This window comes from Hamadaea sp. NPDC050747 (genome assembly GCF_040654195.1).
Taxonomy (GTDB): domain Bacteria; phylum Actinomycetota; class Actinomycetes; order Mycobacteriales; family Micromonosporaceae; genus Hamadaea.
In genome coordinates this window covers 373,485-428,849 of record NZ_JBFAHM010000006.1, presented here as the reverse complement: position 1 = coordinate 428,849, position 55,365 = coordinate 373,485, and the positions used below count along the sequence as shown (strand labels likewise).

56 protein-coding genes (1 of these 56 cut by a window edge) are annotated in these 55,365 nt (G+C 70.0%); 28 read left to right on the top strand and 28 right to left on the bottom strand.

Annotated elements, in window-relative coordinates:
- The 4 genes from AB0H43_RS16965 to AB0H43_RS16950 form a co-directional block, all read left to right on the top strand.
- On the top strand, window positions 1-1,209 hold the 3' portion of the coding sequence (locus tag AB0H43_RS16965) for a vWA domain-containing protein (protein WP_360000277.1). 429 nt of this gene lie to the left of the window's left edge; the window shows 1,209 of its 1,638 coding nt (coding positions 430-1,638); its start codon lies off the left edge, out of view; the stop codon is at window positions 1,207-1,209.
- Window positions 1,206-1,799 (top strand): 5-bromo-4-chloroindolyl phosphate hydrolysis family protein, encoded by a 594-nt coding sequence (locus AB0H43_RS16960; RefSeq protein ID WP_360000276.1) that lies wholly within the window; start codon window positions 1,206-1,208, stop codon window positions 1,797-1,799. Before AB0H43_RS16965 ends, AB0H43_RS16960 begins: the two co-directional genes overlap by 4 nt.
- A gap of 70 nt (window positions 1,800-1,869) precedes the next feature.
- A complete protein-coding gene (locus tag AB0H43_RS16955; RefSeq protein WP_360000275.1) occupies window positions 1,870-3,021 on the top strand; it encodes a hypothetical protein in 1,152 nt (383 codons plus the stop codon).
- Entirely contained in the window at window positions 3,021-4,325 is a 1,305-nt protein-coding gene (locus AB0H43_RS16950) for a toxic anion resistance protein (RefSeq protein WP_360000274.1), read from the top strand. The genes AB0H43_RS16955 and AB0H43_RS16950 overlap by 1 nt, the downstream gene beginning before the upstream one ends.
- A 61-nt stretch (window positions 4,326-4,386) precedes the next feature.
- Here AB0H43_RS16950 and AB0H43_RS16945 read toward each other — a convergent pair whose 3' ends face one another.
- The gene (locus AB0H43_RS16945; protein ID WP_360000273.1) at window positions 4,387-5,229 is read right to left on the bottom strand and encodes an LPXTG cell wall anchor domain-containing protein; all 843 of its coding nucleotides are present in this window, start codon (window positions 5,227-5,229) and stop codon (window positions 4,387-4,389) included.
- A gap of 95 nt (window positions 5,230-5,324) precedes the next feature.
- Window positions 5,325-6,956 carry a carbohydrate binding domain-containing protein gene (locus tag AB0H43_RS16940; RefSeq protein WP_360000272.1) on the bottom strand — a complete coding sequence of 544 codons (1,632 nt, stop codon included), beginning with the start codon at window positions 6,954-6,956 and terminating at the stop codon, window positions 5,325-5,327.
- A gap of 110 nt (window positions 6,957-7,066) precedes the next feature.
- On the opposite strand from AB0H43_RS16940, the gene AB0H43_RS16935 reads away from it, so the two are divergent.
- Entirely contained in the window at window positions 7,067-8,134 is a 1,068-nt protein-coding gene (locus tag AB0H43_RS16935; protein WP_360000271.1) for an NAD(+)/NADH kinase, read from the top strand.
- Here the strand turns inward: AB0H43_RS16935 and AB0H43_RS16930 are convergent.
- From AB0H43_RS16930 to AB0H43_RS16920, 3 genes are read right to left on the bottom strand one after another with little or no spacing between them, the layout of a single operon-like run.
- Window positions 8,131-8,349, bottom strand: coding sequence for a hypothetical protein (locus tag AB0H43_RS16930; RefSeq protein ID WP_360000270.1), 219 nt, complete (start codon window positions 8,347-8,349; stop codon window positions 8,131-8,133). The two genes, AB0H43_RS16935 and AB0H43_RS16930, sit on opposite strands and share 4 nt — an antisense overlap.
- A gap of 1 nt (window position 8,350) precedes the next feature.
- A complete protein-coding gene (locus AB0H43_RS16925) occupies window positions 8,351-9,028 on the bottom strand; it encodes a response regulator transcription factor (RefSeq protein ID WP_360000269.1) in 678 nt (225 codons plus the stop codon).
- Window positions 9,025-10,332, bottom strand: a complete 1,308-nt coding sequence (locus AB0H43_RS16920) for a histidine kinase (RefSeq protein ID WP_360000268.1) — start codon at window positions 10,330-10,332, stop codon at window positions 9,025-9,027. Before AB0H43_RS16920 ends, AB0H43_RS16925 begins: the two co-directional genes overlap by 4 nt.
- A gap of 168 nt (window positions 10,333-10,500) precedes the next feature.
- Here AB0H43_RS16920 and AB0H43_RS16915 point away from each other — a divergent pair, with 168 nt between their 5' ends.
- Together AB0H43_RS16915 and AB0H43_RS16910 are read left to right on the top strand one after the other, a co-directional pair.
- Window positions 10,501-11,232 carry an ABC transporter ATP-binding protein gene (locus AB0H43_RS16915; RefSeq protein ID WP_360000267.1) on the top strand — a complete coding sequence of 244 codons (732 nt, stop codon included), beginning with the start codon at window positions 10,501-10,503 and terminating at the stop codon, window positions 11,230-11,232.
- Window positions 11,229-13,625: an FtsX-like permease family protein gene (locus tag AB0H43_RS16910; RefSeq protein WP_360000266.1), complete on the top strand. Its 2,397-nt coding sequence runs from the start codon at window positions 11,229-11,231 to the stop codon at window positions 13,623-13,625. The genes AB0H43_RS16915 and AB0H43_RS16910 overlap by 4 nt, the downstream gene beginning before the upstream one ends.
- Before the next feature lie 82 nt (window positions 13,626-13,707).
- Here AB0H43_RS16910 and lexA read toward each other — a convergent pair whose 3' ends face one another.
- The 4 genes from lexA to AB0H43_RS16890 form a co-directional block, all read right to left on the bottom strand.
- Window positions 13,708-14,355, bottom strand: a complete 648-nt coding sequence (lexA, locus tag AB0H43_RS16905) for a transcriptional repressor LexA (protein WP_360000265.1) — start codon at window positions 14,353-14,355, stop codon at window positions 13,708-13,710.
- 62 nt (window positions 14,356-14,417) lie between these two features.
- Window positions 14,418-15,356 (bottom strand): 5,10-methylenetetrahydrofolate reductase, encoded by a 939-nt coding sequence (locus tag AB0H43_RS16900; protein WP_360000264.1) that lies wholly within the window; start codon window positions 15,354-15,356, stop codon window positions 14,418-14,420.
- Between the two features lie 130 nt (window positions 15,357-15,486).
- Window positions 15,487-16,203 carry a Clp protease N-terminal domain-containing protein gene (locus tag AB0H43_RS16895; protein WP_360000366.1) on the bottom strand — a complete coding sequence of 239 codons (717 nt, stop codon included), beginning with the start codon at window positions 16,201-16,203 and terminating at the stop codon, window positions 15,487-15,489.
- A gap of 64 nt (window positions 16,204-16,267) precedes the next feature.
- The gene (locus AB0H43_RS16890) at window positions 16,268-16,987 is read right to left on the bottom strand and encodes a TetR/AcrR family transcriptional regulator C-terminal domain-containing protein (RefSeq protein ID WP_360000263.1); all 720 of its coding nucleotides are present in this window, start codon (window positions 16,985-16,987) and stop codon (window positions 16,268-16,270) included.
- A gap of 54 nt (window positions 16,988-17,041) precedes the next feature.
- Between AB0H43_RS16890 and AB0H43_RS16885 the strand changes: the two genes are divergently transcribed.
- A complete protein-coding gene (locus AB0H43_RS16885) occupies window positions 17,042-18,574 on the top strand; it encodes an MFS transporter (protein ID WP_360000262.1) in 1,533 nt (510 codons plus the stop codon).
- A gap of 128 nt (window positions 18,575-18,702) precedes the next feature.
- Here AB0H43_RS16885 and AB0H43_RS16880 read toward each other — a convergent pair whose 3' ends face one another.
- Window positions 18,703-19,236: a DUF308 domain-containing protein gene (locus AB0H43_RS16880; protein WP_360000261.1), complete on the bottom strand. Its 534-nt coding sequence runs from the start codon at window positions 19,234-19,236 to the stop codon at window positions 18,703-18,705.
- Window positions 19,237-19,327: 91 nt separating this feature from the next.
- Between AB0H43_RS16880 and AB0H43_RS16875 the strand changes: the two genes are divergently transcribed.
- Genes AB0H43_RS16875 through AB0H43_RS16865 form a run of 3 tightly spaced genes read left to right on the top strand, consistent with a single transcriptional unit; the run spans window position 19,328 to window position 21,329 of the window.
- Complete coding sequence (locus AB0H43_RS16875; protein WP_360000260.1) at window positions 19,328-19,942, top strand: dihydrofolate reductase family protein; 615 nt, start codon at window positions 19,328-19,330, stop codon at window positions 19,940-19,942.
- Between the two features lie 8 nt (window positions 19,943-19,950).
- A complete protein-coding gene (locus tag AB0H43_RS16870; protein WP_360000259.1) occupies window positions 19,951-20,400 on the top strand; it encodes an oxidoreductase in 450 nt (149 codons plus the stop codon).
- Complete coding sequence (locus tag AB0H43_RS16865) at window positions 20,397-21,329, top strand: hypothetical protein (protein WP_360000258.1); 933 nt, start codon at window positions 20,397-20,399, stop codon at window positions 21,327-21,329. Before AB0H43_RS16870 ends, AB0H43_RS16865 begins: the two co-directional genes overlap by 4 nt.
- Here AB0H43_RS16865 and AB0H43_RS16860 read toward each other — a convergent pair.
- Window positions 21,304-22,446 carry a hypothetical protein gene (locus AB0H43_RS16860; protein ID WP_360000257.1) on the bottom strand — a complete coding sequence of 381 codons (1,143 nt, stop codon included), beginning with the start codon at window positions 22,444-22,446 and terminating at the stop codon, window positions 21,304-21,306. The genes AB0H43_RS16865 and AB0H43_RS16860 overlap by 26 nt on opposite strands.
- A 218-nt stretch (window positions 22,447-22,664) precedes the next feature.
- On the opposite strand from AB0H43_RS16860, the gene AB0H43_RS16855 reads away from it, so the two are divergent.
- Window positions 22,665-24,293: a DivIVA domain-containing protein gene (locus tag AB0H43_RS16855; protein ID WP_360000256.1), complete on the top strand. Its 1,629-nt coding sequence runs from the start codon at window positions 22,665-22,667 to the stop codon at window positions 24,291-24,293.
- 175 nt (window positions 24,294-24,468) lie between these two features.
- Window positions 24,469-25,848: a glycosyl hydrolase family 18 protein gene (locus AB0H43_RS16850; protein ID WP_360000255.1), complete on the top strand. Its 1,380-nt coding sequence runs from the start codon at window positions 24,469-24,471 to the stop codon at window positions 25,846-25,848.
- A gap of 63 nt (window positions 25,849-25,911) precedes the next feature.
- On the opposite strand, the gene AB0H43_RS16845 is transcribed toward AB0H43_RS16850, so the two are convergent.
- Together AB0H43_RS16845 and AB0H43_RS16840 are read right to left on the bottom strand one after the other, a co-directional pair.
- Window positions 25,912-27,156, bottom strand: coding sequence for an MFS transporter (locus AB0H43_RS16845; protein WP_360000254.1), 1,245 nt, complete (start codon window positions 27,154-27,156; stop codon window positions 25,912-25,914).
- A gap of 43 nt (window positions 27,157-27,199) precedes the next feature.
- Window positions 27,200-27,763 (bottom strand): hypothetical protein, encoded by a 564-nt coding sequence (locus tag AB0H43_RS16840; RefSeq protein ID WP_360000253.1) that lies wholly within the window; start codon window positions 27,761-27,763, stop codon window positions 27,200-27,202.
- A gap of 76 nt (window positions 27,764-27,839) precedes the next feature.
- On the opposite strand from AB0H43_RS16840, the gene AB0H43_RS16835 reads away from it, so the two are divergent.
- A complete protein-coding gene (locus tag AB0H43_RS16835; protein WP_360000252.1) occupies window positions 27,840-28,571 on the top strand; it encodes an SAM-dependent methyltransferase in 732 nt (243 codons plus the stop codon).
- 108 nt (window positions 28,572-28,679) lie between these two features.
- Here the strand turns inward: AB0H43_RS16835 and AB0H43_RS16830 are convergent, their stop codons facing one another.
- The gene (locus AB0H43_RS16830) at window positions 28,680-29,195 is read right to left on the bottom strand and encodes a hypothetical protein (RefSeq protein ID WP_360000251.1); all 516 of its coding nucleotides are present in this window, start codon (window positions 29,193-29,195) and stop codon (window positions 28,680-28,682) included.
- 83 nt (window positions 29,196-29,278) lie between these two features.
- Here AB0H43_RS16830 and AB0H43_RS16825 point away from each other — a divergent pair, with 83 nt between their 5' ends.
- Window positions 29,279-30,346 (top strand): oxidoreductase, encoded by a 1,068-nt coding sequence (locus tag AB0H43_RS16825; protein ID WP_360000250.1) that lies wholly within the window; start codon window positions 29,279-29,281, stop codon window positions 30,344-30,346.
- A gap of 97 nt (window positions 30,347-30,443) precedes the next feature.
- Here the strand turns inward: AB0H43_RS16825 and AB0H43_RS16820 are convergent, their stop codons facing one another.
- Genes AB0H43_RS16820 through AB0H43_RS16805 form a run of 4 tightly spaced genes read right to left on the bottom strand, consistent with a single transcriptional unit; the run spans window position 30,444 to window position 34,528 of the window.
- On the bottom strand, window positions 30,444-30,695 hold the full coding sequence (locus AB0H43_RS16820) for a hypothetical protein (RefSeq protein ID WP_360000249.1): 252 nt from the start codon (window positions 30,693-30,695) through the stop codon (window positions 30,444-30,446).
- A 56-nt stretch (window positions 30,696-30,751) separates the two neighbouring features.
- On the bottom strand, window positions 30,752-31,537 hold the full coding sequence (locus AB0H43_RS16815) for a hypothetical protein (RefSeq protein WP_360000248.1): 786 nt from the start codon (window positions 31,535-31,537) through the stop codon (window positions 30,752-30,754).
- Window positions 31,534-33,741 carry a hypothetical protein gene (locus AB0H43_RS16810; protein ID WP_360000247.1) on the bottom strand — a complete coding sequence of 736 codons (2,208 nt, stop codon included), beginning with the start codon at window positions 33,739-33,741 and terminating at the stop codon, window positions 31,534-31,536. The genes AB0H43_RS16815 and AB0H43_RS16810 overlap by 4 nt, the downstream gene beginning before the upstream one ends.
- Window positions 33,734-34,528 (bottom strand): hypothetical protein, encoded by a 795-nt coding sequence (locus AB0H43_RS16805; RefSeq protein WP_360000246.1) that lies wholly within the window; start codon window positions 34,526-34,528, stop codon window positions 33,734-33,736. The genes AB0H43_RS16810 and AB0H43_RS16805 overlap by 8 nt, the downstream gene beginning before the upstream one ends.
- Before the next feature lie 151 nt (window positions 34,529-34,679).
- Here AB0H43_RS16805 and AB0H43_RS16800 point away from each other — a divergent pair, with 151 nt between their 5' ends.
- Window positions 34,680-35,366 carry a Crp/Fnr family transcriptional regulator gene (locus AB0H43_RS16800; protein WP_360000245.1) on the top strand — a complete coding sequence of 229 codons (687 nt, stop codon included), beginning with the start codon at window positions 34,680-34,682 and terminating at the stop codon, window positions 35,364-35,366.
- A gap of 35 nt (window positions 35,367-35,401) precedes the next feature.
- On the opposite strand, the gene AB0H43_RS16795 is transcribed toward AB0H43_RS16800, so the two are convergent.
- Window positions 35,402-37,012 (bottom strand): cellulase family glycosylhydrolase, encoded by a 1,611-nt coding sequence (locus AB0H43_RS16795; RefSeq protein ID WP_360000244.1) that lies wholly within the window; start codon window positions 37,010-37,012, stop codon window positions 35,402-35,404.
- A 249-nt stretch (window positions 37,013-37,261) separates the two neighbouring features.
- The gene (locus AB0H43_RS16790; protein ID WP_360000243.1) at window positions 37,262-37,834 is read right to left on the bottom strand and encodes a TetR/AcrR family transcriptional regulator; all 573 of its coding nucleotides are present in this window, start codon (window positions 37,832-37,834) and stop codon (window positions 37,262-37,264) included.
- A 46-nt stretch (window positions 37,835-37,880) separates the two neighbouring features.
- On the opposite strand from AB0H43_RS16790, the gene AB0H43_RS16785 reads away from it, so the two are divergent.
- Window positions 37,881-38,357 (top strand): GNAT family N-acetyltransferase, encoded by a 477-nt coding sequence (locus AB0H43_RS16785; RefSeq protein WP_360000242.1) that lies wholly within the window; start codon window positions 37,881-37,883, stop codon window positions 38,355-38,357.
- Between the two features lie 43 nt (window positions 38,358-38,400).
- Here the strand turns inward: AB0H43_RS16785 and AB0H43_RS16780 are convergent, their stop codons facing one another.
- The 4 genes from AB0H43_RS16780 to AB0H43_RS16765 form a co-directional block, all read right to left on the bottom strand.
- Window positions 38,401-39,993: an MDR family MFS transporter gene (locus AB0H43_RS16780; protein WP_360000241.1), complete on the bottom strand. Its 1,593-nt coding sequence runs from the start codon at window positions 39,991-39,993 to the stop codon at window positions 38,401-38,403.
- Window positions 39,990-40,622 (bottom strand): TetR family transcriptional regulator, encoded by a 633-nt coding sequence (locus AB0H43_RS16775; protein ID WP_360000240.1) that lies wholly within the window; start codon window positions 40,620-40,622, stop codon window positions 39,990-39,992. The genes AB0H43_RS16780 and AB0H43_RS16775 overlap by 4 nt, the downstream gene beginning before the upstream one ends.
- A gap of 71 nt (window positions 40,623-40,693) precedes the next feature.
- Entirely contained in the window at window positions 40,694-41,161 is a 468-nt protein-coding gene (locus AB0H43_RS16770) for an SRPBCC family protein (RefSeq protein WP_360000239.1), read from the bottom strand.
- A 1-nt stretch (window position 41,162) separates the two neighbouring features.
- Entirely contained in the window at window positions 41,163-41,510 is a 348-nt protein-coding gene (locus AB0H43_RS16765) for a metalloregulator ArsR/SmtB family transcription factor (protein ID WP_360000238.1), read from the bottom strand.
- A 130-nt stretch (window positions 41,511-41,640) separates the two neighbouring features.
- Between AB0H43_RS16765 and AB0H43_RS16760 the strand changes: the two genes are divergently transcribed.
- The 3 genes from AB0H43_RS16760 to AB0H43_RS16750 all read left to right on the top strand — a co-directional run bounded on the left by AB0H43_RS16760 (window position 41,641) and on the right by AB0H43_RS16750 (window position 44,022).
- Window positions 41,641-41,802 (top strand): hypothetical protein, encoded by a 162-nt coding sequence (locus tag AB0H43_RS16760; RefSeq protein WP_360000237.1) that lies wholly within the window; start codon window positions 41,641-41,643, stop codon window positions 41,800-41,802.
- 70 nt (window positions 41,803-41,872) lie between these two features.
- Window positions 41,873-42,760 (top strand): sigma-70 family RNA polymerase sigma factor, encoded by an 888-nt coding sequence (locus AB0H43_RS16755; RefSeq protein WP_360000236.1) that lies wholly within the window; start codon window positions 41,873-41,875, stop codon window positions 42,758-42,760.
- A 98-nt stretch (window positions 42,761-42,858) separates the two neighbouring features.
- Window positions 42,859-44,022, top strand: coding sequence for a serine hydrolase domain-containing protein (locus AB0H43_RS16750; protein ID WP_360000235.1), 1,164 nt, complete (start codon window positions 42,859-42,861; stop codon window positions 44,020-44,022).
- A gap of 142 nt (window positions 44,023-44,164) precedes the next feature.
- Here the strand turns inward: AB0H43_RS16750 and AB0H43_RS16745 are convergent, their stop codons facing one another.
- Together AB0H43_RS16745 and AB0H43_RS16740 are read right to left on the bottom strand one after the other, a co-directional pair.
- Entirely contained in the window at window positions 44,165-44,845 is a 681-nt protein-coding gene (locus tag AB0H43_RS16745) for a hypothetical protein (RefSeq protein ID WP_360000234.1), read from the bottom strand.
- A complete protein-coding gene (locus AB0H43_RS16740) occupies window positions 44,842-45,438 on the bottom strand; it encodes an RNA polymerase sigma factor (protein ID WP_360000233.1) in 597 nt (198 codons plus the stop codon). Before AB0H43_RS16740 ends, AB0H43_RS16745 begins: the two co-directional genes overlap by 4 nt.
- A gap of 171 nt (window positions 45,439-45,609) precedes the next feature.
- Between AB0H43_RS16740 and AB0H43_RS16735 the strand changes: the two genes are divergently transcribed.
- From AB0H43_RS16735 to AB0H43_RS16715, 5 genes are read left to right on the top strand one after another with little or no spacing between them, the layout of a single operon-like run.
- Window positions 45,610-45,954, top strand: a complete 345-nt coding sequence (locus tag AB0H43_RS16735; RefSeq protein WP_360000232.1) for a YciI family protein — start codon at window positions 45,610-45,612, stop codon at window positions 45,952-45,954.
- A complete protein-coding gene (locus AB0H43_RS16730; RefSeq protein WP_360000231.1) occupies window positions 45,954-47,162 on the top strand; it encodes a sigma-70 family RNA polymerase sigma factor in 1,209 nt (402 codons plus the stop codon). Before AB0H43_RS16735 ends, AB0H43_RS16730 begins: the two co-directional genes overlap by 1 nt.
- Window positions 47,163-47,192: 30 nt before the next feature.
- A complete protein-coding gene (locus AB0H43_RS16725; protein WP_360000230.1) occupies window positions 47,193-48,179 on the top strand; it encodes a hypothetical protein in 987 nt (328 codons plus the stop codon).
- Window positions 48,176-49,459, top strand: a complete 1,284-nt coding sequence (locus AB0H43_RS16720; protein ID WP_360000229.1) for an MFS transporter — start codon at window positions 48,176-48,178, stop codon at window positions 49,457-49,459. The genes AB0H43_RS16725 and AB0H43_RS16720 overlap by 4 nt, the downstream gene beginning before the upstream one ends.
- Window positions 49,456-50,298 carry an SDR family NAD(P)-dependent oxidoreductase gene (locus AB0H43_RS16715; RefSeq protein ID WP_360000228.1) on the top strand — a complete coding sequence of 281 codons (843 nt, stop codon included), beginning with the start codon at window positions 49,456-49,458 and terminating at the stop codon, window positions 50,296-50,298. Before AB0H43_RS16720 ends, AB0H43_RS16715 begins: the two co-directional genes overlap by 4 nt.
- A gap of 97 nt (window positions 50,299-50,395) precedes the next feature.
- Here AB0H43_RS16715 and AB0H43_RS16710 read toward each other — a convergent pair whose 3' ends face one another.
- The gene (locus AB0H43_RS16710) at window positions 50,396-51,721 is read right to left on the bottom strand and encodes an amino acid permease (protein WP_360000227.1); all 1,326 of its coding nucleotides are present in this window, start codon (window positions 51,719-51,721) and stop codon (window positions 50,396-50,398) included.
- 70 nt (window positions 51,722-51,791) lie between these two features.
- Here AB0H43_RS16710 and AB0H43_RS16705 point away from each other — a divergent pair, with 70 nt between their 5' ends.
- Complete coding sequence (locus tag AB0H43_RS16705) at window positions 51,792-52,757, top strand: helix-turn-helix domain-containing protein (RefSeq protein ID WP_360000226.1); 966 nt, start codon at window positions 51,792-51,794, stop codon at window positions 52,755-52,757.
- 13 nt (window positions 52,758-52,770) lie between these two features.
- On the opposite strand, the gene AB0H43_RS16700 is transcribed toward AB0H43_RS16705, so the two are convergent.
- Window positions 52,771-53,751, bottom strand: a complete 981-nt coding sequence (locus AB0H43_RS16700) for a nitroreductase (RefSeq protein WP_360000225.1) — start codon at window positions 53,749-53,751, stop codon at window positions 52,771-52,773.
- 441 nt (window positions 53,752-54,192) lie between these two features.
- On the opposite strand from AB0H43_RS16700, the gene AB0H43_RS16695 reads away from it, so the two are divergent.
- Both AB0H43_RS16695 and AB0H43_RS16690 read left to right on the top strand, forming a co-directional pair.
- Window positions 54,193-54,612 carry an acyl-CoA thioesterase gene (locus tag AB0H43_RS16695; protein ID WP_360000224.1) on the top strand — a complete coding sequence of 140 codons (420 nt, stop codon included), beginning with the start codon at window positions 54,193-54,195 and terminating at the stop codon, window positions 54,610-54,612.
- 245 nt (window positions 54,613-54,857) lie between these two features.
- Window positions 54,858-55,166 carry a hypothetical protein gene (locus tag AB0H43_RS16690; protein ID WP_360000223.1) on the top strand — a complete coding sequence of 103 codons (309 nt, stop codon included), beginning with the start codon at window positions 54,858-54,860 and terminating at the stop codon, window positions 55,164-55,166.
- Window positions 55,167-55,365 lie beyond the last annotated feature (199 nt).

The window sequence follows — 55,365 nt, the reverse complement described above, 5'->3', positions numbered from 1 at the left end:
CTTGGCGCGGTCGAGTCCGGACAGACGAAGGTGTGGGCGACCAACCCGACGCAGTCCAACTCGGGCGCGACCGCGTTGTTCGCCTTCATGAACCACTTCGCCGGCAACGGCACCGGTCAGGCGCTCACACAGGCACAGCTCGACTCGCCGGCGGTCGAGCAGGGCATCACGCGGTTCATCCGAGCCATGGACGCCACGCCCCCGTCGACCGGCACGATGATGAACGAGTGCCTCGCGCACCCGGACGCCTGCCGGACCCTGTTCACCTACGAGGACCTGGTCATCGAGAAGAACCAGGAACTGGTGAAGGCCAACAAGGAACCCCTGTACGCGGTCTACCCCCGAGGCGCGCTGGCGATCAGCGACGCGCCGCTCGGCTTCCTGCCGCACGGCACTGACGCGGACTCGGGCAAGCGGCGGATCCTGACCGAGCTGCAGGCGTACCTCCTGTCCGACGAGCAGGCTAAGAAGCAGCTGCTCCAGCTCGGCCGACGTCCGTCGAGCAGCATCGGGCTGACCTTGGACAACCCCGACGTGACGGTGTTCAACCCGGACTGGGGCATCCAGGCGAACCTGAAGGAACAGGGCATCCAGTACCCGTCGGCAGCGGTCATCGTGGCGGCGCTCGAGCGGTATCAGACGCACTACCGCAAGCCGGTGGACGCGTACTACTGCCTCGATGGCAGTGGGTCGATGGAGGACAACAACGGCTGGACGGGCGTCGAGGACGCCGCGCACCAAGTGTTCGACGCCGACCAGGCCGCGCTGAACTTCCTGCAGACCGGGCCGCTCGACCGCACCACCGTCGCGATCTTCAACAGCAAGGTCACCGAGGGTCCGTGGAGTGTGGACGGCAACGACGCGGCCAAGCTGCACGAACTGACCACGCACATCACCGACTACTCGCCCGGCGGCGGCACCAACATGTACGCCTGCCTGCGCCGGGCCGCCGAGGAACTGGGAAAGGTCACCGACACGGGCCGCAAACGCCTGATCATCGTGATGTCCGACGGGAAGTCCGACACCGGTGGCGACCGGCGACCCGCGTTGGACGCGATCAAGGCGCTGGGCGTACCCGTGATCTCCATCGCGTTCGGCAGTGACGCGGACCCGGACCAGCTGACGGAGGTCGCCGCCGCGACCGGCGGGACGTTCGTCCAGCAGAACGACCTGGTGGCCGCGCTGCGGCAGGCGGCTGGCTACAAGTGAGGGGCAAGCTGGCGGCCGGGGCCGCGCTCGTCGCCGCGGTCGGGATCTTCGTCGGAATGTTCGTCGCGACGCGGAGTCTGCTCTGGTCGCCGCTGTTGGCGGCGGCCGGGGCGGTCGGCCTCTACCTGATGATCGACTCGCGGCGGCCCAGCGAGGTCTCCGACGACGAGTACGCCGCCGACGCCGAGAAGAAGATGGAAGAGGCGCTGCGGACGATCCGGGAGATCCGGCGGGGTCTGAAGGACGTGGCCTCCCCGACGGCGAAGCACCTGCTGCAGCAGGCCTGTGACCAGGCGCCCGAGCTGTTGTCGCGAGTGAAGGCGCGGTCGCCGAACAGCCTCTACTCCAGCGCCAGCCAACTGGGCGCCCACCTGACCAGCCTGTCGGGCGTGCTCACCCAGTACCTCGACATCCAGCGGAACCCGTCGTTCTACACCGATCCGGCGGCGCTGATGTCCGGGGGCGAGGCGGCGTTCGACCGGTTCGCTCAGTTCACTCTGGACAGTCTGCGCCTGGTCAACTCCGGTGACATCGCCCAGTACCAGGCGAACCTGGAGACCGTGGCCCCGCCGAAGCTGCCCACCCTCTAGCCGGAGCCCCCGCAGCCGGCCCGCCAGCCGGGGCTGAGCTGCCCACCCTTTAGCGAAGGAGCGCTCGAAAGTGAGAATGCCGAGTCCCCGCTTCCTGATCGGGCTCGTGCTCGTCCTGGTCGTCTGCGTCGCGGCCGCCTGGGTGCTGACCCGGGGCGGCGGCGGTAGCCCGCAGGGCGGCGGCAAGCCGGAGGCGGTCACCGTCAACTGTGTCGGCGGCTCGGAGAAGACCGAGCTGATGGCCGACCCGGACGTCAAGCGCATCCTGAAGGACACCTACGGCGTCACCGTCGCCTTCAACCCGCAGGGCTCCTACGACCAGGTGCAGCTGAGCACCGAGGATCTGAAGAGCCGCAAGATCGACTGCCTGTGGCCGTCGAGCGCCAGCGCGCAGAACGTCTTCGAGACCCAGCACAAGGGCGCTTTCGGGGAATACCGCGCCGAGACCGTGCTCCAGTCCCCGGAAGTGGTCTACGCCGGTCCGCAAGGGACCGAAGCGCTGGTCAAAGCCGGGCTCGTGGTGAAGCGGTCGGAGCGGTACTACATCGTCGACCTGAAGAAGCTGCTTCTGGAGTACGTGCTGAAGCGCAAGACCTGGGACTCGCTGGGCGCTGCCGACCTGCACGGGCCGATCACCGTGTCCAGCACCGACCCGGCCCGCTCCAACAGCGGCTTCACCCTGACCCAGCTGGAGCTGAACATCATCGCGACGGCCGACGTCTTCCAGGCGCCGAGCCTGGCGCAGGCCAAGAGCGCGCTGCCGACCATTCGCGCGCTGTACGACGCGCAGGGCCTGCAGGCGGCCAGCTCCGACGCCGGGTTCCGGCAGTGGCTGACCCAGGGCGCGGAGTTCCACGCCCCGCTCTACGCCGGGTACGAGAACCAACTCATCCAGCAGGTGGCGCAGATGGGCACGTCGAGCGCCGCCGTGCTGAAGAACGTGCGCATCCTCTACCCCGATCCCACCATCTACAGCGATCACCCGATCCTCGCGCTGGACGGCGCGGCCGGTCGGTTCATCGAGGCCATGAAGGACCGGCAGATCCAGGAGATCGCCTGGCAGAAGTACGGCTTCCGGTCCAGCGTCCAGGTGGGCATCAACGAGACGTCCGTCTTCAAGGATCTGCCGCTGGCCGAGCAGGTCCGCACCACCACCCCGCCCAACGCCGAGGTCACCCTGGCGTTGCTCGCCTGCGTCAAGGACGCGAAGGAGTGCTCCTGATGTCTCAGCCCACCGAGCTCGCGATCGACTTCGGCAGCATCGTCGGCGGTCCCGCCGAGCCCGCCGTCGGCCCGGCCGACCAGGCCATCACCACGCTGGTCGCGGCGGGCGAGCCGAAGCAGCTCGTCTGCGCCGAGCTGCTCACCCCGGCTCAGCGGGAGCAGGCGGCGGCGCTGGCCCAGCAGCTCTACCCGCAGATGCTCGCCGACACCGACAAGCTCGCGACCTTCGGCTCCGGCGCGATCGACGGGGTCAACGCGCAGGTCTCGCGGATCTTCCGCGAGGTCGGCCCGGTCAAGATCCCGGAGCTGACCGCGATCATGCACGAGATCAACGACCGGATGCGCGAGTTCCGGCACAAGTACGACCCCACCGACCCCAAGCTCCGCGAGACCTTCGACAAGTTCATGGACGCGGTCAAGGGCATCTTCCGCAAGGGCCGCGACCTCGTCGAGATGCTCTTCGAGGAGGCCCGCTCGGTCGAGCAGCAGCTCGACCGGATCGCCGGCACGCTGGTCGAGAAGCAGCACCAGCTCAAGCGCAACGTCGTGCTGTGCGACGAGCTCTACCGGGCCAACGAGGCCGCCATCGGCCAGCTCGTGGGGGCCATCGCCGTCATGGAGCTGGTACGCGATCTCGCCGTGGCCGAGGCTCGGTCGATCGTGATCGACCCGAACGACGCCGACAAGCGCGACAAGGAGGAGCGACTGTCGCGGGTCACCGAGTTCGTCCAGGCGATCGAGGTACGGATCAACGAGTACCAGCAACGGCTGTTCGTCGCGTGGTCGACCTCGCCCCAGGTCCGCAACATCCGGTTGCTCAACTACGGGCTCGGCCAGCGGCTCGCCCTGCTGGTGAACCTGACCATCCCGACGATGAAGCTGACGATCGCCCAGTGGGGACTGCTCCTGCAGGCGAACCAGGCGGCGCAGATGCAGCAGGCGGTCGCCGACGGCGCCAACGAGGTGCTTTCGGCGTACGCGTCGGCGTCGGGCAAGGCCGTCCCCGAGATCGCCCGCATCATCCAGACCCCGACCGTACGCCCGGAGACGATCCTGGAGGTGGCCGCCTCCATCGACGCCCAGGCCAAGGGCATCGAAGAGGCCGTACGCTTCGGCCAGCAGGCCCGAGCCGAAGTGGTGACCGTGATCGTCACCGCGCAGGAGTCCATGTCGGCCAGTTCGCAGCAGCTGTCCCGCAGCGTCGTCGAGCTGGTCACGAAGGCCCGCAAGCCGTTGGAGCTGCCCGCCGCGCCGGAGATTCCGGCCTCGGTGATCGAGAGTTCGGCGACCGTCGTCCGCTAAGCGTCGGAGATTTCCGCTGAGCGGCCGGGTGACGCCCGTCAGGACGGCGGGCGTCACCCGGTCACGACAAGCGGCGGCGGCGTAGCCCGAAGGTGAGCGCGGCTCCCATCACGAGGAGGCCGACGCCGATCAGCGCCGGCGTACCGACCTGGGTTCCGGTGTCGGGCAGGGTCGGTCCGGTCGGCGACGGCTTGACGGACGGGCTGGCCGAGGGCGCCGGGGTCGGGTCGAAGTCGGTGAACTGGCTGGTCGTGCCGTCGGTGACGGTCACCGCGTCGGCGTACCCGTAGGCCGGTCCGGCGACGCCCGAGCCCAGGCCCAGCTGTGCCTGACCCCACGCCCCAGCCGGGTAGTGCGCCGCGAACTCGGCCAGCGTGCATCGGGTGGCCTGGACGCAGAATCCATCGGTGGTGGTGGACTGCCAGACGATCGAGTCGGGTCCGAGGGTCCACTGTTGCCACTGGCCGGGCGTGACGGTCCCGTTGTGCCGCGGCTCGAAGCTGAGCGTGGTGAAGTTCTGCGGCACCGGCGTCACGACCTGGAACCCGGCGAAGCGCAGCGTCGGCGTGAACGACTCCGAACCGCCGGCCTCGACGTAGGTCGAATAGGACGCCGACAGCGCCGACCAGGGCCGGGTCGTCAGCTCGCCGAGGTCCGTCCCGGCCAGCGCCCGGTCCGCGGTTCCGTCTACGTGCAGCCTGAGGCTGCCGGTTCCGGCGGGCGGCGTACCGGGGCCGGGGACGATCGCGACCGATCCGCCCGCGGTCGTGTCGGGCAGGACGCTCCAGTTGCCGCCGGGAAGGCTGTGGACGGTGTCGGCGGCGGCCGCGGTCGCGAGGGTGAGGATCGCCGCCAGTCCGGCGAGGCTGCTGGCGATGCCGCGAACACCGCTAATTCTCAACACAACGGATGAACCTACGCTAATCGCCCACCAATCTCGTGACGCAACGCGGAGGCGGGCCCGGTCATCCGGTGACCGGGCCCGCCGTCAGCGCCTGATCAGCCGGTGTAGCCGGCGAAGATCTTGCTGAACTCGTAGGGCGCCTGGGCGACGTTCGTGCAGCGGTAGAGCGCACCGGTGCAGGCGTTGCGGTCGCGGGTGGTCTCCCAGAAGGAGAGCATCCCGAGGTGCTTCGACTGGGCGAAGGTCACCATCTGCCGCGAGTCGGCCTGGTCGTAGACGTGCCCGTCGTCGTTCTGGCCGAGCATCGGCGTCACGCCGACCATCTTCCAGACCTGGGCGTCGGTCTTGGCCGGGTAGAGCGTCTTCAGCTGGGCGAAGGTCGAGTTCGCCGCCTGGACCGCGAGATCGCCGTAGTCACCACTTCGGTAGTAGTCCATCGCCATCACGTTGACCAGGTCGAGGTCGACTCCGGCGTCGCGGGCCGAGCGTACGACGTTGAGCCCGTCGGCGGTCAGGCCCTCGGGCAGGACCGGCAGCGTCAGCGAGATCTTGAGGCCGGGGTTGGCCCGCTGCAACGCCGCCAGCGCCTGCGAGCGCCGGGCGACCGAGGTCGGGTCGGCGGTGGCCGAGCCTTCGATGTCGAGGTCGATGTACTTCAGGTTGTACGCCGACACGACGGCTTGGTACTCGGCTTGCGTCGCGGCCACGGTCGAGCAGGCCTGGGCCAGTTCGATGCCGGTCGCGCCGCCGAAGGAGACCTTGACGTCGCCGCCGGCCGCCCGGATCGCCTGGATTTGGTCGAGGTTCCAGGCCTGCCGGGGGTCGTACGCGTTGAACCACATCGCCTTGCAGGCCGACGCCGTGATGAAGGCGAGCGTGAAGCTCTTTACCGTGCTGCCGCTGGACAGGTCGGTGAGCAGGGGAGTGGGCCAGGCGCCGAGGTCCACATAGGGTGCGAGCGGCAGTCCAGGCGCGCTCGGGCAGCCGGAGGTGCTCGCGCTCACCGGGGCCGAGGCGGCCGATTCGCCGTCCGCGTTGTACGCCGCGACGCTGTAGCTGTGGCTGGAACACGTCGCCAGCCCGCTGATGGTGGCGGTCGTGCCGGTGACCGTGCTGCGCAGGGTGGTGCCCTCGTAGACGCGGTAGCCGGTGGCGCTGGTCGACGCGGCCCAGCCCAGCGAGATCGAGCTGCTCGTGGTGCCGGTGACGGCCAGCCCGGTCGGCGTCGCCGGGCCGGTCGGGGTGCCGCCTCCGCCGCCGGGGCCGTCCAGCGAGAGGTCGTCGGCGTAGTAGGTGCCGGTGCCGTACCAGCCGTGCAGGAAGATCTGTACGCTGGTCTGCGACGCGCCGGTCGTGAAGGTCACGGTGAGCTGGGTGTACGCCGTGGCCGACGGTGTCCACGTCAACGCCCCGCCGACGACGCCGAGGTAGACGTAGCTGCCCCGGACCCAGCCGGTCAGCGCGTACGCGGTGTTGGGCTGGACCGTGACGGTCTGCGTGCACTGGGCGTTGTCGGCGGCCGACGCGGCTCCGGCGAGGGCCCGACTGCCACTGTGGACGGGGGTGCTGACGACCGAGCCGAGCCCGCCGGTGCACGACCACGGGGACAGGGCGCCGGATTCGAAGCCGGGATTGCTCAGCAGGTTGGCCGCGTACGCCGGTTGTGCTTCGACGAGCAGGGAACCGGCCAGCACCAGGGCGAGCGCGATGAATCGAAGCTTTCTCATGCGTGCATTATTAATAAACTTTCCTTACTGTGTCTATAGGTGTCGTTCTCGGAGCGGGCCACCCCCGGTCACCTAGGCTCGAAAGGCCAAGGGGCGAGAGGGGGTGGCCGATGATCCGCCGCATCGGGCTGGTCGTGCACGGTGGACGGGAGCAGGCCGCGATCGCCGCCGCTCAGGTCCGCACCTGGGCCGGCGACCACGGCATACCGTGCGTCGACGTGGACGTGTGGAACGCGGCTCCGGGCGACGGGCGGCTGCACAGCGCCGAGGAGGCGGCCCGCGCGGGGCATCCCGACCTCATCGTCACCATCGGCGGCGACGGCACCTTCCTCCGGGGCGTACGCGTCGCGATGCACGCCGACGCTCTCGTGCTCGGCGTGAGCGTGGGCCGGGTCGGCTTCCTCACCGAGGTACGCCCGCAGGACCTGGTCGCGGCGCTGGACACGGTGCAGGCCGGGAACGTCGAGGTGGAGGAGCGGCTGACGTTGACGATGCGGGCCTCGCGCCCGCTGTCGATCCCGCCCGACATCAAGTCCTACCTGAAGTTCGGCCGTGGTCCCATGCTTCCCCCGCCCGAGCCCCGCCTCGGTACGCCGGAGGAGGTCGGCTGGGGCGTCGCGCTCGACATCACCGCCCTCAACGACGTCGTCTTCGAGAAGCTGGCCCGCGATCGGCTGGCCAGCGTCGCCGTCTACGTCAGCGGCCGCCACTTCGCCTCGTACTCGGCCGACGCGCTGGTGGTCGCGTCGCCGACCGGGTCGACGGCGTACAGCTTCGCGGCGGGCGGCCCGGTGGTGTCGCCCGGCATCGACGCACTCGTCTTCACCCCGGTCGCCCCGCATATGGCGTTCAACCGCAGCATCCTGCTGGACGCCCGGCGGGAGCGAGTCGGCGTTCTGGTGCTCGAACGGTCCGGCCGGGTCGCGGTCACCGTGGACGGTCAGCTGCGCGGCGTCCTCGAACCCGGCGACTGGGTCTCGGTCTACGCCGCGCCCCGGCCCGCCCGGCTGGCCCGGGTCGGCGACTTCGACTTCCTCAGCCGGGTACGCGACCGTTTCGGGCTCGCCGACGCGGCGGCCGCGCTGGCCGACGGCGAGGCTCCGGCGGTCTACCGCCCGGCCGACCCCATCCCGCCTGATCTGCTCAATCCAGGCCCGTGGGGATATCGCGCGGGCTAACCCCGGTTCCGTGGATGGTTGCGCGCCGTCCGCTCGTTGCCCCGGCGATAGTTGCCCGTCCACCGGGCCATGACCTCCTGCGGATCGTCGTCCACCTCGGCCAGGAACTCGGCGGCCCGGCCGCCTCGCAACGTGGTCGCGGCCCGGCCGCGGTGGGTGATCACCACGGTCCCGTCCGCGCGTACCAGGTAATCGAATCCGCTCGGTGCGGGCATGTCACTCGCTCTCGGTCCGGCCGGGGCCGACTATCCCCGTCTCGTACGCGAGGATGACGGCCTGTACGCGGTCGCGTAAACCGAGTTTGCCGAGAATGCGCGCGACGTGCGTCTTCACGGTCGCCTCCGACAGGTGCAACTGAGCGGCCAGCTCCGCGTTCGTGTGGCCGTGCGCGATCAGGGTCAGCACCTCCAGCTCCCGAGGTGTCAGCGTGGCCAGATCCCGGTGGGCCGTGGAGGCCGGCGAATCGCGGCGGGCGAACCGGTCGACGAGGCGGCGGGTGATGCTCGGGGCGAGCAGCGCGTCCCCCGCCCGGACCAGGCGTACCGAGGCGACCAATTGCTCCGGCGTGACGTCCTTGAGGAGGAAGCCACTGGCTCCGGCCGACAGCGCGGCATACACGTACTGGTCGAGGTCGAAGGTCGTCAGGATCACCACCCGAGGCTGCTCCGGGCTGTCGCCCGACAGAATCCGGCGGGTGGCCTCCAAGCCGTCCATCTCCGGCATCCGGATGTCCATCAGGACCACGTCCGGGCGCGTACGCCGGACGGCCTGGACCGCCTCGACGCCGTTGACCGCCTCGGCCACGACCTCGATTCCGTCGGAGGCGAGGATCATCCGGAACCCCGCGCGTACCAGGGCTTGATCGTCGGCGATCACGACGCGGGGCGCGCTCACGGCGTACCCAGGGGTATGACGGCGGTGACCCGCCATCCGTCGCCGGTGATCAGCGGACCGGTCCGCAGGGTTCCGCCGTAGACCGCGAGACGTTCGCGGAGGCCGAGCAACCCACGGCCGGAGCCGCCGTCCCCGGTTGAGCGACCGCCGGTGTCGGTGACCTCGATGCCGAGCTCCTCTTCTCCATAGTGGACGGAGACCGTGGCGGCTCCGCCCGAGGCGTGTTTCACGGCATTGGTCAGCGCCTCCTGCACCACCCGGTACGCCGCCAGCGCCTCCCCGCTGGCGACAGCGCGCGGCGTGCCGGTGACGCTGAGCGCGACCGGCATCCCGGTGTCGCGGACCCGGCCGACCAAGGTCTCCAGCTGGTCGAGGCCGGGTTGCGGGGCGAGGTCGGGCGCCTCCTCGCCCGGCCCGAACGCTCGAGCCGGGAGTGAGGACGAAGGGCCGGATGACGGCATCCCCGAGGCCGGCGCCAGCAGCCCCATGACGTGCCGCAACTCCGCCATCGCAGTACGCCCTGCGCCCTCGACCGCCAGCAGCGCCTGCCGCGACTGCTCGGGCGAGATGTCGAGCGTACGCCGCGCCGCCCCGGCCTGGATCACCATGACGCTCACGTTGTGGGTGACGACGTCGTGCAGCTCCCGGGCGATCCGGGACCGCTCCGACTCGACCGCCCGGCGCAGCGCGGTGGCCCGTTCCTCGTCGGCGGCGGCGAGCTTGCGCGCGTTCTCCGTGTTCTGCGCTCGCCACAACCGCAGGGCGAGTCCGGCGAGCACCAGCATCGCCAGCACGACGATCCCCACGTACTGGTCCGGTACGGACGGCATGCCGTTGCTGGTCGAGCGCCAGGTCAGCAAGGCGAGCACGCCGACGCTGACCAGAGTCGGCAGCCGATATCGGCTGTACGCCGCCGCGGCGTAGGCCGCGATCACACAGCCGTAGTAGCAGACGCGCGGGATGTCGTCGATGACCGGGATGGTCAACGCCCCGACCGCCCAGAGGACGGCGAGCGGAAACCGGCGGCGCTGGCTGATCAGGACGCAGGCCAGCAAGGTCACGAAGATCAGACCGCCGAGATTGGGGCCGTCCCGGTGCACGAACACCGGGCCGTCCGGGCCCGGCAGCGGCACGATCGTCTCGTCGCCGGCCTTGTCGAAGACGTAGTCCAGTCCGCCGAAGGCGCAGAGCAGCGCGAGCGCGATGTCGAAGAGCTGGTTGCGCAGCGTCATCCGCCAAACCGGCCCGCTCGGGCGCAGCGCGGACTTGATCCGCTCCGTCAGCTCGTCCTCGGTCTCCGCCACGCGGCCATTATGCGTGCTGGTCGCGGCGCTGCCATCAGCCTGCGGACTACGCCGGGAGGATGACCCCCGCCCAACGGCGTACGCGATATCGCTCCGCGCGCTGACGCGGCCCGGCCTGTCCGGTTCCTACCGTGACGTCACTTGATCTCGTTAAGAGGGAGCACACCCATGGCTGTGATCGACCTGCGCGGCGTCAGCCGCCGGTACGACCAGGGACCGCCCGCGCTGGACGATGTGACGCTCACCGTCGAACCGGGGGAGGCGGTCGCCATCCTCGGCCCGTCCGGCAGCGGCAAGTCGACCATGCTCAACCTGATCGCCGGGCTGGACCGGCCGGACGCGGGCACGGTGTCCGTCGCTGACGTCCGCCTGGACAAATTGGGCGAAGCGGCCACGGCTCGGTATCGCCGTGCGCACGTCGGCATGATCTTCCAGTTCTTCAACCTGCTCGACGACCTGACCGTCGCCGACAACGTCGTCCTGCCCGCCCAACTGGCCGGGATGGGCCGGGCGGAGGCGCGCAAGCGGGCCGACTCGCTGCTGACCGCGCTCGGCATCGCCCGCCACGCGGGGGCGTACCCGGGTCGGCTGTCCGGCGGCCAGCGGCAGCGGGTCGCGGTCGCCCGCGCGCTGATGAACAAACCGACCCTGCTGCTGGCCGACGAACCGACCGGCGCCCTCGACAGCGCCTCCGGCGAGGACGTACGCAAACTGCTCATCGAGCTGAACGGGGAAGGCCAGACGCTGATCCTCGTCACGCACGACGAGATGCTGGCCGCCGCGTGCGCGACGCGTACGGTGCGCCTGGTCGACGGGCGAATCGACGCCGACACCGGAACGAGCGTCCGGCCACGGACCGGCCGGTTCGACGGTGACGCGCGCGCGGGAGCCGTGCGGTGAGCGGGCTGAGCAAGGTCGTGCGGTCCGGTGTCAGCCGCCGCCGGGTGCAGACGGTCGTCATCGGGCTCGCCACCTTCATGGCGGTCGCGGCGGCGGTGCTGGGCGGGTCCCTGCTGGTGGCGTCGACCGCGCCGTTCGACCGGGGCTTCGCCGACCAGCACGGCGCCCATCTCAGCGCCCTCTTCGACGGGGCGAAGGTGACGCAGGCCCAGGCGGCGGCGACGGCGAGCGCGAGCGGGGTCGCCGAGACCTCGGGACCCTTTGAGGTCGTCACCCAGACCCCGACGCTCAATCCGGACGGTGGCGGTGGTGGCGGCGGGTTCGAGCTGCAACCGCTGACGATCGCCGGCCGGGCTCAGCCGGCCTCGGGCATCGACAAGGTGTCGCTCAGCGACGGTCACTGGCCCGCTTCGGCCACGGAGATCGTGCTGACCGAGCAGGTTCCCCTCGACGCGAAGCTGACCTTCGAGTCGCTGCCCGGCAAGCCGGCCTTCACCGTCGTGGGGCATGCCCGCTCGGTCAGCCGGACCGCCGACGCGTGGGTGCTGCAAGCCGCGATCGCCTCGCTGACCCCCGCCGACGCCAAGCCCGGACACCAGATGCTCTACCGGTTCGCGGCGGCGGCCACACAGTCCGACATGGACAACGCCAAGGCGGCGATCGTCGCGGCCGCACCGAGTGACACGATGCTGGGCAGCCAATCCTGGCTGACCGTCAAGGAGGCCTCCGACCGCACCGCCGCGCTGTTCGTGCCGTTCCTGATCGCCTTCGGGCTGCTGGGACTGGTCATGGCGATGCTGAGCGTCGGCGGCGTGGTCGCTGGTGCCGTGAGCGCGGCCACCTTCCGGATCGGCGTGCTGAAGGCGATCGGCTTCACCCCGGCGCAGGTCGTCCGGGCGTACGTGGTGCAGGCGCTCATCCCCGCCACGATCGGCATCGTCCTGGGCGTCGTCGCGGGCAATCTGCTCGCCATCCCGGTGCTCGCCGAGACGGACGAGGTCTATGAGACGGCTCCGTCCGTGGTGCAGCCCTGGGTGGACGTCATGGTCGTGGTGGCGGCACTCGCCATTGTGACGCTGACGGCGCTGGTCGCGGCGGCGAAGGCCGGGCGCCTGCGTACCGTGGACGCGCTCGCGGTCGGGCGGGCGCCGGCCGCCGGCCGGGGCCGGTTCGCCGCCTCGGTCGCGGCCCGGCTGCCCCTGCCGCGCCCGGTCAGCCTCGGCTTGGCCCAGCCGTTCGCCCGGCCCGCCCGGATGACGGCGATGCTCGCGACGGTGATCTTCGGAGCGGCGTCGGTCGCGCTCGCGATCGGCCTCACCTCGTCGCTCACCCTGATCGAGACGGCCCGCTCGCACGACAAGGCCCAGATCCTCGTCGGGCCGTTCCGGATGGGACCGCCCGACGGGGCAGAGCAGTCCGGTCCGCCGCCGACCAACCAGGGGCCGCCGCCCGGCCCGTTCGACGCGGGCGGTCCCGATCCGGCCGCGGTGACCGCCGCGATCGACGGAGTCTCCGGGACCAAGGCGAGCTACGGGGTCCTCACCGCTCCGGCGACCGTCGCGGGCATCGCCGGCGACGTCGACGTGCTCGCGTACCGGGGCGACCCGCGCTGGGCCGGCTTCGAGATGACCGAAGGCCGCTGGTACGCGGGCGCGGGCGAGGCGATCCTGCCCACGCCGATGCTGACGGCGACCGGGGCGAAGATCGGCGACACGATCACGTTGACGGTGAACACCTTCCAGATCCCCGTACGCGTCGTCGGTGAGGTCTTCTCGACGCAGAACAACGGGATGCAGGTGTTCACCGACTTCGCCACCCTCACGGCGGTCATGCCGCAGGTGACGCCCACGGAGTATTACGTCGGCCTGACCGGCGGGACCGACACGACCGCGTACGCGAACAAGCTGGAGACCGCGCTGACCTCGTTCGGCCTGCACGCCAACGTCAACCCGGGCGGCAACAGCAGCACCCTCGCCGCCCTCAACGCCCTGACCGGGCTGCTGACCGTGATGCTCGTGGCGGTGGCGGCGCTCGGCGTGCTCAACGCGGTCGTCCTCCAGACACGGGAACGCGTACGCGAACTCGGGGTGCACAAGGCGATCGGGATGACCCCGAAGCAGGCGGTCACGGTGGTGCTCGCGTCGGTCGTCCTGATCGGAGTGGTCGGCGGTATCGCCGGAGTGCCTGCCGGAATCGCGTTGCACGGCGTGATGGTTCCGGCGATGGGCGACAGCGCCGGCGTACGCCTCCCTCCGGCGCTCGTCGACGTCTATCAACCCTGGTTGATCGGCCTGCTGGCGTTGGGCGGCCTCGTCATCGCGATCGTCGGCGCACTGCTGCCCGCCGGGTGGGCCGCGCGGATCCGGACGGCGACCGCTCTGCGTACGGAGTGAGGTGATCATTGCGCCGGCCATGCTGCTTCGCGCGGCGAAATGTCCGCCGAAACCGCATGGCCGGCGCAATGATCGTGAGGGATCAGACCCGGCGCATGACGGAGACGACCTTGCCGAGGATGACCGCGCCGTCGCCGTCGATGACTTCGTATGCCGGATTCCGGGGTTCCAGCAGGACGTGGCCGCCCCGTTTGCGATAGACCTTCACGGTCGCCTCGCCGTCGATCATCGCGGCGACGATGTCTCCGCTGTAGGCGTCCGGCTGCTGGCGTACCACCACGATGTCCCCATCGCAGATCGCCGCGTCGATCATGGACTCGCCGCGGACCCGGAGGCAGAAGAGCGTGCCCCGGCCCACCAGCTCGCGCGGCAGCGCGAGGATCTCCTCGGGGTGTTCCTCGGCCAGGATCGGACCGCCCGCCGCGATCGCGCCGAGCAGCGGCACCATCGCGGGCGGCGACGCGTCGGGCGCGTCCGCGGCGGTGGGCTGCAGGAACATACGGACGTCGACCGGCCGGGTGGCCGCCCGGCCCCGCCGCAGATAACCGCGCTCCTCCAGATCGCGCAGGTGCTTGGCCACCGACGACGTCGAGCTGAGCCCGACGCGGTCGGCGATCTCCCGCGCGGTCGGCGGGTAGCCGTGCCGGACCACCCAGTCGCGGATCACGCCGAGAATGCCGCGCTGCCGCGGGGTGAGGATCGAGGTGTCGATGTCTTCCGCCAGAACCACCCCGTGATCATGGCGTATCCGCCCGCCGGGCGGGTGGGGGCGCGCCGGTCGAGGCGGCCGGCTCAGGGCAGGAGGGTACGCACTTCGGCGGCGAGGGCGACGGACGCCTCGATCTCCACCTTGCGGATCGACACGCTCTCCACATTGAACCCGTACGGCATGCCGAGCCCGCGGCAGAACTCGCTCAGCTCCCGTGCCGCGGCCACGCAGTGCCGGTAGGACTCGGCCAGCGGATCGGCCGTATGCCGTAGCGAGTTCTCCAGCCAGCGGGGGATGCCGACGCCCAGCCATTTGAGGAAGGCCAGGGTCTTCAGCGAACCGCAGACCGACAGCGTGAACAGCAGCGGCCGGGGTGCGACGCCCTGCTCGGCGCAGGCGTAGAAGTAGTCGGAGACCATGCTCTTGGTCGAGTCCACGTCATACACGACCTGTGAGATGAAGAACGTGCACCCGTCGGCCTGCTTGGTCAGCATGCGCCGGTGCTCGTCCCGGCCGCCGACGTAGCGCTCGGTGATGGCGACCCCGCCGAGCAGGAGATCCGGCCGGACCTCCTGGCGGAGCTTTTGCGCCTGCGGCAGTCCGGTGCGGACGGCCTTCCGGCTCGAGGAGGCGCCCACGAACACTCCGAGTACGCGCCGCGGATCGGCCTGGGCCAGCCAGCCGCGCAACTCGTCCTCGGCGTACTTGCCGACGCACCGGTAGATGACGACCGGCCGGTCCCAGCCCGTCAGGTGGTCGGCGTGGAACGCGGCCGGATCCATCGTCGGCAGGTACGGAAACGGCCGCTCGGCCGGGTTGCGGTCGCTCTCGTCGTCGATGTCGTAGAGGACCAGCCCGTCGACGTCGAGCGCGGCCAGCCGGGCAGTCGTCACGGCGGCGATCTCGCGTATCTGGTCGGGGGTGGCGCTGCTCCGGGGCGGAGTGATGCCGAACAGCAGCGCGCCGCCTCGGCCGCCGGCCAGGAGATCCGGCAGTGGCGGACGGGAAAGGTCACCCTGCATCCGCCGACCCTATCGCGCGGGACAGCCATGATCATCGCACCCTCCACGATGTGGAATCCGGCATTTCGCCGCCGGAAACCGCATGGCCGGCGCGATGATCAGGCGGTCGGCAGGGGGCCGGAGCGGGGCGCTAGGCGAGGCGCTGTTCGAGGCGGTCGAGGCGTTCCGTGATCGGCTGCAGCTGTTCGCGTACCGCCGAGGTCAACGCGGTGACCACGTCGGCCGTGGGGGTGGCCGCGGTCTCGTTGCGCGCGGCCCAGCCGGCCAGCACGGCCGCGACCGCGCGACGGGTCAGGCGCAGGTCGGCCCCGGCGCTGCGCAGCTGGTGCCCGGCGGACCCGGCGGGCTCGGCGATCAGGCCGAGCAGCAGGTGTTCGGAGCCGACGTAGTTGTGCCCGAGGGACATGGCCTCGGTGACCGCGAGCCGGAGCGCCTCCTTGAGGGCCTCCTCGTAGTGCTGGTCGGACGGTTCGGCCGGTTGCGCGTGCCGGGCGGCCAGAGCCGCCTTCAGCTCCTCCGGCTCGATGTCCATCGACCGCAGGACGCGCAGCGCGAGATTTTCGTTCTCGTCGACCATGGCGGCGAGCAGGTCGGCGGTGGTGGCCGGGCGGTTGTCGGCGCGGGCGTCGTCGACGGCGAGCGAGACGATCGTCTGTGCCCGCTTGGTGAACCGGCTGAACTGCACGTTGGCCTCCAGGTTCACCTCGTCGTGCAGCGACTCGTGCATGGCGGTGACCCGCCGGACCGCCTGCTCCAGGGCACGCTGGCAGATCGCGGAGATCGGCAGGTTGGCCTGCTTCACCGCGTCGGCCAGCTCGTCCGAGAGGTAGACGTTGATCTTCGGCATCACGACCGCTCCTCTGGGGTTAGGTTGGGGTTATAACCCCACTGTACCCCCAAGCGGCAGAGTGTCAACGCTCCTGGCGTTCCAGCCGGATCGTCAGCCCGTCGAGCAGGCTGGCCAGGCCGAAGTCGAAGCTGAGCGCCCGCGCCACGGCGGGGTCCTCGTCCTCGTAGGAGTCGTAGCGCTCGATCAGTTCGGGGTGGTCGGTAGCGGCCTCGACAAGCAGCGGCCGCATCTTGAGCTGCAGCGCCTGGGCGTCCCCGCCGGACTTCGCGACCATCGCCCGGTACGCGACCTCGCTGGTGACGGTGCCGAGCACGTAGGAGAAGATCGCGGCCCAGGCGAAGTCGATGTTCATCCGGACGAACCCGGCCTCGGTGAGGGTGCTGGTGACGCGGCTCATCGTGCGCAGCGCGTTCGGCCCGATGGCGGGACGGGTCCCGATGAGGGGGACCGCCCACGGGTGCCGGATGAGCGTGTCCCGCATCGAGTACGCGTATCGCTGCACGACGTCGCGCCACCGAACCTCGTCGCCGACCGGCAGGGTGAATTCGCCGTAGACCTCGTCGAGCACGAGTTCGAGCAGCTCCTCCTTGTTCGCGACGTGCCAGTAGAGACTGGTCGCGCCGGAGCCGAGCCGGGCGGCCAGCCGCCGCATGCTCAACGCGTCGAGCCCCTCCTCGTCCAGCAGGGCGAGGGTCTCCCGGACGATCTGCGCGCGGTCGAGGTTCGAGGACTTGGCCGACCGCTTCTCGCGCGTCCACACCGAGGTCACCGGAGTCTGCATGGTCCAAGCATAAGTGGTATCGCACACTGTGCGAGTCTGTCGTACAGTGTGCGAATGGACTCGAACACTGTACGAGAGACGGCGGCATCGACGGACCGAGACCCGCGGCGCTGGTGGATCCTGGCGGTTCTCTGCCTCAGCCTGCTGGTCCTGGTCGTCGACAACACCGTGCTCAACCTCGCCATCCCGGCGCTGATGACCGATTTGAAGGCCACTCCGTCCGACATCCAGTGGGTGCTGGACGCGTACATCCTGGTCTTCGCCGGGTTGCTGCTGACCTCGGGTTCGTTGTCCGACCGCTTCGGCCGCCGCAAGCTGCTGCTGATCGGACTGGCCCTCTTCGGCGGCGCGTCGACGCTGGCCGTGATCGTCACCGAGCCGTGGCAGCTCATCGGCGTACGCGCGCTGATGGGAGTCGGTGGGGCCCTGCTGATGCCGAGCACGCTCTCGATTCTCATCACGGTCTTCGACGAGCAGGAACGCCGCAAGGCCTTCGCCGCCTGGAGTGCGGTCGCGATGCTCGGGGTCATCGCCGGCCCAACGGTCGGCGGTTTCCTCCTCGACCACTACTGGTGGGGCTCGATCTTCCTGCTGAACGTGCCCGTCGCCGCGGTCGCGATCCTCGCCGCGGTGCTGCTGATGCCGGAGTCGCGTGGCCCGGCCCGCAAACTGGACCCGGCCGGCGTGGCGCTGTCCACAGTGGGCATGTCCGCCCTCGTGTACGCCATCATCGCCGGGCCGGTCGACGGCTGGTCCGCCGGGAACGTGCTGATCGCGATCGTCCTCGCGGTGCTGGGACTCGGTGCGTTCGTACTCTGGGAGACCCGTAGCGCCGCGCCGATGCTGCCGCTGGAGCTGTTCCGCGACCGCCGGTTCAGCGGCGCGAGCTTCTCGATCGTGCTGCTCTCCTTCGGCACCGGCGCGCTGCTGCTGATGCTCACGCAGTACCTCCAGCTCGTGCACGACTACACGCCGATCAAGGCCGGCCTGGCTCTGCTGCCCTATGCGGTCGCCGCCGCGCTGTTCAACGCGGTCGGGGCGGCCCTCGGTCAGAAGGTCAGCAACAAGATGCTCATCATGGTCGGGCTCGTCGTCATCTCCGTCGGCTTCGTGGTCATCGCCTTCCTCGACGCGTCCAGCAGCTACGGCGCGCTCATCACCGGCCTCATGATCATGGGCGTCGGCGGCGGCCTCGCCGGACCGGCGGCGTACGCGACGCTTCTCGGGGCCGTCCCGCAACAGCACGCCGGAGTCGGCTCCGCCCTCAACGACACCGTCCAGCAGGTCGGCATGGCGCTGTCGGTCGCGGTCCTCGGCAGCGTCCTCGCCGGGGTCTACACCTCGCGGATGCCCGACGAGGCGCCGGCCGTGGCACGCGAATCACTCGCCGGGGCGCTCTCGCTCGGCGACGCCGGGCTCGCGACCCTCGCCCGCGACGCGTTCATCAAGGCCATGTCGCTCGGCTCCTGGGCCGCCGTCGGATTCTCGCTGGCCGCCGCTGTGCTCGCGGCCGTGCTGCTGCCCAAGCTCCGCCCGGCCGCGCCCACCCCGCAGCCCATCGAGTACGCCGAAAGCACCGCCCCTTAACCGCCGCCCTGCTTTCGCCGGTCGATCATGAACTCGCCGGTCGATCATGAACTTTCGGCCATGATCGACCGGCGTGTCGTGTCCCAGCGTCCGTGATCGATTCCGTGACGGCCTGATCGACTTCGACGTCACGGGGCGGAGCGGGCCACCCACCACGCGAAGGCGAGCTGAAGGACGCCGGTCAGGATGAGCCAGATCGCCGCGATCCAGACGAGGAAGACGAGGCTGGGTTCGGGGAAGATGAGCAGGATCAGGCCGAACACCGCGTTCATCAGGCCGATGACGACCGCGACGGATCGTTCGCCGGGCGGGTTCTGGAACGCCGCGACGATCTCGACGATGCCCGCGACGATCCAGCCGATGCCGACGAGGACCACGATCGTGCGGATCGAGCCCGGCAGGTTGGCCGCGACGACCACCCCGGCGACGAGGTAGATCAGCCCCGTGACGATGCGCCACACCCGTGCCTGCCCGGCGCGGTGCCCGGTGATCCCGCTGAGGATCCGGGCGAGCCCGATCAGGAACAGCGCGATCGCCAGCAGCCAGCCGAAGACCTCCAGCGTCTGGCCGGGCCACACCAGCAGCACCAGGCCGAGGACGATCGAGGTGATCGCGCCGGCCGGGGTGGCGCTGCGCCAGCCGCCCACCTGCGTCAACGTCATAGATCGACGGTACGGGGCGAAGCGGTCGCGACGGGGCGAAATTCTCCGCGAGCGGCCGATGAGTTCGGCCGCCGGTGCGAGTCTGACGGGTATGAGACTCACGATGACCACCTTCATCACCTTGGACGGCGTCTACCAGGGGCCCGGCGGTCCCGAGGAGGACACCGGCGGCGGGTTCACCCAGGGCGGCTGGTTCCAGCCGTACTTCGACGAAGAGGTGGACGCCTTCATGGACGCTGTGTTCTCCGACGCCGAGGGCTTCGTGCTCGGCCGGAAGACCTACGACATCTTCGCGGCGTACTGGCCGAAGATGGCCGACCAGCCCGACCCGATCTCGCAGGGGCTCAACCACCTGCCTAAGTACGTCGTGTCGCACACGCTCACCGGCGTGGACTGGAACAACAGCCGGATCCTGAGCGGCGATCCGGTCGCCGAAGTCGCCAAGCTCAAGGAGCAGCCCGGCAAGGAGCTGCAGATTCACGGCAGCGGCGTACTCGGGGCTTCGTTGATCGACGCGCGGCTGGTGGACACCCTCCGGCTGGTCGTCTGCCCGGTCGTGCTCGGCTCAGGCCGGCGCCTTTTCGGCGAGGGGCGTACGCCGACCGCGTTCCACCTGCGGGAATCGCGAGCGACCCCGAGCGGGGTGGCGTTGCAGGTATTTGACCTTGCCGGAGATCCCACCTACGGCACCTTCGGAGTGGAATAGTCGCAGGCATGGCCCGGCCCTCCCTCTTCGAGTACGCCGGCGGCGGCCCCGCCTTCCTGGCCCTGGCCGCCGCCCACCATCAGCGGTGTCTGGACGATCCCCTGCTCAACCACCCCTTCTCCCATCCCGGCCATCCGCAGCACGTCGAGCGGCTGGCGGCGTACTGGGCGGAGGTCCTCGGTGGTCCGGCGGAGTTCACTCCGCTCGGCGGGCACGTCCAGATGCTCGGCATCCATTGCGGCAACGAGGCTCCCACCGAGATGGGGGAGCGTTTCTACGAGTGTTTCGTGCAGGCGATGGACGACGCCGGACTGCCGGACGATCCGGAGTTCCGGGGGGCGCTGGCGGCGTACATGCGATGGGCCGTCGACGACGTCATGAACCACATGAGCCGGGAGGCGACGGCACCGGCCGACTCGCCCATGCCGCACTGGTCCTGGGACGGTCCGCAGGCGTGACCGATCCGGCCGACGACCTCTACGGCCTGCCGCAGGCCGAGTTCACCGCCGCCCGCGACGCCGCGGCCCGCGAGGCGAAGGCGGCCGGCGACAAGCTGCTGGCCGCCCGGATAGCGAGGCTACGCAAGCCGAACGCGGTCGCCTGGCTGGCCAACCAGCTCGTCCGGCAGCGCCGGGAGGCGGTCGAGCAGCTCGTCGACCTCGGGGACGAGTTGCGGGCGGCCACCGCTCAGCTCGACGGCGAGCGACTGCGCCGGTTGTCCACGCGTCAACACGAAGTCGTCGCCGACCTCGTACGCCAAGCGCGCGAACTCTCCGACCGTCCGGTGACCGACGCGACCGAACGCGGACTGGAGCAGACCCTGCGGTCGGCGTTGGCCGACCCGGCCGCCGCCGAGGAGCTGCTGGCCGGGCATCTCGCCGAAGGACTGTCCCGGATCGGCTTCACGAGCCTGCTCGGCGCAGCCCCCACCGGTGAACGCACCGCCCCCGCTGGCGAACGCACAGCCGCCACCGGCGAACGCGCGATCTCTAGGGGTGAACGCGGAAGTGGTAAGGGCGAACCGGCCGACGGCACGTCACGAAGCAGACGAGGGTCCGCCGCCTCGGAGGCTCGGCGGGAGGCCGCCGATCGGGAGGCGGCCGCGGCGCAGCGGAAGGCGAGCAAGGAGGAGCAGCGGCTGCGGGAGGCGGCCGAGGCGGCCCGGAAGCAGGCCGAGGCCGACCTCGCCGACGCTGAAGCCGCCCTCCGCGCAGCACGTGCCACAGTGGACGATCTCAAACAGCGGCTCGACGCGGCGTACGAGGAACGGGCCGACGCCGACCGAGCGGTTCAGGCCGCCCGGAAGCGTCTGCAGCAGGCCGACCGCGACGCCCGGCTGGCCGCCCGCGGGCTCACCGACGTCAGCGTGCGGGCTTCGGGCCGATGATCGTCGGAGGCCGGGCGCCGAGGAAGAAGATCCCGGGATAGGTCTCGAAACCGTCGCTGGAGTTGCGGCGCAACGTCGAATTCTCGATCGTCATCGTCCCGGTGCGGTCGTTGCTGACGAAGAAGACGGCTCCACCGCCCTCGGCGGCCCGATTGTCCTGCACGATGCTGCCCGCGATGGTCACCGTGAACCGGTCGCCGTCGGTGTAGATCGCGCCGCCACTGCCACCGCCGGGCGTACCGGGGCGGGCGGGGTTGGCGCCTTTGCCGATCGCGCGGTTGTGGGTGAGCACGCTGTTGAGCACCACCCAGGAGACGCCGATGCTGCTCAGGGCGCCACCGTTCGAGCAGACGCCGCCCTGGCCGGACGCGCCGCCGAAGGTGCTGCTCACGATGTAGACCGGCTTGTCCTGGTACTGATCCAGCACCCGCAACGCCGCGCCGCCGAGATCCGGCCCGGTGCTGTCGCACTTGTTGCGGAGGAACCGGGAGCTGACCACCTTGACCCGGCCGCCCCGGACGAAGATCGCCCCGCCACCACCGCCTTCGGTGGCATCCCCGGTGGAGTTGCCGTCGGCGAAGGTCAGGTTCTGCAGGGTCAGGTGCGGCGACGCCTGGTCGTTGCAGTGCGAGGTCGTCCACACCAGCGACTTGTCACAGGTGTTCATGTAGAGGATGCGGCGTTTGCCGCCGCCGCTGAGGGTCACGAGGCCGCCGCCGTCGAGCACCACCCTCGCGCTCGTGTTGCGTACCCTCGCGGTGCTTTTCATGGTGATCGTGACCGGCGCCGGACCGCATGAGAAGGTGATGACGCCGCCTTTCGTCACCGCCGCGACCACCGCCTCGGAGGTGCAGCTCGCCGCGGTGCCGTTGCCGACGACCCGGTCGGGCTTGCTCGTGTCGACCGCCCTTGCCTCAGCGGGAACCTTCGCTGTCCCCTTCGGATTGCCCGCGAGGAACGCGACAGCCGGCTTGGACGGCGACGGCGAGGCGGCTGACGGCGCGGTGGTCACCGCGCCGGCCGACGGCGAGCCGGTCGGGTCCACCCAGGTCGCGGCCGGCTCGGCCGAGCCGCATCCGGCCAGGGACAAGCACAGGAGGAGGGCGAGTCTGCGCACCTCCGGCATCCTACGAGGGGTACGCGGATCGGCGTGTGCCACGTTGCCGCGGCCGGCAGCCGGGTGCGAAAGTCGCCGAGATGATGTCCGGGTGGGGGGTGCTGGCGTCCCGCCGGTCGGCGGTACCGTTGCGCGACCGCAGGCGGGCGGTATAGTCCGTCGCCGAGCCCACCGACGTCCCCGCGGCGGGCTCGTGGCCGTTGGGAGGGTGGCGCGTAATGTCCCAGAACGAGGAGCCGTACCGAGGCGACGGGCCGTCGCGTCCGTCGTTCACGCAGGTCATGCGCGGGTACGACAAGCGCCAGGTCGACTATTACGTCGAGCAGGTGGCGGGCGACCTCGCGACGCTGTCCACCGAACGGCAGCGGGCGTTCGACCAGGTCCAGCGGCTGAACAACCAGCTGCAGCAGGCCCGGGTCGAGCTGTCGGAACTGCACCAGCGGCCGCAGCAGCTCGAGCGGGCGTCGTTCGGCCACCTCGGCACGATGGTCGACCAGATCATCGGGCTCGCCGAGAAGCAGGCCGAGGCGATCGTGACCGCCGCCGCCCAGCGCGCCACCGATCACCAGGCCGAGGCCGACAAGACGGTGGCCGACGCCCGGGAGCTGGCCGACAAGATCCGGTCCGACGCCCAGGCCGCACGCGAGCAGGCCGAGCAGGACGCGCAGCAGACCCGCGAGAACAGCCTCGAAGAGGCCGAGCAGGCGCGGCAGGAACTGCAGCAGGAGATCGAGGCCGCGCGGGCGCAGACTCAGCAGGAGCTGACCGAGCTGCGTACGGCGCATGAGGCCGACCTGGCCAGGCTCCGTAACGAAGCCGAGCAGAAGAACGCCGCGTTGCAGGCCGAGGCCCAGCAATACGCCTCCGAGCTGCGTCGCAAGGCGGGCGAGCAGAACGCCGCACACCAGCAGCAGCTCGCCGCCGTGCAGCAGGAGATCGAGGTACGCCAGCAGGGCCTGGCCCAGCTCCAAGCCGCACTGGACAACGCCCAGCAGCGCCTGGGGGAGGCGCGCCAGCAGGGTTCGGTGGCGGCCAACGAGCTGACCGAGTTGCAGCGCCGCCTGGTCGAGGTGAAGCAGGAGCTGGCGGCTGAGCTGAACCGGCTCAACGACGCCCGCCGCGAGGCGGACGCCACCGAGCGGCACGCCGAGGAGGTTCGGGCGCGGCTGCAGCGGGAGGCCAAGCGGATGGCCGACCGGGCGGCGCAGGCGGTCATGGCGGCCGCCGCGATGAGCGCCGAGACGGGGGAGTACCAGATGGTCGCGATGCGGCCCGACGGCACCACGATCCCGGTCGACGCGCCGCCCACCGTCGACGCCCCGGCCGCGGCCGCCCCGGTCGACCTGCCGACGGCCGAGTCGCCGATGGTCGCTCCCGTTTCCGAGGAGCACGTACGCGTCCCCGGCGGGGCCGAGCAGCGGGCGATGGAACGGCGCGTACCGGAGTCGAGCCTGTTCGCCGACCGCAACGGGCACGCCCCCGCGACGCCCGACCGCAACGGGCGCGAACGGCTGCTGTTCGACCGCGACGTCTTCGACGGCTTCACCGCAGGCCGGCGATCCGGCGAAGCGCAGGCCGCAGACGCCGCTCCGGCGGTGCCGGAGGGGTCGGCCCGCCCGGAGCTGCCGCGCCGTGACGACCCGGCCCGCGCCGACGAACTCTCCGATCTCCGGGAGTCCGCCGCCGTCATCGAGGCCTTGGTGGACGAGGCCGAAGATCTGGAGGAGACGGTCGACGCCGAGCTCGCCGACGACGACCTGCCGGCCGACGCGGTCCCGGACCGCGACGAGCTGGGCCGGCTCATCCCGACGCAGCGGGGATTGCAGCCGCACGCCGTCGCCGAATAGTCCCAAAGTACAGAACAGCGGGCGCGTCCCCGGAGGGGGCGCGCCCGCTTCGCCATCCCGCGCAGTGACTTATTTCAAGGCTTAACTTGATTCTTTAATTAAGGTTTCCTAATATTTAGAGGCTTCTCGCTCAGACCGCCGGCCCCCACCGGCCCTCTGCGAAAGGGATTCCTCGATGCCCACATCCGTCCCCTGGTGGCGTCGCTGCGCCACCGCCGCCCTGACGGTGGTCACGACGGCGCTGGCCACTACCGCGCTGGCGACAGGTCCGGCCACCCCCGCGCAGGCAGCGCTGCCCGCCGGGTTCCGCAGCGTCGGCTATCTGCCGTCGTGGTCCGGCAGCGTCACCTCGGTGCAGTACGCGAAGCTGACGCACATCAACTACGCCTTCGTCCTGCCGAATTCGAACGGCACGCTGGGGGCGGTCGACAACGCCTCGAAGCTGTCGTCGCTGGTGTCGCTGGCGCACGCCAGCGGCGTCAAGGTGTCGATCTCGATCGGCGGCTGGAACGACGGCAACGATTCGGCGTTCGAGTCGCTGGCGGGAACTGCGACCGGCCGCACGACCTTCGTCAACAGCGTCGTCAACCTCATCAACCAGTACGCCCTCGACGGCGTCGACATCGACTGGGAGTACCCGGATCCCGGCGCCTCGGCCGCCAATTACACCCAGCTGATGGCGCAGCTCAGTTCGGCGATGCACAGCCGGGGCAAGCTGCTCACGGCGGCGGTCGTGTCGGAGGGCTCGACGGCTTACGGAGTCGAGACGGCCGTCTTCGGCTACGTCGACTTCCTGAACATCATGGCGTACGACGGGGGCAGCCCGCACGCCAACTACGACTGGTCGATCGCCGCGGCGAACTTCTGGAAGTCGCGCGGTCTGCCTGCCTCGAAGACGGTCCTCGGTGTGCCGTTCTACAGCCGTCCCGGCTACTACACCTACGCCCAACTCGTGGCGATGGACCCGGCCAACGCCAACCGCGACTGCACCACCGTCAGCGGCGTTCAGCAGTGCTACAACGGCATACCGACGATCAAGCGGAAGACGCAGTGGGCGGTCGCCAACGCCGGCGGCATCATGAACTGGGAGCTGTCCCAGGACACGACCGGGTCGACCTCCCTCGTCTCGGCGATCTTCGACGCGGCAGGCGGCACCACGACCCCGCCGACCGGGCGTACCGGTCGGATCACCGGCTATGGCGGCAAGTGCGTGGACGTCTCCGGCGCGGGCACCGCCAACGGCACCGCGATCCAGCTCTGGACCTGCAACGGCACCAACGCTCAACAGTGGACGGTCGGCTCCGACGGCACCATCCGGGCGCTCGGCAAGTGCATGGACGTGACGAGCGCGGGCACCGCCAACGGCACGCAGATCCAGCTGTGGGACTGCAACGGCACCGGCGCCCAGGTCTGGCAGGGCCAGTCCAACGGCACGCTCGTCAACCCCGCCTCGGGCAAGTGCCTGGACGCGACCGGGCCGAGCTCCGCCGACGGCACCCGGCTGCAGATCTGGACCTGCTATGCCTCGGCCAACCAGGTGTGGCAGCTGCCCTGAAGACCGGGATGGCGTGGCCCTCAGGCGCGTCGGGGCCGCGCCATCCCCACCCGAACGGTGAGCTCAGGTCGCCGGTTGCAGCTCCGACAACGGCTTCATGCCGCGTACCCCTTGGCTGAACGTGGCCGCGACCGCCGCGATCACCATGATCCCCGCGAACACCAGCACCGTGGCGGGACCGCCCACCCAGTGCACGAGCGAGCCGCCCAGCAGGGCGGAGACGCTGGCCAGGCTGGTGGCGAGCAGGAAGATCACGGACATGACCCGGCCCTGCAGGCGGTCCGGGGTGACCGCGGCCTGATAGCCGAAGAGCGCGGCGTTGCAGGCCGGCCCGAGCATGATGGCCAGCGCCACCGGGATGCCGACGAGGATCGATCCGGTCAGCAGCGCAGCGCTCGCCATCAGCGCGGCGCCCAGCCAGGTGATCCCGGTGATGAGCCGCCGCATCGGCACCCGCTGGGAGAGCCGCGGCGCGATCAGCGCGCCCACCAGCAGCCCGACCCCGATGAAGGTCTCTACGAAGCCGATCAGCGCCGGCTGCGTGCCCTGCTGCTGCAAGATCACGACCATCGCGAAGATCATGCCGTTGAACGCCAGGTTGATCGGCGGGGCGATGAGCAGGACAGCGCGCAGGAACGGTTCCGACAGCGTGAACTTGACGCCCTCGGCCAGTTCCTTCACCGGATGCTCGCGTGGTTCGGATCGTTCCTGCTGCATGGGTTGCCGGATCAGCGCCACGCCGATGAACGACAACAGGTAGGACACCGCGTCGGCGAAGAAGGGCAGCGCGCGGGCGAAGCCGAAGAGCGCGCCGCCGATCGGCGGCCCGACCAGGGAAACCGCGGCGCCGCGAGCCTCGTTCCGCGCGGTCGCCTCCGTCACGCGGTCCAGCGGCACCACGTTGCGGACCGCGCCGAACTGCGCGTTCTCGTGGGCCACGTGGAAAACCGTCGCGATCATCGTGACCGCCATGATCCACGCCAGCGACACCCGGTCCAGCAGCACCAGCACGGCCAACAACGTGTACGCACAAAGCCGTACCGCGTCGGAGACGAGCATGAGGCGTTTACGGTCGAAGCGATCCGTCACGACACCGGCGGGTAGCTGGCAGAGGAGCCGGACGGCGGCCGAGGCGGTGCCGACGATGCCGGCCTGAATCGGTGAACCGGTGATGGCCAGGGTGAGCAGGGGCATCGCCAGTTGCGACATCGAGCTGCCCAGATCGGACAACGCCTGACTGCTCCACAGGAGCGTGAACGCTTTGTTCCGCCACAGGCTGGGCGGCTTGACCCCCGTCGTCTCGGACATTGCGCCATCTTGCGCCTCCGGCACGACATGATCAACCCCACCGTCACTGACCTGCGCCGAAGCCGCACACCTTCCACGCGCCCTGCTCGTCGACGAGGTCCACGGTGAACGTGGTCGAGCCCAGGATCGGCACCGCTACCTTGACCTGGACGGTGGCGCGCTTGCCGTCGACCCGGCCTTCCTGAGCCTCCAGCGTGACCAGGTCGTTGACGTGATACTGCGAGAGGTCCGTCTGATTCTGCGGCGCACCGCGAAGGAGACCACAGAGGTCTTTCTCGCTCGTCGCCTTGTCTCCGGCGACGACCGCGTCCAGATACCGCTGGGTCACCGTCTTCGGGGAGTCACGGGGCGGCGGTTTCGGCGACGCCGCCGTCTTCGTGACCGTCGGCGGGCCGTCCACGGGCGCCGGGCGCAGCGCATAGCCCACCAGTACGCCGATCGACAGCACGATGACGGCGACCGCACCCGCCCCGGCGAACCACATCGCCCGATTGGGCTTCGGCGGCCGGCCCGCCGGGGACGGCACGGCGGTCACCGGCTCCACCGCCCGGGACGGCACCCGGGCAGCGCCGACGAAGCGGGTCTCCGGTTCCTCGGGCGTCGACATTCTTACCATTGTGCGCCGTACGCCGGCCCACGCGTGAGCATCACCATGAATTGCGCGAGCCGGGTACGTTGCCTCTATGACCGTGCAGCCATCGACGCCCAGCACCGCTCGCATGATCGACTTCTGGCTCGGCGGATACGACCACTTTCCGGTGGACATCGCCGCCGCGGAGGCGTTCGAGCAGGCGTACGGGCCGTGCGCGGCGATCTTCCGGTCGCTGCGCGCCTTCATGGGCCGGACTGTGCGGTTCGTCGCCGACCAGAGGATCACCGACTTCCTGGTGTTCGGCGCCGGCATCCCGAGCCAGGGCAACGTCCACCAGCTCGCCCCGGAGGCGCACGTCCTCTACACCGACGCCGATCCGAAGATCGTCGCGCACGGGTCGGCGCTGCTCGCCCTGGAAGACAACGCGCACTACGTCGAGGCCGACGCCACCGCGCTGAGCGGGTTCGACCCTTCGGCGTACCTGCCGGGGTGGGGCACCCGGCCGGTCGGCGTGGTCTTCCTCGGCCTGGCCGCCTTCCTCGACGACGACCAGCTGTCCAGCGCCCTCCGTCAGCTGTACGCCCAAGTCGAACCGGCCAGCTTCCTCATCATCGACTTCGACGGGCTGGAGCTGACGGCGTACCCGGAGGCGCTGGCCATGATGGGCCCCGGATTCCACATGCGTGATCCCGCCGCCTTCGGCCGCCTCCTCGGCGACTGGCGCATCGACGGCGTCGTCCCGGTGGCGAAGTGGCGGCCGGACGGGGAACCGGAGCAGGTCCCGGACGCATTCTGGGGCGGCGTCGCAATCAAACCGATCTGATCACGCCGTGCTCCTCTGCGCCGCGAGGTAGGCCCGGAGTCCGGCCGCGATCTCGTCGAGCGGCCGGTCCAGCGACTCGCCCTGAAGGACGAGCGGAGTGCCACATCGTCAGCCGGCCTGCGCGCGGGACTGCTTGAGCTCATGCTGAGCGGCGTACACGACGTGGTGGAGTGGCTGGTCGAAGGCCTCGCCGACGAAGACGATCGGCGTACCGTAACGGTCGAGGTTCGCCTGGCCCTGCCGCCGCAGCCAGAAGTGCATCTGCCGCAGCACCGCGTCGTCGTCGACCGGGATTACTCGGAGGACGGTGAGATCCGAGCCGTCGGAGGTCCGCGTCTGGTCGTCGATCTCATCGACGTCCTCCCACGGGAGGGCCACGCCGATGAGCGGGAACCGGATGCCGTCCCGGTCGATCCGGACCGCGGGTACGCGGAACACGGCGCTGAGGATGACGTGGGACGAAAGCCCAGCCAGGAAAAGCAGCAGCAGAACGTTGAGCACGGCGAAGACCAGGGCGGACGAGCCCGGCATGAGCGCCGACAGAATCCAGAGACCGATGGAGAGCCCGACAAACTTGCCGAGGACGGCGGGCAACGCCGCGCGTAAGCGGGCTACGTAAGGCATCCGGGCATCCTAAGAGATCTTGTGCCGACGTGGTGGCCCGTGACGGTCGCGGGATTCGATCACCGGCGGTAGGTTCGGCGTTCATGAGACGTCTGACGACGATCGTTTCCCTCGTGGCGGTGGCCACCCTCACCACCTCCCTGGCCCCCGGCTCCGCGTACGCGTCCGGGCGGCAGCGGCCGCAGCCGAGTTGGCAGGATTTCGCGACCGATTCCACCTCCAGCCTCCGGGGGCTGTCCCCGGTCAGCCGCCGGATCGCCTGGGCCAGCGGCAGCGGCGGCGAAGTCCTGCGTACGGTGGACGGCGGTCGCACCTGGCAGCACGTCGGCCCGCCGGACACCGCCGAGCTGCAGTTCCGTGACATCCAGGCGTTCGACGCCGACCATGCCGTCATCCTGTCGATCGGCGAGGGCACCGACTCCCGCATCTACACCACGGCCGACGGCGGGGCGAGCTGGACCGAGAGCTTCCGCAACGCCGAACCGGCGGCGTTCTACGACTGCCTGACGTTCTTCGACCACCGGCACGGGCTGGCCCTGTCCGACCCGGTCGACGGGCGCTTCCGGCTGCTGTCCACTGACGACGGCGGCCGCAGCTGGTCGATCGTGCCGGGCGACGGCATGCCGGCCGCGCTCGCGGGTGAGTTCGCGTTCGCCGCGAGCGGCACCTGCATCGTCAGCACCTCCGGCCGGGACGCCTGGTTCGCCACAGGCGGCGGCGCGACCTCCCGCGTCTTCCGGTCCGCCGACCGCGGTCGCACCTGGACGGTCACCGACTCGCCGATCCCCAGCGGCGCCAGTGCGGGCATCTACTCGGTGGCCTTCCGCGACTCGCGTCACGGGATCGCGGTCGGCGGCGACTACGCCGCCCCGGACTCGGCGCCCAACGGTGCGGCGTGGACCGCGGACGGCGGGCGGACCTGGGTCGCGGCCGACGGCGTACCCGGGGAGTATCGATCCGGCGTGGCCTGGACCAAGGTGCCCGGCGTCGCGATCGCGGTCGGCCCGACCGGCAGCGACATCACCTGGGACGGCGGCCGTACCTGGCACCGGTTCGAGACCGGCAGCCTGCACGGCGTGCAGTGCACGAACGACGGCGCCTGCTGGGCGTCCGGAGCCGACGGCCGGATCGCCCGCCTCGCATTGAGCTGACGCCTTCCGCGCTGATCATTGCGTCAGCCATGCTGTTTCGGGCGGAGAATTGTCCGTTGAAACAGCATGGCTGACGCGACGATCATGCGAAGGCGAGTCACATCGGCGGGTGGCCCCCGTCGCCGTCGACCTTGATGTCCATCGTGCCGTCCTGATCGAGGTCCACCATGGTGACCTCGACCTGGCCATCACCATCCACATCAGACTGGAACAGGTCCGGCTTGCCGTCGCCGTCGGTATCGATCGCCCACAAGTCCGGCTTGCCGTCCCCATTGGTGTCCAGCGCCAGGATCTCGTCATGCCCGTCGCCGCGCGTCGGGACGACCTCGGTCGTCTGCTCTTCGGTCATGACACCGGGCGTACCCGGAAGGGGGCGGGCACGAAACCCTCGCCGGCCTCGCCTGGTCACTCGGCTCGGCGGCGGCCGGCGACGCGGGTACGCAGCTGTTCGACCAGGATGTCGAGAGTTTCGGCCCGCTCGTAGGCACCGAGGTCGGACGTGTTGCGCAGGGTGTCCAGGAGCGCGGTCAACCGGTCGACAGCCTCTTTTTGCTCCGTCATCACCGTGTCGACCACGTCGGCCAGCTCGCCTTCGGTCAGCCGCGTGGCCGCTGCCGCCAGGGGGTGACCAGCCAGACGTTCCAGCACTTCGAGCCAGACGACGCTGCGCTCTTCGGCAAGCCGGGCCCGGCGGAGCTCGACCTCATGTTCGGCCTGCAGCCGGACCTGACGTTCCCACACCGGCAACAGTTGCTCTCGCACGCGATCGTCGAGGTCGACCCGGATGTACGGTCGGCAACGGTACGTCGTGCCGTTCCGCGTAAACGTCCATCGGCCGTGTGCCGCGGCGACTCGGGTGAGTTCGATCTCGAGTTCCCGGGCCTCGTGTGGCTCGCGCGTCCGGGCGACGTCTGCTGCGATCCGCTGCAGTTCCTGCCGGGCGAATCCCATGGAGCTCTGGGCCAGGCTCTCCAGATCCTCGCGGAAGACGCCCTCACCGGTCCAGACGAACGAGGCGTTGATCTGAAAGGTGAAGACGTGTCCGTGGGCGGCGACGACGAGCGGGGGAGTGAGCCGCAGGCGAACATGAGAACGTCGGGGCGGCACGGCGGGCGGCGGCTCGGGGGGCAGTCGGAAGTAGGCGGCGACGCGTTGGCCCAACCGCTGTAGGGGAGAGGTGGCAGTACTCATCTGACGACTCCTGTCATTGCGTCGATCCAGCCCGCGCCGCTGAGGCCGATTCGGTCGCGGTAGAAGGCGAGCCGACGCCGCATTACCGGATCGTCGGCGTACCCCCGAAGCAGCCGCTGGATGGGTAGGCGAAGCCCTGGCGTCACGTCAGCGGCCCGAATCCACCGTGCCAACGTGACCCATCCCCGTCCGGCCAGTGCAGGATCGAGCAGCGCGATCCGCCATAGCGCGGCGATATCGTCGTCGGGCACGTCGCCCCCGGCCAGCAGACCCAGCAAATAGGGGGTGGAGGGTTGAGCGACATCGGCCCGGTCGGCCGCCGCCAGCATCGCCCGTGCGGCGTGGTTCGCAAGTAGCGGACTGGAGCGGTCGCGGCTCCAGCGGGCCAGCTCCTGGAGAAGAACCGCGGCGTCGGCATAGTCGAAGAGTTGGTTCAGCGCCTCGGCGATCACCCAGCCTCCGCGCTGTACCTTGTCGGAAGCTATGTGTCGGAGATCGCTGAGGGTCCACGCGAGGGCCGGCTGGCGCATGCCGCTCGCGTAGAGGCGTGCTGCGGTGTCGTGCTGGCGGGCCAACGTTCCCTGCGACCAGTCGCGTACCCGGCGCAGGACCCGATTGCCTGCGTGGCCGCCCAGCATCGCCGTCGCCGCGGCCCAGGCCGCGACCTGCCGGATCGAGATTCGGGACGCGCCGGCCCAGACGTCGACCAGCCGGGTGAAGACGAGGTCGAAGTCGAAGTGGGCGAGCAGGCCCGCGATCTCCGCGGCCGCTCGTTGCATCACCTCGTCATCGTCGGACGCCAGGCGGTTCAGCCAGTTCAAGAGGGCTGGCCGGGCGTTGTCGAACTCGTGCCAGGCGACATCGAGCACGGCGCCCCGAAGGCCGGGATCGCGCAACACCGCCACCCGGCTGCCCGAATCGGTGGTGGCCGCGCTCTCCTCAAGCCAGTCCTTCGCGAGCGTTCCACCGAGCAAGTCGGCGACCGCGTGTTCCAGGACGGGTCGGTTCCACCCGGTCCGGGCGGACGCCTCGTCCATCTCCTCCAGGAGCCATCCGGTCGCCTCGAAGACGTAATTAACCGCCTGCGAGTAGAAGACCGTGTACGCGATGCGGAAGGCGCGCTCGTGTTGGTTCAGCCGCGGTGGATGCAGGATTCCGGGTCGCTGCGGGCAGGCGAGCACCTGCTGGGCGAGGTCCCGGCGGCGCGGCTGGGAGGAGGACAGGACACCGGTCAGGTCCGACGGATCGGGCCGCTGCTTCGCGATCGCGGCGGCGATGGCGACGATCTCCTTCGGCCGCCGAGCACGGTTGACGGATTGGCATAGCTCCTCGGCGGCGCACACCTGGTTTACATAGGCGACGACCCAGCTTGGGTCGGGAGACAGGCCTGGTTCGTCCGCGAGTGGACGGAGAAGTGTCTTCAAATGGCTCCGGAAGACCGCCAACGGATCAGGCCCGGTGTGGCGCACCTCCCCGCCGTTGGCTTCGCCTGTTCGCGGATCGGCCTCCTGGATGAGTATTACGCGAGCCTTCCGCTTTGCGGCCGCGCTGCTCAAGAATCCGAGTACCTCGTTCGGCGCGACGTGGTCGACGCGCAGGATGTGCCCGCCGCTCTCGACGAACACGTCATCGTGGTGCTCCAGAGCCGATATTCCGTAACCGGCCAGAAGATGGATCTCGTAGACCTCCTCCGGTCCGTGCAGCTGCGCCAGGGCGGCCACCGCGCTGGTGAAGCGTCCGGTGCCTGCTGAGCCGGTGAGGCAGACGGCATGACGTTGCTCGAGCTTCTCCATCAGCGTCCCGTCGCTTGGCGTCGCGGTGTGCGTACGCAGGAGGGCGCCGGCCTGCTGCAGGACGCCGACGTGGGGCGGGATCGGTCGAGCCGCTTCGTGGAAATGCTCCGTGACGATGTTGTGATTGCCGAAGGCGGCGGGGCCGTACGTTCCGATGTCGTGGTACTCGACGCCGTAGAGCTCGGCCCCGAGGGAGGCGCGAAGCCGCAGGGAGTCCGGCGGGATGGTGTGCCGCCACTCGTCAAGTTTTTCCTCGGCTTGCCGGTCGTCCTGTTCAGCGGCGACGGGTTGGGGTTCGGGGGCGGCGACCGCTTCGTCGGCGGCGGGCGTCGTCGTCTTCTTAGGACCGGCACCTGTCGCAGCAGGTGCGGGAATGACCTCGGCAGGCGGGGCGACGGCGGTTTCAGTCATGGCCACGGCCATGCCATTCCGGCGACACCTGGCCGATGTGACCGGCGACTATATTCCCGTTGCCGAAGGCGGCCGGTCCGTGCGTGGTGATGCGGCCATACGTGGCCTGCGTGTCACGCTGACCGGTCGGCCTCGTGCCAGCGTCGTGTTCGCGAGGCGCGGCGATCGGCTGCGAGTCGTCGAGAGAGACCTTCGTGGCGTCCTCGTCGGGCACGTAGATCCAGGCGGGCTCGCCGAAATTCTTGCCTGTGACCTGGGCGGTGACGCGCTGGAAACGCTCCGGGCGGAGGTCGTGATAGTGACGGACGACGTCCCGGTAGATCCGGTCCGAGACGATGAGGGCGACGTTGGCGTTCGGAAAGACCTTGAGCGCCCGCTTGGCGGCGGAGGAGTCGACGAGCCGGCAGACGGTCACGATCGCCTCGCCGGGAAAGCCGTTGGCGCCGTCCAGATGAACCAGCCCCTCGTGGAGGGCGATACGAAGCCGGACGCGAGCCTCGGCGGCGAGCCCGCGGTTGTAATCACGGAGCAGTCGGTCGACGACTGGTGGCAAGGTCGTGACGATGCGCGTCTCGTCGGTGCCTTCGGGCAGGATCGCGAGTTCGCCGTCGCCGTTTTGTTGAGTGACCCATTGGAGCCGGTCGAGACCCAGCCGGCGGGCCGCGGCGTTCATGACGTCGTGGAAGCCGCGTTGGGCTCGATACTGGAGGACGTTGTCGCGGCTGCTATAGCTTTCCATATCGGCGGCGATCAGCAGGCGTCGATCGGCGCGGAGTTCGTCGAACACTGGGGCGGCCTTTCTGCCTCGGACATGACTTCTCGCCATCTAACGGCTCAGTGCGGATCCGCTTGTCATCGAAATATCGGAAGTCATCTTTCTGACAGCGACGTCGGTGTGACATCATGACAGCGCCGACGTACGGGGAGCGGAAGACGCGATGTCCGAACAGAAATGGCTGCCCGGCACCCTTCTGGGCCGTCTCGACGAGACGAGCCGAAAGGCGTTGCTAGCGCTGGGCGTACCGAAGACGGTGGCCGCTGGAAGCCCGATCATCCGCGAAGGTCATCGGGAGACGTTCGTCGTGCTGTTGATCGACGCCGTCGCGAAGGTGACCGCGGCTATGGCGGACGGCCGACCGGCGCTACTGTCGATCCGGATGTCCGGAGACATCGTCGGCGAGATGTCGGCGCTGAACGAAGTCCCGAGATCCGCGACGGTAACCGCCTGCCGTCCTTCGGCGGTCCGCGTTATCTACCGCGACGAGTTCCGGGAGTACATGCGTACGCGGGCGGACGCGGCGGTGGAGATCGCCGGTACGGTGGCGGACCGGCTGCGGTGGGCGAATCGGCGACGCATGGACTTCGCGGCTTACCCGGTCAAGGTCCGGTTGGCCCGGGTGCTGGCCGAGATGAGCGCGGCCTATGGGCGTCGCGGCGCGGACGGAATCGTCGTCAGTGTCGACCTCACTCAGGCCGAGTTGGCGACGTTGTGTGGCGCGGCGTCGATGAGCGTGCAGAAGGCGCTGCGCGAGCTGCGGCAGGCGAACCTGGTGGAGACCGGCTACCGGCGCATCGTCGTCCGGGACCTCGCAGTTTTGCGCGAACTGGCGGACGCGGCGGTGTGACGGGCACCCGCCGACGACGGGTGCCCGTTTCTCGCTCAGCTGGTCGTGCAGGGATTGTTGTTCAGGGTGAACGACGTCGGGCTGCTGTACGAGCCGCTCCAGCGTCCGTTGAAACCGATGCCGGTCGAGCCGCCCGCGGCGAGCCCGCCGTTGTAGGAGAGGTTCGTGGCCGTCACCGCCTGGCCGCTCACGGTGAACGTGGCGCTCCATCCGGGCGGGGTCAGGGTCTGGCCGCTGGGCAGGGTGAACTTGAGCGTCCAGCCGGAGAGGGGACTGGTTCCGGTGTTGGTGACGGTGATGTTGGCGGTGAAGCCGCCGACGCCGGTGCCTTCCGTCCACGGGCTCGCCGTGTAGACCACCTTGCAGGTGCCCGTCGGGGCGGTGGTCGTGGTGAACGTGACGGCGGTGGAAGCGGAGGACTGGTTGCCGGCCGCGTCCCGCGCGCGTACGCGCAACGCGTACTGGGTCGACGGGGTGAGCCCGGTGAGCGTCACAGAGTTCGTCACCGAGGACGCGACGACGGCGTTCGACGCGTTCAGCACGTCGTAACCGGTGACGGCGACGTTGTCGGTCGACGCCGTCCAGCTGAGCGTGGCGCCGGTCGCGGTGACGTTCGAGGCGGAGGGCGTACCGGGGGTGGTGGGCGCGACGGTGTCGGCGGTGCCGCCGGAGTAGATCGCGGCCTCCCGGGCGGTCGCGACGATGCCGTTGGCCCCGTTGAAGATCCGCTGGCCCCAGGTTGTCAGGGCGCTCGGGTTGAAGTTCGTGACCATGTCGAGGTACTCGACGCCACCGCCGTTGCCGCTCCACGACCAGCCGAGGTAGCCGATGCCCCGGGCGACGGCCTGAGCCATGATGGTGTCCTCGTCGGGGTTGCCGTCGGAGTGGTTGAACCCGAACTCGCCGACGACCAGCGGCAGCCCGGCCGTCTGGAAGGCGTCGAAGTACGCGTTGATCTCGGCGGCGGTGTCGAAGACGCCGTACATGTGGATCGAGAAGACGGTGTTGCGGGCCGTGTCGGCGGCGTACACCGAGGCGGCGTTGTCGCGCATCACGAACTGCCAGTCCTGGCCCCAGTTCGGGGCGTCGACCATGATGAGGTGCTGGAAACCGTTGCTGCGCAACCGGGTGATGGCGTTCTTGGTGGCGGTGGTCCACTGGGCGGCGTCGTTGTTGCCGATCGGCTCGTTGCCGATGTTGATGACGACGTAGTCCTCTTGGCCGACGAGGACGCTCTTGAGCCCGATCCAGTAGTCGACCGCCTGGTCCAGTGTGTACGCCCCGCTCTGCTCGCCGTATCCGGTGGTGTCGTGGTTCTCCAGGACGCAGATGAGCTTGTTCGCCTTGCACAGGCTGACGACGTTGGCGACGTCGGAGGCGGTGTTCGGGGTCCAGCGGCCGCCGCTCAGCACGACCCGGAGGGAGTTGGCGCCGAGCGCCTTGATGTTCGCGAAAGAGCTGGTCTGGGTGGGGTACCAGGTGTGCGCGTGGGAGACGCCACGCATGACGAAGGTGCTGCCGTTGGCCTCGACGATGTTCCGGCCGCTGACGTGCAGCCCGGTGGCGGCGTACGCGGGTTCGGCGATCATGAGGGCGGAGGATACGAGGACGAGCAGGGCGATGCTCGCCAGGGCGACACGTTTCATGTGTGGCCTCGACCTTTCCTGGGGCGGGACCTCGCCGGGCGGTGGGAGATCAGGCAAGGAGAGGGCCTACAGTCTGACATGGGAGCGCTCCCGCGACAAGACCCCTGTCGATGCGCTCAGCGTGATCATCGCGTCAGCCATGCGGTATCAACGGACATTTCGTCGCGTGAAACAGCATGGCTGACGCAATGATCACGCCAGGTGGCGCGCGCAGCGAAGCGGGCGCGTGAGGGAAGCGGGCGCGCGAGGTCAGCGGGGGGCGAGGACGGTGCGGAGGTGGGCCAGCACCTGGGCGCCGACGGACTCGTAGTCGCGGATGTCGCGGGAGGTGCGGGCCAGCATCAGCGCGCCTTCGGACGCCGCGATCACCAGCGCCGCCAGGGATCGGGCCGTGTCGGGCGCGCATCCTTCGGTCAGCAACGACCGTTCGACGATGCGTCGCCAGTCCGCGAAGGCTTCGGCCACGATCTCGCGGAGCGGCTCGTCACCGGACATGTCCAGGGCGACGCCGCCGATCGGGCAGCCGCCGCGGAAGTCGGACTTCTTCAGCCACGCCGCCGTGGCGGCGAAGTAGCCCGCGACGGCTTCCACGGTCGGCCCGTCGGCGGTTCCGGCCGCCATCGCCTCGCGCGTGCGTCCGGCGTACCACCGCAGTGCCTCGGCGGCGAGTTGTTCCTTGCCGCCGGGGAAGTGGTGGTAGATCGACCCGCGTGGCGCCCCGGAGCGCGCGAGGACGTCCTGGAAGGAGGTCGCCGCGTAGCCCCGCTCGCCGAACAGGAAGGCGGCGGTCTTGATCATTTTCTCGCGGCTGTCCGTCGTCATCTCGCTCCCCTTGACTATGACGGTCATCATAGCGCACGATCGGATTATGATGCTCGACATAGAACCGGTGGTGGTGACGGTTCGCGCGGCGACCGCCGCCGATCTCGACGAGGTGCTGGCGATGCATCGGCGCTGCTCACGGGAGAGCCTTTACCGCCGATACGTCTCCGGGGCGGGCACGCCGCCGGCCGTCCTGCTCGCGGGGCTGCTCTCGGCGGGCACGGTCGTCGCGGTCGCCACCGGCGGCGCGCAGGACGGCCGGCTCGTGGCGATGGCCAGCCTGTCCGGTGACCCGGCCGAGGCCGCGATCTTGGTGGAGGACGCTTGGCAACGTCGCGGCGTCGGGACTCTGCTCGCGCGCCGTCTGGCCGGCGCGGCTCGCGGGAAGATCGTGGTCCATGTGCTCGCGGGCAACCAGCCGGCCACGCGAACCATCCGCCGCCTTCAATCAGACGGTACGCTCAGCGCAGCGACCTTCGTCGACAGAGACGGTCCGCTGGTGACCCTGGCCCTGGAAAAGTGAAACGCCGCCGGGGCATCCCCCGGCGGCGTTCCCTGATTGATCCTCAGTGGACGGCGATCGGCGGCGGAGCGTCGCTCTGCTCCTGGGCGAGCCGGTCGGTGCCGCTCAGCGTGTGCAGCGGCTTCTCCTTGATGAAGAGCACGGTCAGCAGGGCGAGCACGGCGAACGGCGTACCGATGAGGAACAGGTCGGCCGTGGCGTCGCCGTAGATCTGCTGCACGATCTGCAGGATCGCCGGGTCGAGTGTCTTCAGGTCAGGCACGGCGGCAGTGCCGCCACCGGCCGCCATCGGCCCGAACTTCTCGGTGAACATGTCGGTGACCCGGTTGGCGAGAACCGCGCCGAGCGCGCTGACGCCGATGGCCCCACCCATGCTCCGGAAGAAGGTCAGCACCGAGGTCGTCGCACCCAGATCCTGCGCCGGCACGTCGTTCTGGGCGGCCAGCACGAGGTTCTGCATGAGCATGCCGACGCCGACGCCCAGCACCGCCATGTATGCCGACAGCACGACGACGTGGGTGTGTGCGTCGATCCGGCTGAGCAGCAGCATGCCGACCGTCATCACGATGCCACCCGCGACGAGGAAGATCTTCCAGCGGCCGTACTTCGTGATCAGCTGACCGGCGACGGTCGAGGAGACCAGCAGACCGAAGATCATCGGCAGGCTCATGAGACCGGCGACCGTCGGCGACTTGCCGAGCGAGATCTGGAAGTACTGCGACAGGAAGACGGTGCCGCCGAACATCGCGACGCCGACGAAGATGCTGGTCAGAACGGTGAGGCTGACCGTGCGGTGCCGGAAGATGCCCAGCGGCACGATCGGCTCGGCCGCGCGGGCCTCCACGAAGACCGCGAGCGCCAGCAGGATGACGCCGGTGGCGACGAGGAACGCCGTCCAGCCGGAGGCCCACTCGAACTTCGAGCCGGCCAGGGTCGACCAGATCAGCAGCGTCGAGACGCCCGCGATGATGAGCAGCGCGCCCAGGTAGTCGATCTTCACCTGGCGGCGTACGACCGGCAGGTGGAGGGTCTTCTGGAGCAGGAAGATCGCAGTCAGCGTGAACGGGACGCCGATCAGGAAGCACCAGCGCCAGCCGAGCCAGGAGGTGTCCACCAGGACGCCGCCGATCAGCGGACCGGCGATCGTGCCGATGCCGAAGACCGCGCCGAAGATGCCGGAATAGCGGCCCAGCTCCCGCGGCGGGATCATCGCCGCCATGACGATCATCGCGAGCGCCGTCATGCCGCCCGCGCCGACGCCCTGGACGGCCCGGCTGACCAGCAGGATCTCGACGTTGGGGGTGAACCCGGCGATGAGCGAGCCGACCACGAACAGGCCCAGCGACAGCTGGATGAGCAGCTTCTTGCTGTAGAGGTCGGCCATCTTGCCCCACAGCGGGACGGTGGCCGTCATCGCCAGCAGCTCGGTGGTGACGATCCAGGTGTAGACCGACTGGCTGCCGTGCAGGTCGGCGATGATGCGGGGGAGCGCGTTCGACACGATCGTGGAGGCCAGGATCGAGACGAACATGCCCAGCATGAGGCCGGACAGCGCCTGCAGCACCTCGCGGCGCGACATCGGCTGCGGGGCGGCGCCCGTCTCGGGGGAGTCCGCAGGCGCGGTGGTTGTGGTCATTCTCTTCCTTCTAGTTGGTGCTTCGGATCAGCCAGCCCGTTGGCCAGGGCGGCGAAAGCTTCGTCTACATAGGCGGCGAGCGGCCGGGAGCCGTCGCCGGTCGCCCAGCGCTGCATCGCCGCGCGGAAGGCCGCTCCGGCGACCCCGATCACGAGGGCCGGATAGCCGTCCGCGGGTACGCCGACGTGCCGGGCGATGATCTCGGCGGCCTGCTGCTCGGTCTTCACGCTGGTCGCGATCAGCCGGGGAAGCAGCGACGGGCTGCGTTCGATCGCGGCGAGTCGCTGGAGCCAGCGGTCCCGCTCCTCCTCCATCTCGGCGATGATCGCCGCGAGGGAGGCGTGCACGGCGGCCAGCACCGGCATCTCGCCGAGCAGGTCGGTCAGCCGGCGCTGCATCTCTTCGGCCGCCGCGGTGTTGTCGTCCAGGACGGCGTCGTCCTTGTTGGGGAAGTAGTTGAAGAACGTCCGTGACGAGACGCCGACCTCGGCGCAGATCTCCTCGACGGTGACGTGCTCGAGTCCCCGCTCGGCGGCCAGGCGGAGCGTCACGGTGAGCAGCGCCTCGCGGGTCTGCTGCTTCTTGAGGTCGCGACGGCCCAGCGACGGCTTCGGCGGGGTGGTGGACACCCCGCCGAAGCTACAAGTGATCTTTCAGTCTCTGCAAATTCTTTTCCGGTGACGCGCGGCACAGCCAGGACTCAGAGCTTGGCCAGGTACGCCTCGAGCGCCTCGTAGGACTGGCGTGCTCCGGTCTCCATGCCGGAGGCGATCATGCCGTCCCGGTCCTCCTGGCTGGTGAACATGGACGTCGTTGTGACGAGCGTCTTGCCGTCCTGCTCGGTCAGGACCATCGTGTCGGTCGCGATGTGGCCGGGCAGTCCCTCCCATTCGAAGGTCTGCACCACCTTCTCGTTCGGGACCAGCTCCAGGATCTCGCCCCGGAACGCCTCGTCGCCCTCCGGCGAGTGCTCGACGAAGCGGTAGCGCCCGCCGACGCGTACGTCGATCTCGATGGTCATCGGGTTGCCCCGGCCCCACCAGTGCTTCAGATGCTCCGGGTCGGTGAAGGCGGCCCAGACCAGCTCGCGGGGAGCGTCGAAGACGCGGGTCATGACGATCTCGCGGTCGCCCCGCGGGGTCACCTGGAAAACGGCGTTCTCGGACATCTCACTTCTCCTTCGGCGTACTCGGATGCTGGAGTTCTCGCAGGTAGTCGTCGAGGCGGTCGTAGCGCTCCTCCCAGAAGCGGCGGTACGTCTCGACCCACTCGGTGACGTCCCGCAGGGGAGCGGCCTCCAATCGGCACGGCCGCCACTGCGCGTCCCGGCCTCGCGTGATCAACCCGGCCTGCTCCAGCACCTTCAGATGTTTGGAGACCGCCTGGAGGCTGATCGGGAACGGCTCGGCCAGCTGGTTCACCGTCGCTTCGCCCTCGGCGAGCCGGGCGAGGATGGCCCGTCTCGTCGGGTCGGCCAGCGCCGCGAACACCGTGCTGAGCTGATCCACCGTGACCACCTTATTCAACCAATCGGTTAATCAACCGATAAGTTGAGTATGGGCCGCGTGCTGAAGGCGTGTCAAGCCGATCCGGGAAATTCGCGTCGTTCGGCGCGACGCCAGGCGCAACTCTCGGTACGTTGGCCAGGTGACCGAGGTGCCCGACGCCGACCGCCAGGACCAGGAACTCCCCGTCGTGTTCGACGACGAGGACGACGCCTCCGTCGAGCCGGAGATCGGCGACGACGTGCCCGAGGCCGACGCCGTCGAACAGGCCCAGGTCGTCCCGCTCGACGACGAGTACGAGTAGTCCGCCGACTCCTGTCACATTCGATCCGCTCCGTTCGTCAGGGTGCTGAACGGAGAGGAAGACTGTGATCATGAACGACACGGAATGGCTGGCGGGCGAGTTCGAGGGACACCGCTCGCACCTGCGCGCGGTCGCGTACCGGATGCTCGGCTCGTTGAGCGAGGCCGACGACGCGGTGCAGGAGGCCTGGCTCCGGCTGAGCCGGTCGGACACCGCCGAGGTACGCAACCTGGGCGGCTGGCTGACCACTGTGGTCGGCCGTGTGTGCCTGGACATGCTGCGCTCGCGCACCTCCCGGCGGGAGGAGTCGCTGGACGTGCGTGTTCCCGACCCCATCGTGGCTCCGGCCGACGGCATCGACCCCGAGCAGGAGGCGATGCTCGCCGACTCGGTCGGCCTGGCGCTGCAGGTCGTGCTGGACACCCTCACCCCGGCGGAGCGCCTGGCCTTCGTCCTGCACGACATGTTCGCGTTGCCGTTCGACGACATCGGCCCGATCGTCGGCCGGGCGCCGGACGCGACGCGGCAGCTCGCCAGCCGGGCCCGGCGGCGGGTCCAGGGCGGCGCGCCCGTCCCCGATCGCGATCTCGGCCGTCAGCGTGAGGTCGTCGACGCCTTCCTGGCGGCTTCGCGGGGCGGCGATTTCGAGGCGCTGGTCGCGCTGCTGGACCCCGACGTCGTACTCCGCGCGGACTTCGGGGCGGCCCCGTTCGACGTCGCCCGGCTGGTGCGGGGGGCCGAGGCGGTGGCCCGGCAGGCGCTCATGTTCTCCAAGATGGCTCAGTACGCTCGCCCGGCGCTGGTCAACGGCGCGATCGGGGTGGTCAACATCCCGCCGTCGGGCCAGGTCTACGGGGTCATGGGGATGACCGTCGTCGACGGCCGGATCGTCGCGATCGACATCCTCGCCGACCCCGAACGCCTCGCCGGTCTGGACCTCTCCGACCTCACGGACTGAGATCGCAGAAATCGCGGGGATCGCGGAAATCGGGGAGAGTGTCGTATCCCGCCTCCCTCGTCCGACGCGTTGAGGAAGACTCACGACTGGAGGCGATCATGACGAGCCCGCTGAACGAGGAACTCACCGCCGCGATGACCGGCCGGGTGGCCCGAGGCGAGCTGCCCGGCCTGGTCTACGCCGTGGCGTACGGGGACGACGTCGAGGTGACGGCGCTGGGGGACACCGCGTTCGGCGGCACTCCGATGCGACCCGACACGATCTTCCGGATCGCGTCGCTGACCAAACCCGTGCTGGCGGCCGCCACGATGCTGCTGGTCGACGACGGCACGATCGCCCTCGACGAACCGGTCGACCGGCTGCTCCCCGAGCTGTCCGACCGGCGGGTGCTCCGTACGCTCGACGCTCCGCTGGACGACACCGTTCCCGCCGAGCGGCCCATCACGGTCGAGGACCTCCTCACCTTCCGGCTCGGACAGGGGATGATCACGGAACCGTCGTTCCAGCCCGCGTACCCGATCGTCCAGGCGGCCCGAGACGCCGAGCTGGTGCTGGACGTGCCCGATCCGCGTACGCCCCTGGACCCGGACGAGTGGCTCCGGCGGTTCGGTCGACTGCCCCTGATGGATCAGCCCGGTACGCGCTGGCGGTACAACACGGGGACGCTCGTGCTCGGCGTACTGGTGGCGCGGGCGGCCGGCAAGCCGCTGGGGGAGTTCCTCGCCGAACGGCTCTTCGCACCGCTGAACATGACCGGCACCGGATTCTGGCTACCTGAGGAGCAGGCCGACCGGCTACCGGCGTACTATATGAGCGACCTTCAGGGCGGGCCGTTGCAGGAGCAGCCGGTGTCGGCGGCGGCCGAGTGGACGCGACCGCCCGCCTTCCCGTCCGGCTCGGCCGGGTTGCTCTCCACCGCCGCGGACTATCTGGCCTTCGCCCAGATGCTGCGCCGAAACGGCGACGGACTCCTGTCAGAAGACTCCGTACGCCGGATGACGACGAATCAGCTCACCCCGGAGCAGGTCGGCTCGGCGGGAATGCTGCTGGGCGGCCGTGGCTGGGGGTACGGCATGGCGGTGACCGTCACGCCGGACGACGCGGCGGACGTGCCCGGCCGATACGGCTGGGAGGGCGGCTACGGCACGGTGTGGTTCACCGATCCGCATCGGGACCTGATCGGCATCGCCCTCACCCAGGTCTCCGACTTCTACATCCTGGGCGGTGCGGCCGAGTTCACCCGGCTCGCGTACGCCCGCTGAGCCGATGCCGCACGGGCGACGTCTGGGGGGCGTCGCCCGTGCGGCGGATCCTCAGGCGTGGGGTGCGAGGCACGCCGAGGACTGTTCGCCCGCCGGGACACGATGCCCGATCACCGTCGTCCCAGCGGGCGAAGTCAGGCCGTCAGCGGTGCGACGGCGTCACGGTCGGCGCGCCCGGGTGGTCCGTCGGCTTGACGGTCGGGACGCCGCTCGGCTTCGTGCTCGGCTTGCCGCCGGTCGGCGTACTGGGCTTGGCGCCCGGCCCGGTCGGCTTCGCGCTGGGCAGCAGGGTGACGCAGTAGTCGGTGACCTTGTCGAGGCCGCCGGCGGCGGTCACGAGCGCCTGGAACGCCGGGCTCTCCAGCGCCTTGCCTCGTTCGCCGTCCGGCTTGGCGGCGTACGCCTTGCAGAGCCCTTCGAGGTTGGGCGAGGGCGAGCCCTTCGCGCCGGGGCTGTGGCTCGGCTTGGCGCTGTGGCTGGCGGAGGGCTTGCCGGTCGCCCCGTTCAGCGGGTTGGGCAGCACGCCGGTGGTCGCTGCGAGGGCCACGCCGCCGCCGACGGCGACCGCGGCGATGGCCGCCGCCTTCACGGTGAGCGCTTTCGCCAGGGCTGTCTTGAGCATCGAACGTCTCCGGGGTTGGGGGACAGCGTCGCGATGAGCCCGGAACGCCTCCGCCGTCGCCCGCCGACCGGCCAGCTCACCCGGGTGGGCGGGCGCAGCCGCTGCGGCGAGCAGGTCGGCCAGGGGCGCCGGTCCGCCTTCGTGCCCGCCGTCGAGCAGGTGCCCGGCGGCGGCTCGCCGAAGTCGGGGCCGCGTGCTCATCTCGCCTCCTTAACCGCCGGCGTCGCCAAAAACGTCACTCTCGTTCGGTTTTCGCTGGTCGTGGGGGTGGTCAGCTGATCGGCGAGCCGTTGCAGACCGCGATGGGCGGCGGTACGCACAGCGCCCGGCCGCTTGCCGAGCACCTTCCCGGCGGTCTTCGCGTCGAGGCCCAGAACCGCGCGCAGCATCACCGCCTCGGCCTGATCCCGCGGAAGGGTCGCGATGAGGCGTACGGCGGCGTCGGTGGCGACCGCCGCCAGGGCCAGCGTTTCGGCGTCTTCGTGCGCGGGCAGGTCGGCGAGGTCCTCGGCGGGCACCGGCACGGCCGGACGGCGGTCGCGGTGCCGCAGATGGTCGATGGCCCGATGCCGGGCGATGGCCGCGGCCCAGCCTCGGAACGCCTGATCGTCGCCGGTGAACGCGGGCAGATCGCGGACGATGCACAGCCACGCCTCGGAGGCGACGTCCTCGGCGTCGGAACCCACCAGAACGCGCAGGTAGCGCAGCAGACCCGGATGGACAGCGCAGTACACCTGGTCGAACGCGAGTTCGTCGCCGTCCTGGGCCCGCCGGATGAGCGAAGCCGACGTCACCCGGGCCATGTTTGCCGATCACTGCGGTCGGGCCAACGTGGCATCGGGTCGGTAGTTCGGCCCCATCCGTGTCACGGCCCGCGACAGCCCAAATCGCCGGTGGGAGAGTGTCGAAATGCGGGAGGGGTGTTCGTGTAGGAGGTAGGAAGGTTGTGGGAAGGGAGTCAGACCATGCCGGAGTACCTGCTCAGCATCTACCAGCCCGACGGTGATCCGCCGCCGCCGGAGGTCCTCGACCCGATCATGGAGAACCTGGCGACGCTGAACGACGAGATGCGGCGTACGGGGGTCTGGGTGTTCGCGATGGGCCTGCATCCGGCGAGCACCGCCACCGTGGTACGCCCACGGGAGAACCTGATCACCGACGGGCCGTACGCCGAGGGCAAGGAGCACGTCGGCGGGTTCACCGTCATCCGGGCCGCCGACCTGGACGAGGCGCTGAGCTGGGGCCGGCGGATGGCGGCCGTCCTGACGTTGCCCGTCGAGGTCCGGCCGATCGCGTTCGAAGAGAAGTAGTGACCGACGTCGAGGCGGTGTTCCGCGCGGAGTACGGACGCGCGGTCGCCGTTCTCGTGCGCGCCTTCGGCGACATCGACCTCGCCGAGGAGGCCGTGCAGGACGCCTTCGCCGAGGCGGTCCGGCGCTGGCCGGTGACGGGTATGCCGCCCAGCCCGGCCGGGTGGATCATCACCACCGCTCGCAACCGCGCGATCGACCGCGTACGCCGGGAGGCCGCCCGGGACGCGAAACAGGCCGAGGCGGCCCTGCTGGCGGCCGCCCAGGAGGCAGACCGGCCCGAGTCGGGGGAGGGGAGTCCGGTGGACGACGACCGCCTGCGGCTGATCTTCACATGCTGCCATCCGGCGCTGGCCGAATCGGCCCAGGTCGCACTGACACTGAAGTTGCTCGGTGGCCTCACGACGGCCGAGATCGCGAACGCGTTCCTCGTCCCCGAGCCGACCATGGCGCAGCGCCTCGTCCGGGCCAAGGGCAAGATCCGCGACGCCCACATCCCGTACCGGGTGCCCGGGGATGCCGACCTGCCCGATCGGCTGCGCTCGGTGCTCGCCGTCGTCTATCTCATCTACACCGAGGGGCACCTCGGCCGGGCCGAGCTGAGCGTCGAGGCGATCCGGCTCGCCCGGTTGCTCGCCGGGCTCATGCCCGACGAGCCGGAGGTGCTGGGACTCCTGGCGTTGCTGCTTCTGACCGAGGCGCGCCGGCCCGCCCGGGCCGACCGTCTCGTGCCACTGCCCGATCAGGACCGTCGGCTGTGGAACGCCGAGCTGATCGCCGAGGGTCAGGACCTCGTCCGGCGCTGCCTGCGGCGGAACCAGCCCGGCCCCTATCAGATCCAGGCCGCGATCAACGCCGTGCACAGCGACGCGCATACCGCTGACCGGACCGACTGGCGGCAGATCGTCCAGCTCTACGATCAGCTGCTGGCGGTCGCGCCGAGCCCGGTCACCGAGCTGCATCGGGCGGTCGCGGTCGCCGAGACCGACGGCCCGCTCGTGGCACTGTCCATCGTCGACTCACTGCCGCTGTCCGGTTATTACCTCTGGTACGCCGTCCGCGCCGATCTGCTGCGGCGGCTCGACCGGACGCGGGCCGCCCTTTCGGCGTACGACATGGCATTGAGCCTGGTGACCCAGCCGGCCGAGCGGGCCTTCCTGAGCGCGCGCCGCGCGGACGTCGCCGCTTCCGGAGCGAATTCGCAGTGATTTCATGGCGGTGCTTCCCACAATGCCGCCATGACTGACACGAGCACATTGCGCCGGCTGGTGTGGCTGTTCCCGGACCGGGAGTCGACCCGGATGGGGGCCAAGTGGGGCGCGGCGTTCTGGGACGCCTACACCGACGTCGCCAAGCAGCTGGACCTGTCGTGGGAGCGGGTGACGCCGGAGGCGGTGACCGTCGACGCGCTGGATCCGACGGCGGCGAAGTTCTACATCGACGGCGAGCCGGTGACACCCGAGGACACGCTGTTCATCACGTCCATCTATTCGCTGCCCTACCAGTCGGCCGACGTCTTCACCCAGTTCACCCTGTACGCCGTGCTGGAGCAGGGCGGCTTCTACCTGCCGCATCCGCCCAGCCTGGCGGCGGTCTGCAACGACAAGATGGCGACGATCCTGATGCTCAAGGACTCGCCGGTGCCGCCGATCCCGACGGTCCGCATCGGATCGGGCCGCGACCTCGTCTTCGACGAGTACGAGGCGGTCACCGAGAACCTGACGTATCCGGCGATCGCGAAGCCGTCGGGCTGGGCGACGTCGCGCGGCATCAACATCGCGCGCGACTCGCACGACGTACGCGGACTGCTCAGCCTGGCGCAGGGCGGGGACACGGTGCTGGTCTTCCAGCCGTTCCTCGGCCACGGGACGACCGACTACCGGCTGCATCTCGTCGACGGCAAGGTGGCCGCCGTCCTGGTACGCCAACCCGGGCCGGGCGCGCCGTATCCGCAGTTCAGCACGGGCGCGAAGCTGTCCTACATCGACACTCCGCCGGAGCTGGAGGAGGCGGTGGCCTACTTCGCCGAGAAGTTCCCGGTACCGTACCTGTGCGTCGACTTCCTGCACGACGGCGAGAAGTTCTGGCTCTCCGAAATCGAATTCGACGGCGCCATCATGTGCCCGGGCCCGGACTACGTGCAGAAGCAGCGGGACACCATTCAGGCTCGGTTCGAGGCCTACCGCTCGGCCCACGCCCGGTTCCTCGCGCAGGGGCGGTCATGACCCTCGGCCGGGAGTTCAACCTGCTGTGGGCGGGGCAGACGGTCAGCAACGTCGGCGACAAGATCACCTTGTTCGTCGTGCCGACGGTGATGATCCTGCTGCTGCACGCCTCGGCGTTCCAGGTCGGCCTGGTGGGCATGGCGCAGTATCTCGCCATCCCGCTGCTCAGCCTGGTCGCCGGGATGCTCGTGGACCGCTGGAATCTGCGTGCCACGCTGGTCGCCTGCGACCTGATCCGGCTGCTCGTCGTGCTGTCGATGCCGATCGCGTACTGGCTGGACGTGCTGTCGATCCCGCTCGTGTTCGCGGCGGTGGCGGTGCTCAACGCGACGTCGGTCTTCTTCAACATCGGTTACACCGCCACCATCGCGGCGATCGTGCCCGGCGACGGACGGGTCAAGGCGTACGCGAACCTCGAGACCAGCCGGACGGCGTCCGAAGTGGTCGGACCGGCCATCGCCGGCGTGCTGTACCAGCTCATGGGAGTGGCGTCCCTGGTGGTCGACGCGGTCACCTACCTCGTGTCGGCCGGATCGATCCGGGCCATGCAGCCTTACGGCTCCGCCGTGGAGCGCAAGGAGTCGATGTGGGCCCGGCTCAAGCAGGGCGTGCTGCTGAACTGGCGCGATCCGGTGCTCCGGCGCACGGTGCAGGGCACCCTCCTCGCCAACATCGGCGGGCCGATCTACGTCACCGTGATGCCGATGTTCGCGTACCGGGGACTCGGGTTGTCGGTCGGCGTCATGGGCGCGGCGATGTCGGTCGCGGCGGCAGGCGCGGTCGTCGGCACCTTCTTCGCCCAGCGGATCAGCCGCAAGATCGGGGCGGCCCGGGTCATGCCCTGGTCGATCTTCCTCCACTCGTTCGTCGGGCTCGGCATCCTCGCTGCTCCGGCGCTGCCGGGCGCGGTCGTCATCGGCGCCACGCTGGCGGCGTACGGGTTCTTCATGGTCTGGTACAACGTCAGCACCGCCGCCGTCCGGCAGGCCCGGGTGCCGGTGTCGGACCAGGCGGTCTCGCACGCCGCCTTCCGCACGATCACCTGGGGCATCATCCCGCTGAGCGTGTTCGTCGGCGGCGTCGGAGTGGACCTGCTCGACGACCGGTTCGGCATCCTGGACGCCACGAAGATCACGATGATCTTCGGTACGCTCATCGGCACCTTCTTCGCCGCGGTTCCGCTGTGGGCGGTGCATCGCCTGGTCACCGCGGCCGCTTCGGACTCGGACGCTGCCGCACCCGCCGCCACCGGGGTGCCGGAGAAGGTGAGGGCGGCATGATCGTGCTCGTGACCGGATGCTCCACCGGGATCGGCCTGCACACCGCGGTCGCCGCGGCGGAGGCGGGCTGGACGGTCGTCGCCACCATGCGTGACCTGTCCCGGCAGGACGCGCTCCTGCAGGCGGCGTCCGCCGCAGGCGTGACCGTGGACGTGCGGCGGCTCGACGTCACCTCCTGGGAGTCCATTCAGGACTGTGTGGCGGGCGTCGTCGACAAGTACGGACGGCTCGACGCGGTGGTCAACAACGCGGGCGTCGGGAACACCGTGCCGACCATCGAGATGGCGTCCCTCGAGGCGTACCGGGCCAACATCGAGGTCAACTTCTTCGGCGTGGTCGCGATGACGAAGGCGGCGCTGCCGCATCTGCGGGCGAGCCGGGGCCGCGTCGTCACCCTCGGCAGCACCCGGGGGCTGGTCGGGCAGCCGTTCAACGAGGCGTACTCGGCGGCCAAGTTCGCCGTCGAGGGCTTCCTGGAGAGCCTCGCGCCCACCGCCGCCGGGATGGGCGTCACCGTCACGATCGTCGAACCCGGGCCGGTCCTGGAGACCGCGTTCGGGGCCAACACCGGCATCACGCGGGACTCGCTCATCGCCGACTGCGGGCCCTACGTCGACGTGCTGGTGCCCTACCTCGACTGGGTGGCCAACGGCGGGTACCCGGGCGCGCAGACCGCGCGGGAGGTCGCCGAGGTGGTGGTCGGGGCGCTGGCCGATCCGCGGCCACCGCTGCGCGTCCTCACCAGCTCCTGGGCCAAGGAGTACGCGAGCCGCAAACTGGCCGACGTGGACGGATCGGCCGTGCAGGCGGCGGCTCGATCGTGGCTCGGACTGCCGTGACGGCACTCGCCCCCGTGCGTGATCATTGCGCCAGCCAAGTCGTTTCCGGCGGCAATTTGTCCGCTGAAACAGCTTGGCTGGCGCAATGATCACGCGATTACGCGGGCGGTATCGCGGCGGCGGGCGGTGCTGCGGCGGACGTAGCGCGGCGGGCGGTGCTGCGGCGGACGTAGAGCAGGGCGGCCAACGCCACCAGCAGCGGCCACGCCAGGTAGAAGCCGGTCGTCAGGCTGAGGCCGATCACCGTGACGAGGGCGACCACGGCCGTCCACCACACCCCCGTACGCCGCGGCAGCAGCCGGAGGGCCGCCGCCGCGCCGACGGCGTACACGGCGACGAAGCAGCCTGTCGTCGCGAGCACCAGCGGCGCGGTGCCGACGCCGGTCGCGGCGACGATGCCGAATCCGCCCAGCCCGAGCGCGATCGTGACGAACAGACTGCGGCGGGGCACTTCACCGGCCTGACTTCCGCTCGCCAGCCAAGCCGGCAGGGCGCCGTCGCGACCCAGCGCCGCGCCGAGTTTCGCCGATCCGGCGGTGTAGGTGTTCATGACACCGAGCGTCAGCAGGACGGCCACCACGGCGGCGGCTGCCTTCGCCGGTCCGCCGAAGCCGACGGCGAGCAGCTCTGACAGTGGCGCCTCGTTCGCGCCCGCCGCCGAGCCCAGGACGAGCACGACCGTCGCGGCGATGAGCAGGTAGACCCCGCCGACGACGACGATGGCGGCGGCCGTGGCCCGGGGGAGGGCCCGAGCCGGGTTCCGGAACTCGGCCGCCAGGTGCGTCACGGCCTCCCAGCCCGCGAAGCTCCAGACGAGCAGGGCGGCGGCGGGGAAGACGGCGAACCAGCCGTGCGGCGCGAACGGCGTCAGATTGCTCAGCTTGGCGTGCGGCAGCGCGGCGATCGCCGTCACGAGGAGCAGGGTCAGCAGTACTCCGGCGAGGATCAGCTGCATCCGCCCGGAGACGCGTACGCCGAAGTAGTTGGCCAGGCCGACGACCGCGAACAAGCCGACGGCGGTGGCGTACACCGTGACGCGTCCACCGCCGAAGGCGGCCTCGACGTAGCCGCCGGTGAACAGGGCGGCGGCCGGTGCGCCCGCCGGCGTGGCGGCGTAGAACCACCAGCCGACGAGGGCGGCCGCCCGGGGCCCGAAGGCGCGGCGGGCGTAGGTGGAGACGCCGCCGCTGTCCGGATGCCGGGCGCCGAGCGCGGCGAACGTCGCGGCGAGCGGAATCGACGCCAGGACCAGGCCCAGCCAGGCGAGCAACGACGCCGGGCCGGCGACCCGGGCGGCGAGGGCCGGCAGGGCGATGACCCCGGTGCCGAGGACAGCGCCGACGTAGAGGGCGATGCCCTGGACGGTGGACAGGTGGCCGGTCGGGGTCTCCGCGGGGGCCGCCTTGGTTTCGGTGAGCGTCACGTGCACAGCCTCGCGCCGCTGGTCGGGCCAGTCCAGTGACAGGAATGCCATAGTGCGATAGATTTCTGCCATGGGCAAACCGCACGTCGTCGCGGTGGCCGTCACCGACCACGCGCCGATCTTCGAACTGGCGATCCTCTGCGAGATCTTCGGCATCTCCCGGCCCGATCTCGCCGATCCCTGGTACGAACTGCGGCTCTGCGCCGCGCATCCCGGGCCGATCCGCACCGCCCAGGGCCTGCTGATGCAGACGCCTTACGGGCTGGACGACCTGGTCGCGGCCGACACCGTCATCGCCGCCGCGATGTATCGGCCCTTCCAGATGACCCCGCCGGCGACGCTGGTCGCGGCGATGAAGGAGGCGTACGCCCGGGGTGCTCGCCTGGCGGCGATCTGCAGCGGGGCATACGCGTTGGCCGAGGCGGGGCTGCTCGACGATCGCCCGGCGACCACGCACTGGATGTACGCCGAGGAGTTCGGCACCCGCTATCCGGCGGTGAAACTGGACCCCGACGTCCTCTACGTCGACGACGGCCAGATTCTGACCTCAGCCGGCACAGGTGCGGGCATCGACCTCTGCCTGCACATGGTCGCCAACGACTTCGGGGCGACGGTGGCCAACACGGTGGCCCGCCGGATGGTGGTGCCCCCGCACCGCGACGGGGGACAGGCTCAATATGTGGAGACAGCGCGCTCGGCGCCACCCGGGTCGGCCAGCCTCGGGCCGGTGCTCGACTGGGCCCGGGAGCACCTCGCCGAGCCGCTGACCGTGGCCGACCTGGCCGAACGCGCCCGGCTGGGCCAGCGTACGTTCGTGCGCCGGTTCGCCGAGGCGACCGGCACCAGCCCGTTGCGCTGGCTCACCATCGAACGCGTACGCCTCGCCCAGCAGTTGCTGGAAACGACCGACCAGCCTGTCGAGCGGATCGCGGGCGCGGTCGGCTTCGGCACGGCGGCCAATCTGCGCCAGCACTTCAGCCGCGCGACCAGCGTCTCACCGCAGACCTATCGCAAGGTCTTCCGCAGCCGCGTCTGATCGGGCCCAGCCCTCAGTGCTTGTGGACCGTCTCGGAGGCCGGCAGCCGCGGCGTCGCCTCCGGCTCGGTCCCGTCGGCCGGGATGCCGACGCGGACGGCGAGATAAGGCCAGCCCAGGTAAGACAGCGACCGGCGCAGGATCTGCCGGCCCGCCGGGACCTCGACCGGTTCGCTGATGGGCATGATCCCGAGACCGAGGCGGACGGCGGTCAGCCACAGCGCCGACAGCGCCTCACCGCCGCGCAGCCAACCGAGCTGATTGTCCTCATCCCCGTAAAGCAACCCGTACGCCGCGGTCTTGTCGTGGTCGTCGCCGATCGGGAGGCTGCCCGACCCGCCGAATTCCCGGCTGGCCACGTTGGTCTGCGGTGGTCGCGACGGGATGACCTCGTCCGGCAGCCCGAGTTCGGTCCGCTGACCGCCGGCCCAATCGGTCAGCTCGGCCTGGATCGCCGGGTCCGAAGCGTCGATCTCCGCCGCGTGGGCGGTCGCACTGGCGAGGTCGTCGACCTGTTCGGTGTGCAGCAGCTGGAGACGGGCGCCCTCGGCGTACGCCGCCGCGGCGAGCGCCTGGAGCGCGTCGGGCGGCACGGGTCGGTTCGCCACCGGACGCCGGTCGGTGTGCCGGTGCCCGATCGTCCGGAACAGCTGCTCGGCCTCGGCGGTGATCGGAATCGCCCCCTCCAGCCGGATTCGGGCGAGCAGATCGCCCTCGCCGTCGGGCAGCCGGTCGACCTGCGTCTGCCAGCCCCAGCCGGCCAAGGCCAGCCGCGCGTGATGGAGGGTGGCGCCGCAGCTGATCGTCAGCATGCGGCCTTCCGGATCGGTCGCCGCGAGCTGGCGGGAGCGTTCGGCGTACAGCTCCAGGCGGTCGCCGTCGACCTCCCAGCGCCACGGCTGGGAGTTGTGGATCGAGGGCGCGGCCGAGGCGACCTCGGCGGCATGGGCCAGGATGTCGGGAACGGGCGCGTCGGTCTTCGGATTCGCGGCCATGGGGTGATTGTTTCCCGGATCCGCCCGGACCACGCGTCGTTTGCGGGCAATCACGGCCGAAGGGCGATCCCGGCGCCGAAAAGACCCCGGACAGGCCGACCGGCCGGCATCTCAGGTGCTCACCCCCATAAGCACCGAGGCCGACCAGTCGGTCTTGACGAGCGGCGCCAACCTCCCCCGTTGACGGTAGGCATCCACCCATCCCCTATATGCGCTGTGCCCGGCGCTCACATGATCGGCGGGACCTGCCGATCCAGGCGTCCGCACCTTGATGGTGCTGCGAGCGGTGTGCGCTTGTGCCTACGACCATAACCGCAGGTCACGCCGGTTGTCCACACCCTGCGAATACAAAACATTACTGATAGTGATTTAGCCTGGGAACTGGCTCACATCTGCCTCATCGCCACCTCCCGTCACAGGCGCTGAGTAGGGTTTATGCACGTGGAACCTTTTTCGGTCCAGATCACGGTGCGCGGCTACGAGCTGGACACCCAGGGACACCTCAACCAGGCCGTCTACCTGCAGTACGGCGAGCACGCCCGGTGGGAGTGCCTGCGTGCCGCCGGCCTGTCGCAGGACCGGCTGATCGGCAGCGGCGTCGGGCCGGTCGCGCTGGAGGTCACCGTGCGGTACCTGCGGGAACTGCGGGGCGGCGACGTGGTCGACGTCACCTGCGAATTCGAGTGGGGCGAGGGAAAGACCTTCCGGATCCGCCAGGACCTGCGGCGACCGGACGGCACCCAGGTCGCCGAACTCACCGGCGTGGGTGGACTGCTGGACCTGACCGCCCGCCGACTGGTCGCCGACCCGGCCGGGCGGTTCCGGTCCCTCGCGACGAAACCCGAGCTGATGGGCCTGTGAGGCAGCGGCCCCGGCGAGTGATGCGAAACCTCCTCAACCGGAGTACGCTCACCGCTGCGACGCCCGTTCCGGATGTGTTCCCCCGTGCGCACCCGGCCGGGCGTCGCCCATTTCTCCGTCCGTCCGATTCGGGCAACCCGGTTGTTCAGTGAATTCGCTGAACAGATTGCGAAACGGTTGCGGCCCGGATAGCGAAAGGGTGACGACGCCTCCCGCGCGCCCGCCCGTCCGGTAGAAATACGGTCATGGCAGATCGGAATGCGAGCGCACTGCTGTCCACTGAGGACCTTGTGGCGGCGGTCAAGGCGTTCGCTTCGGCGCACGGCGGAGCCAAGGCCGCCGTGGAGTACCTCGGCAAACGCGGCGCGCTGGTCATCGTGACCGGCAGCGACGGCGAGGCGACGCAACTGCCGACGACCAGCATCGAGGTCGCCCGCGACGCCTGCGGTCAGGCGGGCGTCGCCGTCGACAACGGGTGGGACAACGAGCTGACCGACCTCATCCGGCCCAGCAACGACCTCTGGCGGTCGCGCGGCCGCAGCATGTCCCGCTGACCTGGGCTCACTGTCGCGCCGTCCCCATCGGACTGCTCCCCACCGGACCGCTCACCGGACCGCTCACCGGACCGTTCTCCCCGGACCCTTTCCGCTGGATCAGGGTTCCGGGTCGAATCTTGCCCTAAGATTCGACCCGGAACCCAGATGCAGCGCCCCCCGGGGTGGGGCCCCCGGGGGGCCCCCCGGCGTGGGCCCC

Coding starts and splice junctions, on each gene's coding strand:
- AB0H43_RS16950 (WP_360000274.1), top strand. CDS start 3,021: ATGTCTCAGCCCACCGAGCTCGCGATCGACTTCGGCAGCATCGTCGGC.
- AB0H43_RS16940 (WP_360000272.1), bottom strand. CDS start 6,956: ATGAGAAAGCTTCGATTCATCGCGCTCGCCCTGGTGCTGGCCGGTTCC.
- AB0H43_RS16935 (WP_360000271.1), top strand. CDS start 7,067: ATGATCCGCCGCATCGGGCTGGTCGTGCACGGTGGACGGGAGCAGGCC.
- AB0H43_RS16930 (WP_360000270.1), bottom strand. CDS start 8,349: ATGCCCGCACCGAGCGGATTCGATTACCTGGTACGCGCGGACGGGACC.
- AB0H43_RS16915 (WP_360000267.1), top strand. CDS start 10,501: ATGGCTGTGATCGACCTGCGCGGCGTCAGCCGCCGGTACGACCAGGGA.
- AB0H43_RS16900 (WP_360000264.1), bottom strand. CDS start 15,356: ATGCAGGGTGACCTTTCCCGTCCGCCACTGCCGGATCTCCTGGCCGGC.
- AB0H43_RS16895 (WP_360000366.1), bottom strand. CDS start 16,203: ATGCCGAAGATCAACGTCTACCTCTCGGACGAGCTGGCCGACGCGGTG.
- AB0H43_RS16890 (WP_360000263.1), bottom strand. CDS start 16,987: ATGCAGACTCCGGTGACCTCGGTGTGGACGCGCGAGAAGCGGTCGGCC.
- AB0H43_RS16885 (WP_360000262.1), top strand. CDS start 17,042: ATGGACTCGAACACTGTACGAGAGACGGCGGCATCGACGGACCGAGAC.
- AB0H43_RS16880 (WP_360000261.1), bottom strand. CDS start 19,236: ATGACGTTGACGCAGGTGGGCGGCTGGCGCAGCGCCACCCCGGCCGGC.
- AB0H43_RS16875 (WP_360000260.1), top strand. CDS start 19,328: ATGAGACTCACGATGACCACCTTCATCACCTTGGACGGCGTCTACCAG.
- AB0H43_RS16870 (WP_360000259.1), top strand. CDS start 19,951: ATGGCCCGGCCCTCCCTCTTCGAGTACGCCGGCGGCGGCCCCGCCTTC.
- AB0H43_RS16855 (WP_360000256.1), top strand. CDS start 22,665: ATGTCCCAGAACGAGGAGCCGTACCGAGGCGACGGGCCGTCGCGTCCG.
- AB0H43_RS16850 (WP_360000255.1), top strand. CDS start 24,469: ATGCCCACATCCGTCCCCTGGTGGCGTCGCTGCGCCACCGCCGCCCTG.
- AB0H43_RS16845 (WP_360000254.1), bottom strand. CDS start 27,156: ATGTCCGAGACGACGGGGGTCAAGCCGCCCAGCCTGTGGCGGAACAAA.
- AB0H43_RS16840 (WP_360000253.1), bottom strand. CDS start 27,763: ATGTCGACGCCCGAGGAACCGGAGACCCGCTTCGTCGGCGCTGCCCGG.
- AB0H43_RS16835 (WP_360000252.1), top strand. CDS start 27,840: ATGACCGTGCAGCCATCGACGCCCAGCACCGCTCGCATGATCGACTTC.
- AB0H43_RS16830 (WP_360000251.1), bottom strand. CDS start 29,195: ATGCCTTACGTAGCCCGCTTACGCGCGGCGTTGCCCGCCGTCCTCGGC.
- AB0H43_RS16825 (WP_360000250.1), top strand. CDS start 29,279: ATGAGACGTCTGACGACGATCGTTTCCCTCGTGGCGGTGGCCACCCTC.
- AB0H43_RS16820 (WP_360000249.1), bottom strand. CDS start 30,695: ATGACCGAAGAGCAGACGACCGAGGTCGTCCCGACGCGCGGCGACGGG.
- AB0H43_RS16815 (WP_360000248.1), bottom strand. CDS start 31,537: ATGAGTACTGCCACCTCTCCCCTACAGCGGTTGGGCCAACGCGTCGCC.
- AB0H43_RS16810 (WP_360000247.1), bottom strand. CDS start 33,741: ATGACTGAAACCGCCGTCGCCCCGCCTGCCGAGGTCATTCCCGCACCT.
- AB0H43_RS16800 (WP_360000245.1), top strand. CDS start 34,680: ATGTCCGAACAGAAATGGCTGCCCGGCACCCTTCTGGGCCGTCTCGAC.
- AB0H43_RS16795 (WP_360000244.1), bottom strand. CDS start 37,012: ATGAAACGTGTCGCCCTGGCGAGCATCGCCCTGCTCGTCCTCGTATCC.
- AB0H43_RS16790 (WP_360000243.1), bottom strand. CDS start 37,834: ATGACGACGGACAGCCGCGAGAAAATGATCAAGACCGCCGCCTTCCTG.
- AB0H43_RS16785 (WP_360000242.1), top strand. CDS start 37,881: ATGATGCTCGACATAGAACCGGTGGTGGTGACGGTTCGCGCGGCGACC.
- AB0H43_RS16780 (WP_360000241.1), bottom strand. CDS start 39,993: ATGACCACAACCACCGCGCCTGCGGACTCCCCCGAGACGGGCGCCGCC.
- AB0H43_RS16770 (WP_360000239.1), bottom strand. CDS start 41,161: ATGTCCGAGAACGCCGTTTTCCAGGTGACCCCGCGGGGCGACCGCGAG.
- AB0H43_RS16755 (WP_360000236.1), top strand. CDS start 41,873: ATGAACGACACGGAATGGCTGGCGGGCGAGTTCGAGGGACACCGCTCG.
- AB0H43_RS16750 (WP_360000235.1), top strand. CDS start 42,859: ATGACGAGCCCGCTGAACGAGGAACTCACCGCCGCGATGACCGGCCGG.
- AB0H43_RS16745 (WP_360000234.1), bottom strand. CDS start 44,845: ATGAGCACGCGGCCCCGACTTCGGCGAGCCGCCGCCGGGCACCTGCTC.
- AB0H43_RS16735 (WP_360000232.1), top strand. CDS start 45,610: ATGCCGGAGTACCTGCTCAGCATCTACCAGCCCGACGGTGATCCGCCG.
- AB0H43_RS16725 (WP_360000230.1), top strand. CDS start 47,193: ATGACTGACACGAGCACATTGCGCCGGCTGGTGTGGCTGTTCCCGGAC.
- AB0H43_RS16720 (WP_360000229.1), top strand. CDS start 48,176: ATGACCCTCGGCCGGGAGTTCAACCTGCTGTGGGCGGGGCAGACGGTC.
- AB0H43_RS16715 (WP_360000228.1), top strand. CDS start 49,456: ATGATCGTGCTCGTGACCGGATGCTCCACCGGGATCGGCCTGCACACC.
- AB0H43_RS16705 (WP_360000226.1), top strand. CDS start 51,792: ATGGGCAAACCGCACGTCGTCGCGGTGGCCGTCACCGACCACGCGCCG.
- AB0H43_RS16700 (WP_360000225.1), bottom strand. CDS start 53,751: ATGGCCGCGAATCCGAAGACCGACGCGCCCGTTCCCGACATCCTGGCC.
- AB0H43_RS16690 (WP_360000223.1), top strand. CDS start 54,858: ATGGCAGATCGGAATGCGAGCGCACTGCTGTCCACTGAGGACCTTGTG.